Source organism: Paraburkholderia sp. HD33-4 (assembly GCF_021390635.1).
Classification (GTDB): Bacteria; Pseudomonadota; Gammaproteobacteria; order Burkholderiales; family Burkholderiaceae; genus Paraburkholderia.
Window position 1 is genome coordinate 799,217 of sequence record NZ_JAJEJS010000001.1, and the last position, 57,671, is coordinate 856,887.

General features: G+C 65.3%; 45 protein-coding genes and 1 tRNA gene (1 of these 46 cut by a window edge). 29 read left to right on the top strand and 17 right to left on the bottom strand.

The genetic code is table 11. The annotated features are described in order from the left end of the window. Positions 1 to 151 carry the final stretch of a ParA family protein gene (locus L0U84_RS03610; protein WP_233847805.1) on the top strand. Its footprint begins 488 nt before the window's first position, so the window shows 151 of its 639 coding nt (coding positions 489-639); the start codon falls outside the window, past its left edge; its stop codon occupies positions 149 to 151. Positions 152 to 196: 45 nt separating this feature from the next. On the opposite strand, the gene panD is transcribed toward L0U84_RS03610, so the two are convergent. The 4 genes from panD to L0U84_RS03630 form a co-directional block, all read right to left on the bottom strand. Further along, positions 197 to 583 carry an aspartate 1-decarboxylase gene (gene panD / locus L0U84_RS03615; RefSeq protein WP_008924033.1) on the bottom strand — a complete coding sequence of 129 codons (387 nt, stop codon included), beginning with the start codon at positions 581 to 583 and terminating at the stop codon, positions 197 to 199. Between the two features lie 60 nt (positions 584 to 643). Next, positions 644 to 1,477 (bottom strand): pantoate--beta-alanine ligase, encoded by an 834-nt coding sequence (gene panC / locus L0U84_RS03620; RefSeq protein WP_233847806.1) that lies wholly within the window; start codon positions 1,475 to 1,477, stop codon positions 644 to 646. Between the two features lie 280 nt (positions 1,478 to 1,757). Beyond that, a complete protein-coding gene (locus L0U84_RS03625) occupies positions 1,758 to 2,669 on the bottom strand; it encodes a segregation and condensation protein A (protein ID WP_233847808.1) in 912 nt (303 codons plus the stop codon). Positions 2,670 to 2,689: 20 nt separating this feature from the next. Continuing rightward, positions 2,690 to 2,875 carry a DUF3460 family protein gene (locus L0U84_RS03630; RefSeq protein WP_233851925.1) on the bottom strand — a complete coding sequence of 62 codons (186 nt, stop codon included), beginning with the start codon at positions 2,873 to 2,875 and terminating at the stop codon, positions 2,690 to 2,692. A 268-nt stretch (positions 2,876 to 3,143) separates the two neighbouring features. On the opposite strand from L0U84_RS03630, the gene L0U84_RS03635 reads away from it, so the two are divergent. Both L0U84_RS03635 and L0U84_RS03640 read left to right on the top strand, forming a co-directional pair. Further along, positions 3,144 to 4,991 carry an autotransporter assembly complex protein TamA gene (locus L0U84_RS03635; RefSeq protein ID WP_233847809.1) on the top strand — a complete coding sequence of 616 codons (1,848 nt, stop codon included), beginning with the start codon at positions 3,144 to 3,146 and terminating at the stop codon, positions 4,989 to 4,991. 81 nt (positions 4,992 to 5,072) lie between these two features. After that, on the top strand, positions 5,073 to 9,455 hold the full coding sequence (locus L0U84_RS03640; RefSeq protein ID WP_233847816.1) for a translocation/assembly module TamB domain-containing protein: 4,383 nt from the start codon (positions 5,073 to 5,075) through the stop codon (positions 9,453 to 9,455). 201 nt (positions 9,456 to 9,656) lie between these two features. Here L0U84_RS03640 and metG read toward each other — a convergent pair whose 3' ends face one another. Both metG and L0U84_RS03650 read right to left on the bottom strand, forming a co-directional pair. After that, entirely contained in the window at positions 9,657 to 11,792 is a 2,136-nt protein-coding gene (gene metG / locus L0U84_RS03645; RefSeq protein WP_233847821.1) for a methionine--tRNA ligase, read from the bottom strand. Between the two features lie 400 nt (positions 11,793 to 12,192). Beyond that, positions 12,193 to 12,846, bottom strand: a complete 654-nt coding sequence (locus tag L0U84_RS03650) for an OmpA family protein (RefSeq protein WP_233847823.1) — start codon at positions 12,844 to 12,846, stop codon at positions 12,193 to 12,195. Between the two features lie 350 nt (positions 12,847 to 13,196). Between L0U84_RS03650 and apbC the strand changes: the two genes are divergently transcribed. From apbC to L0U84_RS03675, 5 genes are all read left to right on the top strand, one after another. Beyond that, on the top strand, positions 13,197 to 14,285 hold the full coding sequence (gene apbC, locus L0U84_RS03655; RefSeq protein WP_233847824.1) for an iron-sulfur cluster carrier protein ApbC: 1,089 nt from the start codon (positions 13,197 to 13,199) through the stop codon (positions 14,283 to 14,285). A gap of 130 nt (positions 14,286 to 14,415) precedes the next feature. Next, positions 14,416 to 14,952, top strand: a complete 537-nt coding sequence (locus L0U84_RS03660) for a superoxide dismutase family protein (protein WP_233847826.1) — start codon at positions 14,416 to 14,418, stop codon at positions 14,950 to 14,952. 227 nt (positions 14,953 to 15,179) lie between these two features. Further along, positions 15,180 to 15,749: a dCTP deaminase gene (gene dcd / locus L0U84_RS03665; protein WP_008924193.1), complete on the top strand. Its 570-nt coding sequence runs from the start codon at positions 15,180 to 15,182 to the stop codon at positions 15,747 to 15,749. A 90-nt stretch (positions 15,750 to 15,839) separates the two neighbouring features. After that, positions 15,840 to 18,125, top strand: a complete 2,286-nt coding sequence (locus L0U84_RS03670; protein ID WP_129958805.1) for an arginine/lysine/ornithine decarboxylase — start codon at positions 15,840 to 15,842, stop codon at positions 18,123 to 18,125. 2 nt (positions 18,126 to 18,127) lie between these two features. After that, on the top strand, positions 18,128 to 18,874 hold the full coding sequence (locus tag L0U84_RS03675; protein ID WP_233847828.1) for a lysozyme inhibitor LprI family protein: 747 nt from the start codon (positions 18,128 to 18,130) through the stop codon (positions 18,872 to 18,874). Between the two features lie 30 nt (positions 18,875 to 18,904). On the opposite strand, the gene L0U84_RS03680 is transcribed toward L0U84_RS03675, so the two are convergent. The 4 genes from L0U84_RS03680 to zwf form a co-directional block, all read right to left on the bottom strand. Next, positions 18,905 to 19,840 carry a bestrophin family protein gene (locus L0U84_RS03680; RefSeq protein WP_233847830.1) on the bottom strand — a complete coding sequence of 312 codons (936 nt, stop codon included), beginning with the start codon at positions 19,838 to 19,840 and terminating at the stop codon, positions 18,905 to 18,907. A 154-nt stretch (positions 19,841 to 19,994) separates the two neighbouring features. Continuing rightward, positions 19,995 to 21,911 (bottom strand): bifunctional transcriptional regulator/glucokinase, encoded by a 1,917-nt coding sequence (locus L0U84_RS03685; protein ID WP_233847831.1) that lies wholly within the window; start codon positions 21,909 to 21,911, stop codon positions 19,995 to 19,997. Then, positions 21,889 to 22,605: a 6-phosphogluconolactonase gene (gene pgl, locus L0U84_RS03690; protein WP_233847832.1), complete on the bottom strand. Its 717-nt coding sequence runs from the start codon at positions 22,603 to 22,605 to the stop codon at positions 21,889 to 21,891. The genes L0U84_RS03685 and pgl overlap by 23 nt, the downstream gene beginning before the upstream one ends. A gap of 192 nt (positions 22,606 to 22,797) precedes the next feature. Next, positions 22,798 to 24,261, bottom strand: coding sequence for a glucose-6-phosphate dehydrogenase (zwf, locus tag L0U84_RS03695; RefSeq protein WP_233847833.1), 1,464 nt, complete (start codon positions 24,259 to 24,261; stop codon positions 22,798 to 22,800). Between the two features lie 602 nt (positions 24,262 to 24,863). On the opposite strand from zwf, the gene L0U84_RS03700 reads away from it, so the two are divergent. From L0U84_RS03700 to L0U84_RS03715, 4 genes are all read left to right on the top strand, one after another. Further along, complete coding sequence (locus tag L0U84_RS03700) at positions 24,864 to 26,111, top strand: ABC transporter substrate-binding protein (protein WP_233847834.1); 1,248 nt, start codon at positions 24,864 to 24,866, stop codon at positions 26,109 to 26,111. 217 nt (positions 26,112 to 26,328) lie between these two features. Further along, entirely contained in the window at positions 26,329 to 27,267 is a 939-nt protein-coding gene (locus L0U84_RS03705; RefSeq protein WP_233847835.1) for a carbohydrate ABC transporter permease, read from the top strand. Then, positions 27,257 to 28,114 (top strand): carbohydrate ABC transporter permease, encoded by an 858-nt coding sequence (locus tag L0U84_RS03710; RefSeq protein WP_233847838.1) that lies wholly within the window; start codon positions 27,257 to 27,259, stop codon positions 28,112 to 28,114. Before L0U84_RS03705 ends, L0U84_RS03710 begins: the two co-directional genes overlap by 11 nt. Positions 28,115 to 28,207: 93 nt before the next feature. Continuing rightward, a complete protein-coding gene (locus tag L0U84_RS03715; protein WP_233847839.1) occupies positions 28,208 to 29,323 on the top strand; it encodes an ABC transporter ATP-binding protein in 1,116 nt (371 codons plus the stop codon). A gap of 95 nt (positions 29,324 to 29,418) precedes the next feature. On the opposite strand, the gene L0U84_RS03720 is transcribed toward L0U84_RS03715, so the two are convergent. From L0U84_RS03720 to trxB, 4 genes are all read right to left on the bottom strand, one after another. Then, entirely contained in the window at positions 29,419 to 30,339 is a 921-nt protein-coding gene (locus tag L0U84_RS03720) for a LysR family transcriptional regulator (protein WP_233847841.1), read from the bottom strand. 130 nt (positions 30,340 to 30,469) lie between these two features. Continuing rightward, positions 30,470 to 31,129 carry a glutathione S-transferase family protein gene (locus L0U84_RS03725; RefSeq protein WP_233847842.1) on the bottom strand — a complete coding sequence of 220 codons (660 nt, stop codon included), beginning with the start codon at positions 31,127 to 31,129 and terminating at the stop codon, positions 30,470 to 30,472. A gap of 114 nt (positions 31,130 to 31,243) precedes the next feature. Next, the gene (locus L0U84_RS03730; RefSeq protein WP_233847843.1) at positions 31,244 to 32,011 is read right to left on the bottom strand and encodes a Smr/MutS family protein; all 768 of its coding nucleotides are present in this window, start codon (positions 32,009 to 32,011) and stop codon (positions 31,244 to 31,246) included. 185 nt (positions 32,012 to 32,196) lie between these two features. After that, a complete protein-coding gene (gene trxB, locus L0U84_RS03735; RefSeq protein ID WP_233847844.1) occupies positions 32,197 to 33,198 on the bottom strand; it encodes a thioredoxin-disulfide reductase in 1,002 nt (333 codons plus the stop codon). Between the two features lie 392 nt (positions 33,199 to 33,590). Here trxB and L0U84_RS03740 point away from each other — a divergent pair, with 392 nt between their 5' ends. Both L0U84_RS03740 and lolA read left to right on the top strand, forming a co-directional pair. Beyond that, the gene (locus tag L0U84_RS03740; protein ID WP_233847847.1) at positions 33,591 to 35,900 is read left to right on the top strand and encodes a DNA translocase FtsK; all 2,310 of its coding nucleotides are present in this window, start codon (positions 33,591 to 33,593) and stop codon (positions 35,898 to 35,900) included. A 227-nt stretch (positions 35,901 to 36,127) separates the two neighbouring features. Continuing rightward, complete coding sequence (gene lolA / locus L0U84_RS03745; RefSeq protein ID WP_233847849.1) at positions 36,128 to 36,871, top strand: outer membrane lipoprotein chaperone LolA; 744 nt, start codon at positions 36,128 to 36,130, stop codon at positions 36,869 to 36,871. Between the two features lie 1,081 nt (positions 36,872 to 37,952). Here the strand turns inward: lolA and cytX are convergent. Further along, positions 37,953 to 39,269 (bottom strand): putative hydroxymethylpyrimidine transporter CytX, encoded by a 1,317-nt coding sequence (cytX, locus tag L0U84_RS03755; RefSeq protein WP_233847853.1) that lies wholly within the window; start codon positions 39,267 to 39,269, stop codon positions 37,953 to 37,955. Positions 39,270 to 39,495: 226 nt separating this feature from the next. Here cytX and L0U84_RS03760 point away from each other — a divergent pair, with 226 nt between their 5' ends. The 3 genes from L0U84_RS03760 to L0U84_RS03770 all read left to right on the top strand — a co-directional run bounded on the left by L0U84_RS03760 (position 39,496) and on the right by L0U84_RS03770 (position 42,461). Continuing rightward, a complete protein-coding gene (locus tag L0U84_RS03760; RefSeq protein ID WP_233847854.1) occupies positions 39,496 to 40,809 on the top strand; it encodes a replication-associated recombination protein A in 1,314 nt (437 codons plus the stop codon). Positions 40,810 to 40,873: 64 nt separating this feature from the next. Beyond that, positions 40,874 to 42,169 (top strand): serine--tRNA ligase, encoded by a 1,296-nt coding sequence (gene serS, locus L0U84_RS03765; protein ID WP_233847855.1) that lies wholly within the window; start codon positions 40,874 to 40,876, stop codon positions 42,167 to 42,169. A gap of 201 nt (positions 42,170 to 42,370) precedes the next feature. Continuing rightward, positions 42,371 to 42,461, top strand: a tRNA-Ser gene (locus L0U84_RS03770). Between the two features lie 308 nt (positions 42,462 to 42,769). On the opposite strand, the gene L0U84_RS03775 is transcribed toward L0U84_RS03770, so the two are convergent. Further along, positions 42,770 to 44,311: a methyl-accepting chemotaxis protein gene (locus L0U84_RS03775; protein WP_233847856.1), complete on the bottom strand. Its 1,542-nt coding sequence runs from the start codon at positions 44,309 to 44,311 to the stop codon at positions 42,770 to 42,772. Positions 44,312 to 44,641: 330 nt separating this feature from the next. Here L0U84_RS03775 and L0U84_RS03780 point away from each other — a divergent pair, with 330 nt between their 5' ends. The 11 genes from L0U84_RS03780 to L0U84_RS03830 all read left to right on the top strand — a co-directional run bounded on the left by L0U84_RS03780 (position 44,642) and on the right by L0U84_RS03830 (position 54,627). Further along, complete coding sequence (locus L0U84_RS03780) at positions 44,642 to 45,085, top strand: (2Fe-2S)-binding protein (protein ID WP_233847857.1); 444 nt, start codon at positions 44,642 to 44,644, stop codon at positions 45,083 to 45,085. Beyond that, positions 45,066 to 47,330 (top strand): xanthine dehydrogenase family protein molybdopterin-binding subunit, encoded by a 2,265-nt coding sequence (locus L0U84_RS03785; protein WP_233847858.1) that lies wholly within the window; start codon positions 45,066 to 45,068, stop codon positions 47,328 to 47,330. The genes L0U84_RS03780 and L0U84_RS03785 overlap by 20 nt, the downstream gene beginning before the upstream one ends. A gap of 56 nt (positions 47,331 to 47,386) precedes the next feature. Next, positions 47,387 to 47,731 carry a c-type cytochrome gene (locus tag L0U84_RS03790; RefSeq protein ID WP_233847859.1) on the top strand — a complete coding sequence of 115 codons (345 nt, stop codon included), beginning with the start codon at positions 47,387 to 47,389 and terminating at the stop codon, positions 47,729 to 47,731. Positions 47,732 to 47,862: 131 nt separating this feature from the next. After that, positions 47,863 to 48,936, top strand: coding sequence for a porin (locus tag L0U84_RS03795; protein WP_233847861.1), 1,074 nt, complete (start codon positions 47,863 to 47,865; stop codon positions 48,934 to 48,936). 50 nt (positions 48,937 to 48,986) lie between these two features. Continuing rightward, entirely contained in the window at positions 48,987 to 49,964 is a 978-nt protein-coding gene (locus L0U84_RS03800; RefSeq protein WP_233847863.1) for an AraC family transcriptional regulator, read from the top strand. A gap of 370 nt (positions 49,965 to 50,334) precedes the next feature. Further along, entirely contained in the window at positions 50,335 to 51,120 is a 786-nt protein-coding gene (gene map / locus L0U84_RS03805) for a type I methionyl aminopeptidase (protein ID WP_233847865.1), read from the top strand. A gap of 91 nt (positions 51,121 to 51,211) precedes the next feature. Next, a complete protein-coding gene (locus L0U84_RS03810) occupies positions 51,212 to 51,745 on the top strand; it encodes a GNAT family N-acetyltransferase (RefSeq protein WP_233847867.1) in 534 nt (177 codons plus the stop codon). A 210-nt stretch (positions 51,746 to 51,955) separates the two neighbouring features. Continuing rightward, a complete protein-coding gene (gene minC / locus L0U84_RS03815; protein ID WP_233847869.1) occupies positions 51,956 to 52,846 on the top strand; it encodes a septum site-determining protein MinC in 891 nt (296 codons plus the stop codon). A 108-nt stretch (positions 52,847 to 52,954) separates the two neighbouring features. After that, a complete protein-coding gene (gene minD / locus L0U84_RS03820; RefSeq protein ID WP_233847870.1) occupies positions 52,955 to 53,770 on the top strand; it encodes a septum site-determining protein MinD in 816 nt (271 codons plus the stop codon). Positions 53,771 to 53,784: 14 nt separating this feature from the next. Next, positions 53,785 to 54,039, top strand: coding sequence for a cell division topological specificity factor MinE (gene minE, locus L0U84_RS03825; RefSeq protein WP_008922443.1), 255 nt, complete (start codon positions 53,785 to 53,787; stop codon positions 54,037 to 54,039). 276 nt (positions 54,040 to 54,315) lie between these two features. After that, positions 54,316 to 54,627 (top strand): YXWGXW repeat-containing protein, encoded by a 312-nt coding sequence (locus L0U84_RS03830; RefSeq protein WP_233847873.1) that lies wholly within the window; start codon positions 54,316 to 54,318, stop codon positions 54,625 to 54,627. 251 nt (positions 54,628 to 54,878) lie between these two features. Here the strand turns inward: L0U84_RS03830 and L0U84_RS03835 are convergent, their stop codons facing one another. After that, entirely contained in the window at positions 54,879 to 56,285 is a 1,407-nt protein-coding gene (locus L0U84_RS03835) for a chloride channel protein (protein WP_233847875.1), read from the bottom strand. Positions 56,286 to 56,539: 254 nt separating this feature from the next. Here L0U84_RS03835 and waaC point away from each other — a divergent pair, with 254 nt between their 5' ends. After that, positions 56,540 to 57,544: a lipopolysaccharide heptosyltransferase I gene (gene waaC, locus L0U84_RS03840; protein ID WP_233847877.1), complete on the top strand. Its 1,005-nt coding sequence runs from the start codon at positions 56,540 to 56,542 to the stop codon at positions 57,542 to 57,544. Positions 57,545 to 57,671 lie beyond the last annotated feature (127 nt).

A 57,671-nucleotide genomic window follows, 5' to 3' on the forward strand; every position in this document is an offset into this window, starting at 1 on the left:
GCTCGGTTTTCTGCGCGACACGCAGAACTACGTGCAGCTCGCGGCGCACGGCCTGACGCTGTGGGACGTCGCGAAAAGCCGCGTGGAGAAGGATCTGGAGCAGTGGCAGCCGATCGTCGAGTGGACGAACGGCACGGGAAAGAAGGGCTGAGGCGGGGGCTGCCCGCCATCAGTCAAGCGTCGAGCCGGGCGTCGCTCAGTTCCAGGCTTGGGTGGGCACGTGGTCGCGGCTACCCTTGATCTTGTTGTTTTCGTCGACGAACACGAGGTCCGGCTTCCAGCCCGCCTTCAGCTCCGCCTCGTCGACCACCGCGAACGCCGCGATGATGACCAGATCGCCGAGCTGCGCGCGACGCGCGGCCGAGCCGTTCAGCGAAATCATGCCGCTGCCGCGCTCGCCCTTGATCGCATAGGTCGAGAAGCGCTCGCCGTTGTTGATGTTCCAGATGTCGATCCGCTCGTTTTCGACGATGTTCGCCGCCTCGAGCAGGTCTTCGTCGATCGCGCACGAGCCCTCGTAGTGGAGCTCGCAGTGCGTGACCGCGACGCGGTGAATCTTCGACTTCAGCATATTGCGTTGCATGATCAATCCAATCCTGTGTGACTGCGCAGTGTAACTGTGTTCGCGCGGGCGGTTGCGGCGTCAGATTTCGAGGTTGTCGATGAGCCGGGTCGCGCCGAGCTTCGCGGCGGCCAGCACGACGAGCGGTGCGTCGGCGTCCTGCGCGCCCGGCGCGATCAGGTTCGAGCGCTTGCGGACCGCGATGTAATCGGGATTCCAGCCGCGCGTCGCCAGCGTCGCTTTGGCCGCCTCTTCGAGCTTCGCGAAGTCGCGCTCGCCGGCGAGCACGGCGTCGCGCACCCGATTGAGTTCGGCGGCCAGCATCGGCGCCTCGGCGCGCTCGGCGGCCGACAGAAAGCGGTTGCGCGAGCTCAGCGCGAGGCCGTCGGTGTCGCGCACGGTTTCGGCGGCGACGATGTCGGTCGGCAGCGCGAACTGGTGGCACATCTGGCGCACGATCATCAGCTGCTGATAATCCTTCTTGCCGAACACCGCGACGCGCGGCTGCACGCACGACATCAGCTTCATGACTACGGTACAGACGCCGTGGAAGAAGCCGGGGCGGAATTCGCCCTCGAGGATGTCGCCGAGATCGTGCGGCGGATGCACGCGATACTCCTGCGGCTCCGGATACATGTCCCTTTCGGTCGGCGCGAACAGCACGTAGACGCCTTCCTTCTGCAGCTTTTCGATGTCGGCTTCGAGCGTGCGCGGATATTTGTCGAAATCCTCGTTCGGACCGAACTGCAGACGGTTGACGAAGATGCTCGCCACCACCGGGTCGCCGTGCTGGCGCGCGAGGCGCATCAGCGACAGATGGCCCTCGTGCAGGTTGCCCATCGTCGGCACAAAGGCCGTGCGATTCTGGCCGCGCAACTGGTCGCGCAATTCATGGATCGAGCTGATGACTTTCATGATCGGACAGGGATAGGCTCGCGCGGCGCGCGATCCGGTTGGCGCAAGACCTGCGGAATCGCGCGGGCCTTTGCCTCACCGGCAAATGACGGGTTCGGAGCGCGGATTGTAGTGGATTTGGGCAGCGGACGCACCGAAACGAGGCGGCACTTTGGAGCGGCGCGCCGCGCGCTTGCCACGGACTTCCCGCTGACGCCCGCCAGGCTTCGTTGAGGCAGTTTGTAGCGATTTTCCCACGGTCCGGCCGTGGTACCGCCGTCGGATGGCGGTGGTCCGGCCCTCAAGCCGGCAGATACGCGAGCCGCACGTAAATCGGCGCGAACGGTTCCGCCTGGGTGATTTCGACTAGCGATTCACGGCACAGCTCGAGCACGGCAATGAAGTTCACGACCACGACCGGCACGCCGCGGCTCGTGTCGAACAGATCGGAAAACTCGATGAATCGCGCGTTCTGCAACTGCCGCAGGATCAGGCTCATGTGCTCGCGTACCGACAGCTCCTCGCGCGAAATCTTGTGATGCTGGACCAGCTTCGCGCGCTTGATCACGTCGGCCCACGCGGCGCGCAGGTCGTCGCTGTTGACGTCCGGGAAACGCGGCGTGACGCTCTGCTCGATGTAGACCTCGGCACGCAGGAAATCGCGCCCGAGCTGCGGCAACTGGTCGATGCGTTGCGCGGCGAGCTTCATCTGCTCGTATTCGAGCAGGCGGCGCACCAGTTCGGCGCGCGGGTCTTCGGCTTCCTCGCCGGTGTCGGCTTTCTTGACCGGCAGCAGCATGCGCGACTTGATTTCGATCAGCATCGCGGCCATCAGCAGATACTCGGACGCGAGTTCGAGATTGGTCTTGCGCAGCTGCTCGACGTAGCCGAGATATTGCTCGGTGACATCCGCCATCGGAATGTCGAGCACGTTGAAGTTCTGCTTGCGGATCAGGTACAGCAGCAGGTCGAGCGGCCCCTCGAAAGTCTCGAGGAACACCTCGAGCGCGTCCGGTGGGATGTACAGGTCGTTCGGCAGCTTGAACAGCGGCTCGCCGTACAGACGCGCGAAAGCGACGCCGTCGACCGTGTCGGGCGTCGAATCGGTGGCGGGCGTGGAGAGCGCAGTGTCGGACGGTGCCGGCGCCGGGCCGTGGACCGGGCCGTGAAGCGGACCGTGGATCGGACCGTGTACCTCGTCGGCGTGACTCATCGTCGGCGTGACTTGGGCGCTTAGAAGTTCTGGTAGTACGAGTAAGGCGTCTGTTGCACCCGCGAAGCTTTCTGCTCGGAGCGCTCTTCCAGATCGATCGGCTGTTTGTCCCACAGCAGTGCGCGGCCTTTGCGTTGCTCGGCCTCCAGATTGGGCTTCTGTTGCTTGAGCTGGTTCAGGAACTGGGTGATGTCCGATTGATACATGGCTCGACGTCCGTGGTGGGTAAGGTGGCGGCTCTCGGGCTGGCCGCTGCGCGGTGCCGCGAGGACGGCGCCGTCGTCCGCGATTTTACCGCATGCGTCGCGCGCGGTCGAAAATCGCCGCGCGGCGCCCATTTTTGAGATGCGGCGCGGGGCTTCGTCGAGGGCATGAGAGGGGCCGATCAGGGTCGCGTTGTGGTCAAATAGCATGCCTCGATCGCGCAACGCGGCCGGGGCCCGAGAATTCACTCATTGAGGCCGGAGGTCCTGTTTGGCGGGAGGTGCGATCGACAAGCCGCGTGCGTGGCGCGGCGAGACCGGCCAGGCGCGCGGGCGCGCGCGTGAGCGCGAGGCGCTCGCGCGGCGCTGGCTACGGGTGTCGCTCGCCTTCGGCCTCCTGATGTTGCTGCTCGCCGTGGGTGAGGCTCACGCGGCCAGCAAGGCACCGAGCTACAAGGTCGAGGTGGTCGCCGAGCCGCGCGCGCTGCGCCGGTTGCTCGAGCAGCACCTCGATATCTCACGTTTCGCGAAGCGAACCGACGTCACCGACGACCAGTTCTCGTTCCTGATCACCGCGACGCCGCAGCAGGTGCGCGATCTCGCCGCGACGCAGGGTTATTTCTCGCCGCTCGTCAGCACCGACGTGCGCACCGTCGACAACGTGCGGCAGGTCACCGTGCGCGTCGAGCCGGGCGCGCAGACCAAGGTCACGTCGGTCGATCTGTCGTTTCGCGGCGCGGTGCTGACCGAAGACCCGTCGCGCGAGAACGCGACGCGCTTCGCGTTCTCGCTGCACGAAGGCCAGCCGTTCTCGCAGGGCGACTGGGACGACGCGAAGAACGCCTCGCTGCGCGAGCTGCAATCGCGCCGCTACCTCGGCGCGAAGATCTACCACTCCGAGGCATTGATCGATCCGCGCACGCACACGGCGAAGCTGTCGGTGGTCTACGACAGCGGGCCGACCTTCACGATGGGCAAACTCGACGTGCAGGGCACGCAGCGCTATCCGGAACGCATCGTGCATAACGTCAATCCGATCTCGCCGGGCGACATCTACGACACGCGCACCGTCGCGGAACTGCAGCGGCAACTGCAGAACACGCCGTACTTCGCGAGCGTCGCGATCGACCTCGACAACGACCCGACCAAGCCGCTCAACACGCCGGTGCACGTTAAGGTGTCGGAGTTTCCGTATCACAGCTTTCGCGGCGGCGTCGGCTATTCGACCGACAACGGCCCGCTCGTGCAGGGCGGCTACACCTATCTGAACACGTTCGGCGCGGCGTGGCCGTTCACCATCGAGGGCCGCGCGGACCAGACGCAGCAATACGGCCAGGTCCAGCTGTCGATGCCGCCGGGCCCGCGCGGGTGGACCAACAGCGTGCTCGCGTCGTACACCACCACCGACGTCTCCGACACGCGCATCTACAGCATTCGCGGCGGCATACAGCGCTCGCGCACCTCGCAGTTTCTCGACTACAGCTACTCGCTGCTGTTCTACAACGACCAGCTCGACCAGAACGCGGCGCCGCCGAGCCGCGCGCACGCGCTGGTGCCGGGCTGGTCATGGACGCGGCGCGACACCGACGACCCGTTGTTCCCGCGCAGCGGCAACCTGGTCCACGTCGAGGCAGGCTTCGCGGTCAAAGGGGTGCTCGCCGACCAGTCGTTCATTCGCGGCTACGCGCGCGGCCAGCAGTATTTCCCGATCGGCGTCGACGACATCCTGCTGATCCGCGCGGAGCTCGGCGGCGTCTTCACGAGCGGCAGCTCGAGCGGCATTCCGGCATCGCTGCTGTTCCGCGCGGGCGGCTCGAACTCGGTGCGCGGCTACGGCTTCCAGAGCATCGGTAACGACGTCGCCGGCTCGATCCTGCCGACCAAATACCTGGTGACTAGCTCGATCGAATACCAGCACTGGTTCTCGCACAACTGGGGCGCGGCCACGTTCTTCGACATCGGCACCGCGACCGATACCTGGGGCGAAAAAATCTTCTATCCGGGCGTCGGCGTCGGCGCGCGCTGGCGCAGCCCGGTCGGCCCGGTCAATCTCGATCTCGCTTACGGCATTCGCAATAACAGCGTGCGGCCGTATATCACGCTCGGCATCGCGTTCTGACGTGATGAAGATAACCCGCTACCTTATTTGGCACCTTATTTGCCACCTTAGTCGCCCCCTTATTCGCCATCGCATTCACGCATGACCACCGACGTCACCGACCCGCCCCCCGCGCAGCCGCCCGGCGCCACGCCGCCTGAGCCGCCGGACGGGCAGCCGCCGCCCGACACGCCGCCGCCGAAGCGGCGTTGGGGCTGGCTGCTGCTGAAAACGGTCGCGGGCACGGTGACCGTGCTGATCCTGCTCGCGGCGCTCGCACTCGGCCTGCTGTACGGCGCGCTGACGACCGAGCGCGGCACCGCGCACGCGTGGCACGCGGCCGTGAAGCTGCTCGGCGGCCGGCTCGCCGGCACGCTCGACGGCGGCACGCTCGCGCACGGCGTGCAACTGCGCGACGTGCGCTGGCGCAGCCTCGACGGCAGCGGCACCGACATCGAGATCGACCGCGTCGCCGGAAGCTGGGCGCTCGCGCGCGAGCCGTGGCGCTTCACGATCGACTACCTGCACGTCGGCACGATCGAGGCGCGCGTCGGGCCGTCGTCGTCGAGCAGCAATGAGCCATTGAAACTGCCGAAGGATCTGCAACTGCCGATGCAGCTGGAGGTCCGCGATGTGCAGGTCGAGCGGCTGCTGGTGCACCAGGGCGGGTCGACGACGGAGCTGTCGCACTTCGCGTTTCATGGACGCAGCGACGGGCGTCATCACGAGGCGGCGATCGATCGGCTCGATACGCCGTTCGGGGCGCTGACGGCAGCGGCGAAACTCGATGGCGTGCAGCCGTTTCCGCTCAGCGGCGAAGTCGGATATTCGGGCAAGGTCAACGATGAAGCGGTGCAGGTGGCCGGTCACCTGAGCGGCACGCTCGAGCAGCTCATCGCCGAACTCGATGCGAGCGGCATGAAGCTCGCCGGTCACGCGCGGGTCGAAGCGGCGCCGTTCGCCGCGGTGCCGTTGCAGCGCGCGACGCTGAGCTTCGATCATGTGAATCCGCAGGCTTTCGCGCCGGGTGCGCCGTTGGCCGACCTGGCGGTGCGCGCCGAGTTGCAGCCGGTGGAGCCCGGTGCGGCGAGCGCGGCCAGTGCGGTCAGCGCGCCCGGCGCGGCCAGCCCAGCCAGCCCAGCCAGCCCAGCCAGCCCAGCCAAACCGTCGGCTGCCAGCCATCCGCACCACCTGTTCGGCGGCCACCCCGCGCCGACCACACCGGCGGCGGGTTTCGCCGTCGCCGGCCACATCTCGATCGTCAACGCGAAACCCGGTGCGATCGACCAGAAACTGCTGCCGCTGATCGACGCGAACGCCGACGTGCGCCTCGACGCCCACACGCAAAGCATCTCGAACCTGAACGTGCGGCTCGTGCGCAACGCGACGCTCACCGGCGGCGGCGCGCTGAGCGGCCGGCACGGCCAGCTCGATCTGAAGCTCGCGCGGCTCGACCTGAACGCGCTGCAGGCTACCGTGCGTCCGACGCAACTGTCCGGTCCGATCGGCATCCGCTTGAACGACGACATCCAGACCTTGACGCTCGATCTCGCCGACCCCGCCGCAGCTCTACGCGCCCAAGGGAAGATCACGTTCGACCCGGCCCGCATCAGCTTCAACGACGTGCGCATCACGTCGGGCCGCGGCCGCATCGATCTGTCGGGCGCGCTGAAGCACGATCCGAACTCGACCTACAACCTGAAGGCGCAACTGACCGATTTCGATCCGCTGTCGCTGACCTCGCAGATGCCGGCGCGCGCGCCAGTCACGACCTCCGGCGCGCCCGCCGCGAGCGGCGCGCAGCGCGAGCGGCAAGCCCAGGCCGCGGCGCTCGCGGGCAGCACCGCCGGTGCGAAGAGCGCGGCGCCCGGCGATCAGGCCGCGGCCATCGCGAAGAACACCGCGAAAGCCGCGGTGCAGACCGAAGTGCTCGAGCGCAGGACGCCACCATCCGCGCCGCGCGCGACCCATGCGCCCCGGGCGGTGGCGCACGCGGCCCCGCCGGTGCGCAGGATCGAGGCGCGCGTGAACGCCACGCTCACGGCGGCCGGGGTGCTCGCGCCGGTCTTCACGACGCGCGCCGAGTTCAAGCTGGGCCCGAGCGTCTACGACGATCTGCCGCTCACGGGCGGCGGCACGATCCAGCTGGCCGGCTCACGAATCCTGCCGAGTCACGCGAATCTTTCCGTGGCGGGCAACCAGGTCAATCTGCAAGGCAGCTTCGGCGCGGCCGGCGACCGGCTACGCTTCGGCATCGACGCGCCGCAGCTCGATCGGCTCGGCTTCGGCATCGCGGGCGCGGTCGCCGCCGACGGCGACGTCACCGGCTCGTTCGCGCATCCGAACGTGACGCTGAACTACAAGGCCGACAGCGTCGTATTCGCGAGCAACCGCGTCGGCCACGCGGAAGGCCACGCCGAGTTGCGCGACGGTGCGAATGGCGCGCTCGCGTTCACGACCGACGCGCGCAATGTCAGCGCGGGCGGCGTCGACCTCGCCACGCTGACCGCCCGCCTGTCCGGCACGCGCGCGAACCACACGCTCGAAGCCGCCGCGACCGGCAAGCTGCAGGAGCGGCCGCTCGATCTGACGCTCGCCGCCCACGGCAAGCTGACCGACACGCGCGACGGCTCGCGCTGGGACGGCACCGTCACGCGTCTGCAGAATCGCGGCACGCCGGCGCTCAATCTCGAATCGCCGCTCTCGGTCAGCGCCGGGCCGGGGCACCTGACGCTCGGCGCGACGCATCTGACGATCGAAGGCTCGGTGCTGACCCTGAAGTCGTTCGCGTTCGATCACGGCCGCATCCAGTCGGCCGGCAGCCTGACCGACGTGTCGCTCGCGCACTTGCAGGAGCTGCGTCACCAGATCACCGGCGAGCCGCCCGCCGTGCGCACCGACCTCGTGTTCGACGGCGACTGGGATTTCTCGCTCGGCGCGACGGCGAGCGGCTATCTCGAGCTGCGCCGGCGCAGCGGCGACGTGACGGTCGAGATCGGCCGCGGGCTCGCGTCGATGGGCATCGGCGCGATCCGCGCGCGCGCCGAGTTCACCGGCGGCAACCGGCTCAACGCGACCGTGCATGCGCAGGCGAGCCGGGTCGGCGTGATCGATGCCGATGCGCACACGCCGCTCGTGCTGCGCGACGGCATGTTGACCGTCGATCCGCAAAGCGCGCTGTCGGGCAGCGTGAACGCGAACGTGCCGTCGCTGCGCACGACGGGCGGCCTGCTCGGCCCGAGCTATCTGCTCGACGGCCGACTCGCGCTGAAGCTCGCGCTCGGCGGCACGGTCGCCAAGCCGAACGTGACCGGCGCGCTGACCGGCGACGGCCTGTCCGCGACGGTCGTGAGCCAGGGCGTGCAACTGAAGGACGGGGTCGTACGCATCGCGCTGTCCCAGAACATGGTGGACCTCCAACAGGTCGAGTTTCATGGCGCTAGCGGCACGCTGCGCGCGACCGGCCGCGTGCGTCTCGACAGCTCGGAGCCCGACATGACCGCGAGCATCGTCGCGGACAAGCTCGATGTGTTCGCGTCGCCGGACCGCCATCTGTCGCTGTCGGGCAGCGCGAACGTCTCGAACGGCGGCGTGGAGCGTGGCCCTGTGATCAACGGCAAGTTCGTGGTCGACAGCGCGCTTTTCGATCTGCCCGAGCAGGCCGCGCCGAGCCTCGGCGACGACGTCGTGATCATCCGCCCGGACGGCACGCGCTCGGGTGGCCGGCCGCGTCCGACCGAAGGCGGCGAGCGGCCGGCGAGCCCGTTCGCGCCACGCGCCAACATCGAGATCGGCCTCGGCAACGACTTCCGCTTCCGCGGCAAGGGCGCCGATCTCGGCCTCGCCGGCACGATCACCGCGACGAGCGCGCCGAATACGCCGCTGCGCGCGGTCGGCAACGTGCGCGTGACGCCGGGTTCGACCTACACCGCGTTCGGTCGCAAGCTCGCGATCGAGAACGGCTTCTTCACGTTCAACGGACCGGTCACGAATCCGGGCATCAACATTCTCGCGATGCGCCGCAACCAGCAGGTCGAGGCCGGCGTGCAGGTGACAGGCACGCTGCAGGCGCCGGTTGCGCGGCTCGTGTCGGAGCCAAGCGTGCCGGACAACGAAAAGCTGTCGTGGCTGCTGTTCGGCCACGGCACCGACCAGGGCAACAACCTCGGCCAGCAGAGCACGATGACGACAGCGCTCGCGCTGCTCGGCAGCGCGACAGGCCAGCGGATCGCGCAGACGGTCGGGCTCGACGAGTTTTCGATCGGTCGCAGCGATGTCGGCCTGACCGATCCGCAAGTCGTGATGGTGTCGAAGGCGATCAACGAGTGGCTCGTGATCGGCTACGAGCAGGGGCTGCAGTCGGCCAGCAACGCGATCAAGGCGACGATCAATCTGTCGCGGTACTGGTCGCTGGTCGTGTATGGCGGCACGTTCTATGGCGCCGACGTGCTGTACACGCGGCGCTTCGATCGGATCACGTGGTGATGGCGGCGGCGGGGCGTGCGCGTGAGGTGGACGCCGTGCCACGCCGCACCACGCCGCGTTGGTCGTCTGGCTCGATCGGCGGCGCGGACCTGAGCGCGGCAAACTGATCGCCGTTGCCGCGCCGCAAAAGAAAACGGCACGCTTTTTCGAGCGTGCCGTTTTTCATATCTGCCGCAAAGCGCCTGAAACGCGCCGCGCGTATTACTTCACGCGCATGCCGGGCTTCGCGCCGCTATGCGGCTCGAGCACGTAGAGGCCCGGTTCGGCCTTCTCGTCCGCCGCCGAAGCCGCCAGCACCATGCCCTCGGACATGCCGAACTTCATCTTGCGCGGCGCGAGGTTCGCGACCATCACGGTCAGCTTGCCGATCAGCTGCTCCGGCTGATACGCGGACTTGATGCCCGAGAACACGTTGCGGGTCTTCTCTTCGCCGACGTCGAGCGTCAGTTGTAGCAGCTTGTCCGAACCCTCCACCGCCTTGCAGTCGACGATTTTCGCGATGCGCAGATCGATTTTCGCGAAGTCGTCGATCGAGATGATGCCGGAATCTTCCTCGTGCGCAGCAGCGACCGCCTTGGCGTGCGCCTTCGCCTTGGCCTTCGCGTCGGCCGGCGCCGCTTCGGGCGTGGCTTGCAGCGAGTCGCGATTGGCCGCGAGCAACGCCTCGATCTGTTTCGGGTCGACACGCGTCATCAGATGCTTGTACGCGTTGATCGGGCGCGCCGAGCTGAGCGGCACGGTGGCGTCGGCCCACACCAGCGGCTCGATGCCGAGGAAGGCCTCGACCGCTTCGGCGAGCTTAGGCAGCACGGGCTTCACGGCCAGCGACAGCAGACGGAACGCCTCGATGCTGACGCTGCAGGTCTCGTGCAACGCGACCGCGTTGGCCGGGTCTTTCGCCTGATCCCAGGGCTTCGCGGTATCGACGTAGGCGTTGACCGAGTCGGCGAGCTCCATGGTCTGACGCAGCGCGCGGCTGTACTCGCGCGCTTCGTAGTGCGCGGCGATCTGCGGCAGCGCCGCGCGCAGCGTGCCGAGCAGCGGATGATGCATTGCGCTGTCCTGCACGCGGCCGTCGAAGCGCTTGATCAGGAAGCCGGCCGCGCGGCTCGCGATGTTCACGTATTTGCCGACCGGATCGCTGTTCACGCGTGCCTGGAAGTCGTCGAGGTTCAGGTCGAGGTCTTCCATCGTGCTGTTCAGCTTGGCCGCGAAGTAGTAGCGCAGCCATTCCGGATTCAGGCCGGTGTCGATCACGCTTTGGGCGGTGATGAAGGTGCCGCGCGACTTCGACATTTTCGCGCCGTCGACGGTCAGAAAGCCGTGCGCGAACACGTTGGTCGGCGTGCGATGGCCCGAAAACTCGAGCATCGCGGGCCAGAACAGCGTGTGGAAATACAGGATGTCCTTGCCGATGAAGTGGTACTGCTCGGCGGTCGAGCCCTTGCGGACCCACGCGTCGAAGTCGAGGCCGCGCTTTTCGGCGAGGTTCTTGAAGCTCGCGTAGTAGCCGACCGGCGCGTCGAGCCACACGTAGAAATACTTGCCGGGCGCGCCCGGAATCTCGAAGCCGAAGTACGGCGCGTCGCGCGAGATGTCCCAGTCGGCGAGCTTGGCTTCGCCGGCCTCGCCGAGCCATTCGCGCATCTTGTTGGTCGCTTCCGGCTGCGCGAGGCCGCTGACCCACGCGCGCAGGAAGTTCTCGCAGCGCGGATCGGACAGGCGGAAGAAGTAGTGCGTCGACGTCTTGCGGATCGGCGTGGCGCCCGACACGACCGAGTACGGATTGACGAGCTCGGTGGGCTGGTAGGTCGAGCCGCAGACTTCGCAACTGTCGCCGTATTGGTCTTTCGCGCCGCATTTCGGGCACTCGCCCTTGATGAAGCGGTCCGGCAGGAACATTTCCTTGACCGGGTCATACGCCTGTTCAATCTCGCGCGCGTCGATCAGGCCCGCTTCCTTCAGCGCGAGGTAGACGCTTTCGCTGAGCACGCGGTTTTCGTCGGAATCGGTCGAGTAGTAGTTGTCGAACGAAATGCCGAAGCTGTCGAAGTCGCGCTTGTGTTCCAGCCACACGCGATCGATCAGCTGCTTCGGCGTCAGACCTTCTTTTTCCGCGCGCAGCATGACCGGCGTGCCGTGCGTGTCGTCGGCGCCGACGTAGTAGACCTCGTGGCCGTGCATTCGCAGCGCCCGGACCCAGATGTCCGTCTGGATATATTCGACCAGATGGCCGATATGAATCTGCCCGTTCGCATACGGAAGGGCCGACGTGACGAGAATCTGACGGCGGCCGGACGGCGCGCCTGCTGGGAGGTCGGTGGCGGGTGCTGACATAAGGATCGGGGGTGCCTGCGGTGGGACGAAACGATGATTTTAGCAGGGCGCACGCCGCGCGCGGGCCGGGCGCGGCGGGCTCGACGAGCGGAGCGGAAAGGGCTGGGCGCTGCGGTGAAGGACAGCCAGGAGCGACGCCTGGCGAGGCGGGGTGCAAACCGACCGGGCAAAAAAAACCGGGGTCGATAAACCCCGGAGCAACAACGACAAGAGGAGAATGGTGACGTGACGGCTTCGCCAGCCACGTACCGTAAAGACAGACCGCGGATTTCCCGCAGAGTTCGAAATTTTTTTCGAACCGTCGATAAATCGGTCCGGCAACTCGTTCCGCCCGCCAGCCGGGTTCGTGCGGCTGACGAACCCGGACAGCCCGACGGCGCCTTCTCCTCGGGACTTGCCCTTATTGCGTCGCGTGCTGGGCGGTCGCGCGCAGATAGATTTCTACGCGACGGTTCGCCGCACGGCCGGCTTCGGTGTTGTTGTCGGCGATCGGCTGGTTCGGGCCCATGCCGGTGGCCGACAGACGCTGCGGCGCGATGCCCCGTTGCCCCAGATAGCCGGTCACGCTCTCCGCGCGGTTGACCGACAGCGTCTGGTTGTATTGCAGCGAGCCAGTGTTGTCCGTATGGCCGACGACCGACGCGACCACTTCCGGATTCTGCTGCAGCGTCTGCGCGAGCTGGTCCAGCACTGGCGCGAACGTCGGCTTGATCGCATAGCTGCTGGTGTCGAACGTGACCGAGCTCGGGATGTTCAGCTTGAGCGAGCCGTCCGGCTGCTCGGTGATCTGCGTGCCGGTGCCCTTGGTCGCGCCCGACATGCGGTTGCGGATGTTGTCCCAGTTGTAGCCGGTGATGCCGCCCACCGCCGCGCCGGTGGCTGCGCCGATCGCCGCGCCCTTGCCGCCGCCGAAAATCGCACCGATCGCCGCGCCGGCACCGGCGCCCACGCCGGTACCAACTGCCGTGTTGGTGCCCTGTTGGGTTGCGCAGCCTGCCAACAGCGAGCCGGCCACGGCGAATACGGCCACGCGAGTCATAATTCTTGCATTCATCTTGATTTCCTTTTGAGTGCGAATAAACCAGCGGGTAGCGGTCAGTCTATGCAGTGAACATTACGGCAATGCAGCGACCACTCAGAAAGTTCGGAGGCGACTTCTGCGCCTTGCTTCGCGCGGTCCGACAGCGAAGAAGGGTCTTCGGGCACCGTGTGCCGTCAGACACTACAATAATGCCTGAAACACCAGCGATGCGACCCTACGGCGTCCCGCGTGCCCGGAAGGGTGCCCGGCACGTCCGATTTTCGCAATGCCGCATAACAATTTCTTGCAAATTCCGCCGCGTGGCCTATCGGTCCAACTCGGGTCCAACTCGCCGCGCCGCACCTCTTCCCCACGGAGTATCAATGAGTATCGATCGGGCTTTGGTCGACGTCGCCGTCGCGGCCGTCACTGACCCCAACACCGGCGCGCCGTACGCGGCCGCGAAGAGCATCCGCAACGTGGTCGTGGAGGGCGACGCGGTCAGCCTTCAGGTCACGCTCGGCTACCCGGCAAAAAGCCAGTTCGACGCGATCCGCCAGCAGTTCGCCGACGCGTTGCGCGCGGTGCCGGGCGTCGCGAACGTGCGCGTCGAGATTTCGCAACAGATCGCCGCGCACACCGTGCAGCGCGGCGTGAAGCTGCTGCCCGGCGTGAAGAACATCGTCGCGGTCGCGTCGGGCAAGGGTGGCGTCGGCAAGAGCACGACCGCCGTCAATCTCGCGCTGGCGCTAGCGAGCGAGGGCGCGTCGGTCGGCATTCTCGACGCCGACATCTACGGCCCGTCGTTGCCGACCATGCTCGGCATCGAGGGCCGCCCCGAATCGCCGGATGACAAATCGATGAATCCGATGACCGGCCACGGCGTGCAGGCCAACTCGATAGGTTTCCTGATCGAGCCGGACAACCCGATGGTGTGGCGCGGCCCGATGGCGACCTCGGCGCTCGAGCAACTGCTGCGCCAGACCAACTGGCACGAACTCGACTACCTGATCGTCGACATGCCGCCGGGCACCGGCGACATCCAGCTGACGCTCGCGCAGCGCGTGCCGGTCACGGGCGCGGTAATCGTCACGACGCCGCAGGACATCGCGCTGCTCGATGCGAAGAAGGGCCTGAAGATGTTCGAGAAGGTCGGCATTCCGATCCTCGGCATCGTCGAGAACATGGGCCTGCACATCTGCTCCAATTGCGGCCACGAGGAGCACATCTTCGGCGCCGGCGGCGGCGAGCGCATGGGCAAGGAATACGGCGTCGAGGTGCTCGGCAGCCTGCCGCTCGACATCACGATCCGCGAGCAGGCCGACTCGGGCCATCCGACGGTCGTCGCGGACCCGAACGGGCGCATCGCGGAGATCTATCGTTCGATCGCGCGCAAGGTCGCGGTGCATATCGCGGAACGCGCGCGCGACATGAGCTCGAAGTTTCCGAACATCGTCGTGCAGAACACCTGAGCGGCCGGCCGGGCGAGGGATTAGGGGCGATCTCGATCCCTATTTTCACGAACTCTCGCGGTATCATGTCGACTTCACGAGTTCGGCTCGGCGGCCGCAGGGGCGGCCGCCAGGCCGACAAGAGGATCGCATGGGAAAACGAATCGACGGGCACGCGGTACACGCGTTCATCGTCCTGACTGCCGGCTGTGTGCTGTTGAGCGGCTGTGGCGTATTCCTGAGGCCACAGGAAAAGCGCGCCGACGCGCAATTGCTGCCCACCGTAGGCAACCAGGCGCATGGCCTCGTGACCTTTATCGAGCGCTCGGACGGCGTCCAGGTCACCTACAATCTCACCGGCTTGCCGCCCAATAGCGACCACGCGCTGCAGGTGCACGAGCGCGGCGACTGCAACGCCGCCGACGGCTCCAGCGCCGGCCCGGTGTTTTCGCCGGCGGCCGAACGGCTCAAGGTCGGCGCGCGCGTCGAGGGCGATCTCGGCAACATCCATGCGGACGCGAATGGCGTGGCCACCGGCTTCATCGTCGCGCCGGACGTGTCGCTCGACGGCATCCGCTCGGTGCTGCAGCGCGCGGTGCTGCTGCACCACGACGCGACCGATCCCTACGCGTACCCTCAGCATGGCGCTGGCGCGGCGATCGCCTGCGGCGTGATTCGCCAGCAGTGAACGGCGGGCGAGCGTCGGCCGCCAGGCCACCGCTCGGTGACGCGCCGCGCAACGCCGTCGAGCCTGTCAGCAGACACCCCTCTCCGGGCGCGCCAGCCGCCATCGGCGGCAGCGTTTCCGTGATCGCGTAAAATAAGCGGCCTTCGCCGGCTGGGCGCCGCAGCGCCGCTGGCCGATTTCATCTATCTTTCGTCACACCTGATATTCACGTCGAGCAGCTCTCACCTATGACCATCAAATCTGACAAGTGGATCCGGCGCATGGCCGAGTCGCACAAGATGATCGAGCCGTTTGCGCCCGATCAGGTTCGCGTCTCCGAAGACGGCCGGAAGATTGTCAGCTACGGCACTTCGAGCTACGGCTACGACATCCGCTGCGCCGACGAATTCAAGATCTTCACCAACATCAACTCGACGATCGTCGATCCGAAGAACTTCGACGAGAAATCGTTTGTCGATTTCAAGGGTGACGTCTGCATCATCCCGCCGAATTCGTTCGCGCTCGCACGCACGGTCGAGTACTTCCGCATCCCGCGCAGTGTGCTGACCGTGTGTCTCGGCAAGTCGACGTACGCGCGCTGCGGGATCATCGTCAACGTGACGCCGTTCGAGCCGGAATGGGAAGGGCACGTCACGCTCGAATTCTCGAATACGACACCTTTGCCTGCGAAAATCTACGCGAACGAAGGTGTCGCCCAGGTGCTGTTTTTCGAAAGCGACGAAATTTGTGAAACGTCGTACGCGGATCGCGGCGGCAAGTATCAAGGTCAGCACGGCGTCACGTTGCCGAAAACGTGAGCTCGGCAGCGTTTTGACCCACCAGTAATTCGGGTGACCGCTGCGCTTTTCAGGTAACGCAGCGGTCGTTTTCTTTTTGGAGAATCGCCCATGAAGTTCCGTTTTCCCGTCGTCATCATCGATGAAGATTTCCGCTCCGAGAACATCTCGGGTTCCGGCATCCGGGCTTTGGCCGAAGCCATCGAGAAAGAAGGCGCGGAAGTGCTCGGGTTGACGAGCTACGGCGATCTGTCCTCGTTCGCGCAGCAGTCGAGCCGCGCCTCCTGCTTCATCCTGTCGATCGACGACGACGAGCTGCTGCCGTACGTCGACAACGTGGTCGTCGAAGGCGAGACGCCCGAGCTTGCCGCCGCGATCGTCGCGCTGCGCGCGTTCGTGACCGAAGTGCGCCGCCGCAACGCCGATATTCCGATCTTCCTGTACGGCGAAACGCGCACCTCGCGCCATCTGCCCAACGACATCCTGCGCGAGCTGCACGGCTTCATCCACATGTTCGAGGACACGCCGGAGTTCGTCGCGCGCCACATCATCCGCGAGGCGAAGGTGTATCTCGACGCGCTCGCGCCGCCGTTCTTCAAGGAGCTGGTGCAGTACGCGGACGAAGGTTCGTACTCGTGGCACTGCCCGGGCCACTCGGGCGGCGTCGCGTTCCTGAAGAGCCCGCTCGGCCAGATGTTCCACCAGTTCTTCGGCGAGAACATGCTGCGCGCCGACGTCTGCAACGCGGTCGACGAACTCGGCCAGCTGCTCGACCACACCGGTCCGGTCGCGGCCTCGGAGCGCAACGCGGCGCGCATCTTCAGCGCCGACCACGTGTTTTTCGTGACCAACGGCACGTCGACCTCGAACAAGATCGTCTGGCACGGCACGGTCGCACCCGGCGACATCGTGCTGGTCGACCGCAACTGCCACAAGTCGATCCTGCACGCGATCACGATGACCGGCGCGATTCCGGTGTTCCTCACGCCGACCCGCAACAACTTCGGCATCATCGGCCCGATCCCTCGCAGCGAGTTCGAACCGGAGAACATCCGCAAGAAGATCGAGGCGAACCCGTTCGCCCGCGAGGCGCTCGCGAAGAACCCGAACCTGAAGCCGCGCATCCTGACCATCACGCAAAGCACCTACGACGGCGTGATCTACAACGTCGAGATGATCAAGGAGATGTTGGGCGAATGGCTCGACACGCTGCACTTCGACGAAGCGTGGCTGCCGCACGCCGAATTCCACGAGTTCTATCAGGACATGCACGCGATCGGCGCCGGCCGTCCGCGCATCGGCGCGATGGTGTACGCGACGCACTCCACGCACAAGCTGCTCGCCGGCATCTCGCAGGCGTCGCAGATCGTCGTGCAGGATTCGAAGAACAGCCGCTTCGACAAGCATCGCTTCAACGAGGCGTATCTGATGCATACGTCGACCAGCCCGCAGTACGCGATCATCGCGTCTTGCGACGTGGCCGCGGCGATGATGGAAGCGCCGGGCGGTACCGCGCTCGTGGAAGAGTCGATCGCTGAAGCGCTCGACTTCCGCCGCGCGATGACCAAGGTCGACACCGAATACGGCGACGACTGGTTCTTCAAGGTCTGGGGCCCGGACCAGTTCGCCGAGGAAGGCATCGGCTCGCGCGAGGACTGGATGCTGCGCCCGGACGACGCGTGGCACGGCTTCGGCCCGCTCGCCGAAGGCTTCAACATGCTCGACCCGATCAAGGCGACGATCGTCACGCCGGGTCTCGACATGGACGGCGGCTTCGGCGACACCGGCATTCCGGCCGCGATCGTCACGAAGTACCTGGCCGAGCACGGCATCATCGTCGAGAAGACGGGCCTGTACTCGTTCTTCATCATGTTCACGATCGGCATCACGAAGGGCCGCTGGAACTCGATGGTGACCGAGCTGCAGCAGTTCAAGGACGACTACGACACCAACCAGCCGCTGTGGCGCGTGCTGCCCGAGTTCGTGCAGCATCATCCGATGTACGAGCGGGTCGGCCTGCGCGATCTGTGCCAGCAGATCCACAGCGTGTATCGCGCGAACGACATCGCGCGTCTGACGACCGAGATGTACCTGTCGAGCATGGAGCCGGCGATGAAGCCGTCCGACGCGTTCGCGAAGCTCGCGCACCGCGAGATCGACCGGGTACCGATCGACGAGCTCGAAGGCCGCGTCACGTCGATCCTGTTGACGCCGTACCCTCCGGGCATCCCGCTGCTGATTCCGGGCGAGCGCTTCAACAGGACCATCGTCAACTATCTGCGTTTCGCGCGCGAGTTCAACGAGCGCTTCCCGGGCTTCCATACGGATATCCACGGGCTGGTCGGCGAAATGGTCAACGGACGCATCGAATACTTCGTCGATTGCGTGCGCATTTGACGATGGCGCGGGCGAAGTTCCTGCCGGGCCTGCCGGTCATCGCGCGTTGGCGGCGCGGGGCCGGCGCGCTGGTGCTGGCGCTGGCGGGCGGCGTGGTGGGGCTCGGCGGCATCGTGAGTCCGGCCGCGCATGCCGAGGTGGCCGCCGCCGATCCGATCGACGCGTCGATGCGCGCGTGTCTCGCGCGCGCCGACATGTCGACGACGATGGGGCAGGTGCAATGCATGGACAATGCGCGCATCGGCTGGAAGGCTGCGGTCGATAACGCGTACCAGCAGTTGCTCGCGAAGCTGCCGCCCGCGCGGCGCAGGCTGTGGGAAAAGAGCCAGTCGAGCTGGCTCGCGTCGCGCGATGCCGAGAAGCAGTTGCTTGCCGCGGTGTTCGCGACGACCCAGGGTTCGACGTACGTGCTTTCCGAAGCCGACATGCAGCTGCAGCCGGTGCGCGACCGCGCGCTCGCGCTGCGCAGCGCGCTCGTCGATGCGAGCGGTCCGGCGCCGCGCCGGCCGCGCGCGTGCAATGCCGATGCGCGTTGCGAACACGCGATGTTCGATCTGAACCGCTACTACCGCGTGCTCGAATCGAAGATGCCGGCGCAGTCGCGGCCGACGCTCGTGAACGCGCAACGCGCGTGGAGCGCGTATCTGACGGCGTCGACGCCGCTCGTCGACGAGCGCGGGCGCATCGATGTCATTGGCGCGCGCGTCGCGACGATCAAGCGGCTCTCAGAAACGGCCGGCAATCACTGACAGCCGCCGGCCAGCGCGCCTCCCGCGCATTCAATCCCACTGATAACGGTCTTTGCCCGGCTGCGGCGGCGCGAGCGCCGGCTCGCCGCGCAGGTCGCGCATCGCATCCTCGATCACGACGGACATCGTGTTCAGCGCGAGGTCGTTGTCGTCGGTGCCGAACGGTTCTTCGAGCTGCGACGCGATCGCTTCGTGCGCCATGAAGGTGTACGCGACGAACACCGCGAACACCGGCGTGAAAACGCCGATGCTGTCGACCAGCCCGAACGGCAGCGACGCGCAGAAGAAGTACACGGTGCGGTGGATCATCACCGAATACGCGAACGGCAGCGGCGTCGACGCGATGCGCTCGCAGCCGCCGATGACATCCGACAGTCCGCTCAGACTGCGGTCGAACGCGAGTACGGCCAGCGGATCGAGCGCGCCCGCGCGTGCCGCGCGCCGCACCCATTCGCCGAGGCACAGCATCAGCATGGCCGGCTTGTAGCGCGCTGCCATCACCCGTTCGAACAGCGCGCCGGGCAGCCGCGCGGCAAGGTCGTCGCGCGGCTCGGTCCTGCGCAGCTGATGTCGCAGCGCGTGCGGCAGCGCGCTCAGTATCGCCAGAAACTCGGCGGCATCTTCTTTGGGTAACTCGCGCGACGGCAGCGTCAGCGCCTGGCGCGCCAGCGAGCGCGACTCGTTGAGCAAGTGCCCCCACAGCTTGCGCGCTTCCCACCAGCGGTCATAGCTCGCGTTGTTGCGAAAGCCGAGAAACACCGCCAGCGCGATGCCGACCAGCGAGAACGGCGCGGTCGTGTTCAGGTTCAGGCGGTTCAGATTGACGGGCAGCAGATGATCGTGCGCGGCGAGCGCAATGATCGAGATGAAGAAGATCAGGAAGAGCCGCGGCAGCAACTGCGGCAGCACCGAGCCGCGCCACGCGAGCAGCATGCGGAACCAGTGGAGATGCGGGCGGATGATCATGGGAAAGCGGCTCGTATGACGCGATAGAGCGCCTATTATCGATCGCTTTGCCCGTCCCCCAAAACAGAAAAACCCGCGGCGAGCGCATCGTTTTCGATGCGCTCGCCGCGGGTCCGTTTACCGCAAGCGGATCGGGACAGCCGCTAACCCAGCCTCAGTCGCGCGCCGACGAAGCCGCGCCGTGGCTCAGCCAGTCGAGTACGGCCGTCGCGTCGTCGTCGGCGCCTTCGCGCGCTTTCTCGACCGTCTCGGCGACGTCGTCGCTCGGCACCGCGCGGCGAATCGCCACGCCGACCGCGAGAATGTCGATCATCACGAGGTGCAGGATGCGCGAGATCATCGACAGCTGCGACTCGCGAATCTCGATGTGATCGGTTTCCAGCGCCACGGTCGCGCGCTTCGCGAGCGGTGTGTTGCTCGACGTGATCGCAATCACCTGCGCGCCGGCCTGCATCGCGACGTCGAGCACGCGCAGCAATTCGGGTGCGCGCCCCGATTTCGACACCGCGACGATCACGTCACCCTTGCCGAGCAGCGCGGCCGAGGCCGCCTGCATGTACAGATCGCCATACGCAATGGTCGGGATGCCGAAGCGGAAGAACTTGTAGTGCGCGTCCTGCGCGACGATGTTCGAATTGCCGAGCCCGTAGAACTCGATGCGCCGCGCGCCGTTCAACAGGTCGATCGCGCGTTCCACATGCTCGAAGTTCAGATGCTCGCGCAACTGCAGGATCGCCGACACGGTGTTGTCGAGCACCTTCGCGCCGAAGTCGGTCGCGGTGTCGCCGAGATGCACCTGACTGTGGCTGACCGGAATCGTGCCGGTCAAACCGGTTGCTAGCTTCAGCTTAAAATCCGACAGCCCCTGGCAGCCGAGCGAGCGGCAGAAGCGGATCACGGTCGGCTGACTGACGTCGGCCTTGCGCGCGATGTCGACGATCGGATCGTTGATGATCGAACGCGGATGGTTCAGCGCGAGATCGGCGACGCGGCGCTCGGCCGGCGTCAGCGCGTCGCGCATCTGCCGAATCCGCTCGAACACCGCCGACGAGCTGCCGCCCGCGCGGTTCGACAGCTGCTCCGCGAGAATCGCCGAGACGCCGAGGAACGCCGGATATTCGGCGGTAATCACATAGGTTGGCACGTTCTGCAGATACGCCTCGAAGCGGCCCTTCGCCTCGAAGCGCTTGCGGAACGACGAACGCGCGAAGAACTCGCCGAGGCGTGGCACGACGCCGCCGCCGATGTAGATGCCGCCGAGCGCGCCGAGCGTCACCGCGATATTGCCGGCGAAGGTGCCGAGAATGCCGCAGAACACGTCGACCGATTCGGCCGCGAGCGGCTCGCCGTCGAGCGCGCGCTTGACCACCTCGGCCGGATTGACGCTGGCCGGCACGCGCTTCTTGTCGCGGCCCGCGAGCGCGCGATAGATCACCTCGATACCCGGACCCGCGGCCACCCGTTCGAACGACACGTGCGACCACTTCTTGCGCGCGTAGTGCAGCACGATCTCCTCGCGCTCGTCGGCGGGCGCGAACGTGGCGTGGCCGCCTTCGCTGCCGAGCGCGATCCAGCGATCGTCGGCGGGAATCAGGCCCGACACGCCCATGCCGGTGCCGGGGCCGAGCAGGCCGATCACGCTGTTGGGCCGGCGCTGGCCGCCGCCCACCTGCACGCGCTGCGCGTCGGTGAGGCCGGGCAGCGCCATCGCGAGCGCGGTGAAGTCGTTGACGACGAGCAGCGTGTCGAAGCCGAGCGCGCGGCGCGTCGCTTCGATCGAAAAGGTCCAATCGTGATTAGTCATGCTGACCTGGTCGCCGTCGACCGGGTTCGCAATGGCGATCGCCGCGTGATTGACGCGGCCGATCTTCGTGTCCTTCAGATACTTCTTGATGACGTCGGCGACACCCGGATAGTCGGCGCAAGGATAGACCTGCACCGAGCTGATCTCGCCGGGACCCGTCTCGAGCGCGAAACGCGCATTGGTACCGCCGATGTCGGCCAGCAGCCGCGGTCCATCGGCGTGCTGGGCCGCGCCCGGCACAGCTTTAGTTTGCACACCAGTAGACATCGAGTCTCACTCCCTTGTCGTTTGCCAGTTGCGAGATGGCATTTTTTTGTAGCGCAGCGGATGCGGCGTTGAGCACGTCCATCTTGCGCGGTCCTGCGATCAGCAGGAACAGATGCTTCACGTCCTTCAGCGCGGACAACGACCAGCTCACGCGCGCGTGCGGCGCCGCGCCCGGATGAACGGCGACGAAACGCTCGGTGGTGGTGATCGCGTGATCCCATTCGGGCGCGTCGGCGAAGATCGACGCGGTGTGGCCGTCTTCACCCATGCCCAGCACCGCGACGTCGGGCGCCGTGGCGAAGCGCGGGTCCGCGTTCAACGCGGCGACGTGCGCATGCAGATCCTGGGTGGTGTCGACCAGCGGCCAGAAGGTCGCATGTTGCGCTGCATTCTGCAGCAACGTGGCGTGCGCGAGCTGCGCGTTGCTCGCGCTATCGGTCTGCGGCACCCAGCGGTCGTCGACCAGCGTGATCGCGATGCGGGGCCAGTCGAACGTCTGCGTCGACAACGTTTGCAGGAACGGACGCGGGCTGCTGCCACCGGACACGGCTAGCATGGCCGGGCGCGCGAGCGGGGTTGACGTGCCGGTGCCGGCCGCCTGTGCGGCAAGCGACGCATGTAACGCGTCGCCCACCGCTTTCGCCAGCGCGTCGGATTGGGCGCGCTGGTCGTCGAAAGCGTGAAGCTGGATCACTTCTCCTCCGTGCTGCTTTCTTGTTAGGTCTGCGGAGTCAGCCTGACTGCTCTCGCGCGATGCCTGCAAGGCGGGGTGGCTTGCAGACGCCTGACACGATACCGGCGCGACTCCGTTCAGTTCGTCGGTGGTGTTGCCGACGCCGCGCTGGGGTGTTTATCGCGCGCGGCGCCGTGAGTCAATTCATCAAAATCAATTCTCTTCCTCGAGCCAGCAAGTGCCGTGCTGCGCGAGCATCGCGCTCGCCGCGGCCGGTCCCCACGTGCCCGCCGCGTACGGCTTGGGCGGCTTGGTCGAGGCCTGCCATTCGTTCAGGATCGGCTCGACCCAGCGCCATGCGGCTTCCTGTTCGTCGCGCCGCACAAACAGCGCGAGACGCCCGTTGATCACGTCGAGCAGCAGGCGCTGATAGGCCTCCATCTGGCCTTCGCGGAAGAACCGGTCGAACGCGAGATCGAGGTACACGCTCGCGAGGTTCATGCCCTCGCCGGGCTGCTTCGCGAGACAGTACAGACGAATCGTCTCGTTCGGCTGCAGACGGATCACGAGGCGGTTCGCACCCGCGCGCAGCGCCGATGCGCCGAGCGCCGAATGCGGCACCGCACGAAAATTCACGACGATCTCGGCGACGCGATCGGCGAGCCGCTTGCCGGTGCGCAGGAAAAACGGCACGCCGGCCCAGCGCCAGTTTTCGATCTCGACCTTCAGCGCGACGAAGGTTTCGGTGGAGCTATCCGGCTTCACGCCGTGCTCGGTCGCGTAGGCCGGCACCGCGTTGCCGCGGATCACGCCCGAATGATACTGGCCGCGCACCGCGACCTTGCCGATTTCCTGCGGATCGATCGGCTTGAGCGCGCGCAGCACGCGCAGCTTTTCGTCGCGCACCGAGTCGGAATCCATCGAGTGGGGCGGCTCCATCGCGACGATCGACAATAGCTGCAGCAGGTGGTTCTGCACCATGTCGCGCAGCGCGCCGGTATTGTCGTAGAAATCGCCGCGCGCTTCGACGCCGAGCTCCTCGGCGATCGTGATCTGGATGCTCTCGACCCACTCGCGGCGCCACAGCGGCTCGAAGAGGGCATTGCCAAAACGCAGCGCAAGCAGGTTCTGCACCGGCTCCTTGCCGAGGTAGTGGTCGATCCGGTAGATCTGTTCTTCCGCGAAGATTTCACCAACCGCGTCATTGATGGCATTCGACGACTTCAGGTCGTAGCCGAGCGGCTTTTCGAGCACGATGCGCGAGTTCTGGTTCAGACCCACCGCAGCGAGCGCACGGCAGATCGGCACGAACAGCGACGGACCCGTCGCCAGATAGAACACGCGGATGCCGGGCATCTGCTGGATCGCGTCGCGCAGCAGCGCGAAGTCGTCCGGATTGCCGAGATCGATCTTCACGAACTCGATGCGCGCAAGGAAGCTCGTCCATGCGGCTTCGTCGAGGCCGTTCTTCGACACGTGCGGTTTGACGTGGCCGTCGACCCACTGCAGGTACTCGCCACGATCCGCCACGTGCCGCGCGACCGCGACGATCTTGCCGCTGTCGGCGAGCATGCCGCCTGCGCGGTGCGCCTCGAACAATGCGGGCAGGATCTTGCGCATCGACAGATCGCCGGTTCCGCCGAAGAGAACGAAGGTGAAGCTTGAGTCGGTATGCATGAGTCTCCGTCGATGTCCTGAAGGGCCGCCGCGCTGATCGGACGCTGCACGCGCAGCGACCCGGAAGAGCGACCGTAGTCCGATAAAATATTTTTTGACACTGAATTGTAGTTTAACTACAATCCAAATCAAGAGGTAGCGTTAATTCGATGAAAAAAGCGTGCGGTGGAGAGAATGAATGCACGCGTTTTGCGAATCGGCGGGCGTCCCCGGCATGCTAACTAACAAAGGGACAACGCCTTCCGGTACGCGCCAGCAGGGTGCCGGCGGACCTTACGGAAAGCCGGGGAGTCGACGGGCTTGCGGGGTCGTTGCCCGCGTGGCTGACGTCAGGCTGGCGTCGGGTTGGTGTATGAGGTACCTCGAGTCTGCCGCGCGATGCGGGCAGGCAAAAATCAAAAGAGGAGACAGTCAGTTGCATCCCGAACCACTCACCTCTTGAGCGACCAGCGGCCGGACACCGGTCCGCCGGCACATGCCTTCGTGCATGCGCCCGACCGTGCTCGATCGCCCAGTGTTTTGCCTGTTTGAACCAACCACAGCACCCTGGCGACATCAGGGGCCATTCGTTTTTTTGTTCAGGTGTCTGGAGGAGATAAGCAATGAAATTTCGCGCGATCATGGGCGCTCTGTGCGCTGCGGGTCTGATGTGTGGCGTGTCGGCCGTGCAGGCCGCCGAGTCGGTCGAAGTGCTGCACTGGTGGACTTCGGGCGGCGAATCCAAGGCCGTCGGCGTCCTCAAGGACGACATGACGAAGCAGGGCTACACATGGAAGGACTTCGCGGTTGCTGGCGGTGCCGGCGCGGCTGCCATGACGGCACTGAAGACGCAGGTGATCTCGGGCAACGCGCCGAGCGCCGCGCAGATCAAGGGTCCGCTGATCCAGGACTGGGCTTCGCAGGGCGTGCTGGTGCCGATCGACCCGGTCGCGGGCGACTGGAAGAAGAACCTGCCGCCGCAAATCGACAAGATCATGCAAGCGGACGGCCACTACGTTGGCGCGCCGTTCTCGGTGCATCGCGTGAACTGGCTGTACATCAACAAGGCAGCGCTGGACAAGGCAGGCGGCAAGGTGCCGACCACGTGGGCTGAGTTCTTCGCGGTGGCCGACAAGATGAAGGCCGCGGGCATCCAGCCGATCGCGATGGGCGGCCAGCCGTGGCAAGACCTGACGCTGTGGGAAGACGTCGTGCTGTCGGAAGGCGCGGACTTCTACAAGAAAGCGCTCGTCGACCTCGACGAGAAGACGCTGACCTCGGAGAAGATGGTTCAGGTGTTCGACACGGTCCGCAAGATCCAGGGCTATTTCGACGCGGGTCGCACGGGCCGTGACTGGAACCTCGCCACGGCGATGGTCATCAACGGCAAGGCCGGCATGCAGTTCATGGGCGACTGGGCGAAGGGCGAATTCACCAACGCCGGCAAGAAGTCGGGCACGGACTACATCTGCGCGGTGGTGCCGCAAACGGACAAGGCCTACACGTTCAACGTCGACTCGTTCGTGTTCTTCCAGCAGAAGGGCCAGAAGGCCGCGACGCCGGGTCAGCTCGCGCTCGCGAAGACGATCATGTCGCCGGAGTTCCAGGAGCAGTTCAGCCTGTACAAGGGCTCGATCCCGGTGCGTCTCGGCGTGCCGATGGACAAGTTCGACGACTGCGCGAAGAAGTCGTACGCGGATGAGCAGGTCGCGATCAAGGCCGGCGGCTATGTGCCGTCGCTCGCTCACGGCATGGCTCAGCCGGATGCCGCGGCAGGCGCGATCTCCGACGTCGTCACGAAGTTCATGAACTCGCAGGAAGATTCGAAGACCGCGGTTCAGGCTCTCGCGAAGGCAGCGAAGACCAAGTAAGCGTAGGAAAGAAGCGTTGCGCCCGGCGGCTTGCATCTGAAGCACCGGGCGCGCCCTTCGGGTCGTGTCGGGTCGGACCTCGAGCTGCTGTCGTTCGCAGCGCAGTCCGATGTCACGCGGCTCACCCTGGTTTCATGGAGTCACACCCCGGCCGTCGCGGTCCCGCGCCATTCGCGCACGGGCATCCCGGCGGTACAGTTTCAGCAGGAGTCGAGTAGTGACTGCTTCCATCAGCGGGAACGGGAAAACGGCCACCGTCACCCGCCGCACGTCGCCCATGGCGGCCCTTGCCGATCGCTATATTCCGAAGCTGGTGCTCGCACCCAGCGTCGTGATCAGCCTGATCTTCGTGTATGGCTTTATCGGAATCACCGGCTATCTGTCGCTGTCTACTTCGCGGCTGATGCCTCGTTGGGAGTTCGCGGGTCTCGAGCGTTACCGCGAGCTGTTCCAGAACGACGTGTTCTGGACTTCGGCCGCTAATCTCGGCTGGTTCGGCATTCCGTTCATCGCCATCTGTATCGGCCTTGGCCTGTTCCTCGCGATCCTGCTCGATCAGCAGATCCGCAACGAAGGCGCGCTGCGTGCCGTGTTCCTGTATCCGATGGCGCTGTCGTTCATCGTGACCGGCACCGCGTGGCAATGGATTCTGACGCCGAGCATCGGCATCGAGAAGGTGTTTCACGACTGGGGCTGGACGAGCTTCTCGTTCAACTGGCTCGGCGACCCTGACAAGGCGATCTTCTGTATCGTGATCGCGGCGGTCTGGCAGTCCACCGGCTTCGTGATGGCGCTGTTCCTCGCCGGTCTGCGCGGCGTCGACAGTGAAATCTTCAAGGCCGCGCAGATGGACGGCGCGGGCTTGCCCACCATCTATCGCAAGATCGTGATTCCGAGCATGCGGCCGGTGTTCTTCTCCGTGCTGCTGATTCTTTGCCACATCACCATCAAGACGTTCGACCTGGTCGTCGCGCTGACCGCAGGCGGTCCGGGTACGTCGACGTCGTTGCCGGCCATCTTCATGTACACGTTTTCGTTCAATCGCGGGCAGCTCGGCGTCGGCGCGGCATCGTCGATCATGATGCTCGCCACCGTGGTGGCCGTGCTCGTGCCGCTGATGTATCTGGAATCGAGGAGCACCCGCAATGCAGCCTAAGATGACGATTAGCCGTGCCGTCATTTACGCGGCCCTGGTTCTGTTCGCCCTGTACTTCCTGTTCCCGCTGTACGTGATGCTGTCGACGTCGTTCAAGGACATCGATCAGCTGCGCACCGGCAACCTGCTGACGCCGCCGACGAGCTGGAGCTTCGCGCCGTGGATCAAGGCATGGAGCGGCGCGTGTACGGGCGTGCGTTGCGACGGCATGCAACCGTTCTTCATGAACTCGGTGCGCATGGTGATTCCCGCCGTGCTGATCTCGTCGATCATCGGCGCGTTCAACGGCTACGTGCTCACGCACTGGCGGTTCCGCGGCGCCGATCCGATCTTCACGATGCTGCTGGTCGGCTGCTTCATTCCGTTCCAGGCGATCCTGCTGCCGATGGCGCGCCTCGAAGGCATCCTCGGCCTGTCGAACACGGTGAGCGGCCTCGTGTTCGTGCACGTGATCTACGGTATCGCGTTCACGACGATGTTCTTCCGCAACTTCTACGTCAGCATTCCGGCAGAACTCGTGAAGGCCGCGCGTATCGACGGCGCGGGCTTCTTCATGATCTTCACGAAGATCCTGCTGCCGGTGTCGCTGCCGATCTTCATGGTGTGCCTGATCTGGCAATTCACGCAGATCTGGAACGACTTCCTGTTCGGTATCGTGTTCTCCGGCGTCGATTCGATGCCGATCACCGTGGCGCTGAACAATCTCGTGAACACCTCGACCGGCGTGAAGGAATACAACGTGGACATGGCCGGCGCGATCATCGCGGCGCTGCCCACGCTGCTCGTCTACATCGTCGCCGGACGTTACTTCGTGCGCGGCCTGACCGCGGGCGCGGTGAAGGGCTAAATCATCCTGGAGCGACGGCGGTGCACCGAACGCGTGCCGCCGTCGCCTGACAAGACGTTTTCAAGCAGTACCAGAGACAAGAGGATTCACAGCATGGCAAGCCTTTCCATCCGTGACGTGTACAAGACCTACCCGAACGGGGTGCCGGTTCTGAAGGGTGTCAACATCGACATCGAAGACGGCCAGTTCCTGATTCTGGTCGGCGGCTCGGGCTGCGGTAAGTCGACGCTGCTCAATATGATTGCCGGTCTCGAAACCGTGACCAAGGGCGAGATCCAGATCGACGGCAAGACGGTCAACAACCTGTCGCCGAAAGATCGCGATATCGCGATGGTGTTCCAGTCGTACGCGCTTTATCCGTCGATGACGGTGCGCGAGAACATCTCGTTCGGCCTGAACATCCGCAAGGTGCCGAAGCAGGAACAGACGCAGATCGTCGATCGCGTGTCGAACACGCTGCAGATCACGCATCTGCTCGACCGCAAGCCGGGTCAGCTGTCGGGCGGCCAGCGTCAGCGCGTCGCAATGGGCCGCGCGCTCGCGCGCGATCCGGTGATGTTCCTGTTCGACGAGCCGCTGTCGAACCTCGACGCGAAGCTGCGTATCGAGATGCGTTCGGAAATCAAGCTGCTGCATCAGCGCCTCGGCACCACGATCGTCTACGTGACGCACGACCAGATCGAAGCGATGACGCTCGGCGACCGCATCGCGGTGATGAAGGACGGCATCGTGCAGCAGTTCGGCGCGCCGCAGGAAATCTACGACTCACCGTCGAATCTGTTCGTCGCGGGCTTCATCGGCGCGCCGCCGATGAACTTCATCGAAGGCAAGCTGGTCGAGCAGGGCTCGGGCGTGGGCATCGAACTCGATACGGGCGTCGCGCGCAAGGTGCTGGTGCTGCCGTTCGAGTCAGCGAAGGTGCGCTCGCACGTCGGCAACAACGTGATTCTCGGCCTGCGTCCTGAGCGCATCACCGATGCGCGCGGCGCGCACGGCGACGACTCGAAGCTGCAGCCGGTCGAAGTGAAGGTCGACGTGATCGAGCCGACCGGCCCGGATACGCTGGTGTTCGCGCAGGTCAACGGCAAGCGCGTGGTGAGCCGCGTGCACCCGGCGTCGAACCCGCAACCGGAGCAAAATGCGACGTTGCTGTTCGATACGTCGAAGGCGGTGCTGTTCGATCCCGCGAATGAAGAGCGGATTGCGTAAATAGGCGCGTCAGCGCCGAATCCGTCGCGACAGAAAAGCCCCATGCGTTGAATTGCGCATGGGGCTTCTGTTTTTCTTCAGCCTTTCTTCAGCCGTTAGGCCGACTCGCGCAATCGCAAATCCGGATTACTGTGCGCGAGCTCGCTGACCCAGTCGATGAACGCGCGCAGCCGCGAACTCAGATTGCGGCGATGCGCGTACAGGATCGACAGCGGCGTACCGGGGCTCGGGTAGTTGCCGAGAATCTCCGTGAGCGCGCCTTGCTCGATCAGCTCGGCGACCATGAACCGCGACGGCTGGATGATGCCGTGGCCCAGCACGCCCGCGGTGATGTACACGGAGCCGTCGTTGACGGCGAGCGTGCTATCCATCGCGACGCGCTCGATTTCGCCGCCCACTTCGAATTCGAACGGGAAGGTGCGGCCGCTGCGCGCGGACACGTAGTTCACCGCGCGATGCTCGCCGAGCTCGGCCAGCGTGGTTGGCGTGCCGAACTTCTGCAGATACGCGGGCGATGCGCACGTGACGATACGCGCAAGTCCGATGCGCTTTGCGACGAGACTCGATTCGTCGAGCGTGCCCATGCGGATCACGCAATCGACGCCGTCCTGGATCAGATCGATGTTGCGATCGGCGAGACCGAGGCGCACGTCGATCGCCGGGTATTGCTCGTAGAAGTCGTCGAGCGCGGGCAGCAGCAGTGCGCGCGCGAGCGTGCCGGACGTGTCGACGCGTATCGTGCCGGCCGGATTCTCGCGCTTGTTCGACAGTGACGACTCGGCATCGGCGACCTCGGCGAGAATGCGCACGCAGCGCTCGTAGAACGCTGCGCCGTCTTCGGTCACGCTGACCTGGCGCGTGGAGCGGTTCAGGAGCCGCACGCCGACGTGTTCCTCGAGCGCCTGGATCGTGCGGCTGACCTTCGCGCGTGGCAGATCGAGCGATTCCGAAACCTTGGTGAAGCTGTTCGCTTCGACCACGCGCGTGAAGATCTCCATCGCTTCGAAACGGTCCATGGGGGGCCTTGTGGGTGGTGAGCCGAAAGACGGGCGGGACAGGCTTGCTACATGACAGGAAGTCTACAGCCAGCAAAACAGGTTGTCTGCCGGGCCTCGTGCGCTCGCATCGGCCATCACCCCTCGTGGCTCAATCCCGGTCAGGCGCGCCCAGCGGGAACAGCGGCCGATACGGCCGTGCCTCGTCGACCGCGCGTGCGAACGACGGCCGCGCGAGCAGTCGCTGCCGGTACGCGCGCACGTGCGCGAACGCGGGGGCGATCGGATGCGTCCAGTCGGCGTAGAACAGGAACGGGGCGGCGCCGCAGTCGGCGAGGCTGAAGCTGTCGCCGGCGGCCCATTCGCGCTCGGCCATGTGACGGTCGAGCCACGCGTAGGAGGTGTCGAGCATGGCGCGCGCATCGGCGACGCCGCGCGTGTCGCGCTCGGCTTCGGCGCGCAGGCTGTCGAAGACGATCTTCTGCTGCGGCGTCGAAACATAGTTGTCGAAGAAGCGGTCCATCATGCGCACGTCGAGCGCGGCGCGCGGATCGGCCGGCAGTAGCGCAACGGGCCCCGGATAGTGCAGGCCCAGATATTCGATGATGATGGTCGCCTCGGGCACCGTGCGCTCGCCGTCGACGAGCACCGGAAAGCGCCTGATCGGCCATAGCGCGGCGAATTCGGCCATGACCTTCGGGTCGTCGTGCGCGAGCACGCGCATCTCGAACGGCGTGCCGTTTTCGTACAACGCGGTCAGGGCCTTCTGGCAGTAGGACGAGAACGGGTGGGCATAAAGCTTCAGGGGCATCGCGATCACCTTTGACGGTTGCACAGCACGAATGCACGGTGACGACGATGGCCACCGCGCGACGGCCAGGCTGGCCGTTTACCCCACGACGAACGACGGCCGCGTAAATCGACCTCAGGCTTTCACGTTCACCCCATGCGGCGGTACCGACCCCGGCTGCAACAGCACGACCACCGCGCCGGCGCCGCCGTCATGCGGGCGCGCCTGACAGAACGCGATCACCTCGGCTTTCTGCACGAGCCACGCGCGCACCTTGCCCTTCAGCACCGGCTCCTTGCCGATCGATCCCAAACCCTTGCCGTGAATCACGCGCAGGCAGCGCAGGCCGCGCTTGACCGACTCGCGGATGAATTCCGCGAGCGCTTCGCGTGCTTCCTCGCGCCGCATGCCGTGCAGGTCGATCTGCGCCTGCACGATCCAGTCGCCACGACGCAGCTTGCGCACGACGTCGCGGCTCACGCCGGGGCGGCAGTACGACAGCGTTTCGTCGGTTTCGAGCAGCACTTCGGGGTCGAACTCGTCGGAGATTGCTTCGTGCAGCACCGCCTCTTCGTCGAGCAGCGTCTGCACCGGCAGCGGCGGCGGAGGATTGCGCGTGAGCGTCGCCCGTGGCGGAATTGCCAGCGGTGCGACTTCGCCGATCTCGCGGCGGAACAGATCGGCATCCGCGGCCGCTTCGCGCTGCGCCGCTCGCGCCACGGCCTGTTCGCGCTCGCGGCGCTCGGCGTCGCCTTTCAGCGCTTCACGCAGTGCGCCGAGTCCGGCGAGTCCCGACGCGCGATCGAGCTTCGGCGCGAGCGCGGGCGCAGGCGTTGCGGGCGCTGGACGCGTGGCGGATTGCGGGCGTTTCGGTTCGTTCGGATGGGGCTGATTCTTCGGCATATCGGCAATACAGGCGGAAAGGTCGAGGGGTCGTGCGGGGCCGCGGGCTGCAAAAACGACAAAGGCCGCCGGCATTGCAGCCGCGGCCTTCGTGAGCCAATCACGGCAGCGCTGTGCGCCACCGTCATTTTACTGTTGCGACCGGGGTCGCGACATCGTGTCGCCAAACGGCGGCGCGCCGCGGATCAGCGGTCCGCTTCCGCGCTCATTGCGTGCTCGCCGGCCATCTCGTTGATGGTCTCGAGATAGCGCTGCGCGTCGAGCGCGGCCATACAGCCGGTGCCCGCGCTCGTGATCGCCTGGCGATAGATGTGGTCCTGCACGTCGCCGGCAGCGAACACGCCGGGCACGCTGGTCGCGGTCGCGAAACCGTTCAGGCCGCCCTTCGTGATGATGTAGCCGTTCTTCATCTCGAGCTGGCCTTCGAAGATGTCCGTGTTCGGCTTGTGGCCGATCGCGACGAACAGGCCCTGCAACGCAATGTCGGTGGTCTCGCCAGTCTGCGTGTGCTTGATGCGCAGGCCGGTCACACCGGAAGCGTCGCCGGTCACTTCGTCGAGCGTGTGGTTCCACTTGATCTCGACGACGCCTTCCTTCTCCTTGGCGAGCAGACGGTCGATCAGGATCGGCTCGGCGCGGAACTTGTCGCGACGATGGATCACGGTCACCTTCTTCGCGATGCCCGCGAGGTACAGTGCCTCTTCGACGGCCGTATTGCCGCCGCCGATCACGGCGACGTGCTGCTGCTTGTAGAAGAAGCCGTCGCAGGTCGCGCAGGCCGACACGCCCTTGCCCATGAACGCCTGTTCCGACGGCAGGCCGAGATACTGAGCCGATGCGCCCGTCGAGATGATCAGCGAGTCGCACGTGTATTCGCCCGAATCGCCGATCAGACGAATCGGCTTCTCATCGAGCTTCGCCGTGTGGATGTGGTCGAAGATGATCTCGGTGTTGAAGCGCTCGGCGTGCTCGAGGAAGCGCGTCATCAGTTCCGGGCCTTGCACGCCGTTGGCGTCGGCGGGCCAGTTTTCGACGTCGGTCGTGGTCATCAGCTGGCCGCCTTGCGCGAGGCCCGTGACGAGTACCGGCGCGAGGTTGGCGCGCGCCGCGTAAACCGCCGCCGTGTAGCCGGCGGGGCCGGAACCGAGAATCAGAACCTTGGCGTGTTTCGTTGCAGTTGCGGGCATGATCGAATCCTTGTACGGCGCGCGGCTCACCGTTGCGTAGCCGTGCGTTTTTTGAGCTGAAACTGTAGATGGGTATCAGTTGCGCATTATAAAGGGCGGGGCGCGCGGCTGCGCCATCAAGCTTTCTGATCGCCGCGATAGCGTGGCGGCGAAGGCGCGCGGTGCGAGCACGCGGCGCGATACGACGGATTCAGTGCGCCTCGCGCATGCATCTGTGGCCAAACAGCCAAGTTACCGTCATTTACAGCCTCGCGCGGGGCACAGCGTTTACAATAGCCCGGATCGAAGTTTCCGGTAGCCGGGATCGGGCCCGAAGCCGCGCGCGGCGAGGCTCGGGCCACGTTCCCGGCGGCAGTTTCAGCCTGAACCGGCTACCCCAGGCAACAGGATCAATGGCAAAAGCTCCTTATACCGCGAGCGCGCAGGCATTGCCGCACCGCATGTCGCGCCTCTTCACCGAAATCCGCTGGATTCTGCAGGTGGCCCTCGGCGTGTTCCTGCTGATGTCGCTCGTCAGCTACAGCAGGCACGACCCGAGCTGGACCCATGCCGCGCAGGTCGACCATATCTCGAACTGGGCGGGCCGCGTCGGCGCGTGGACCTCCGATATTCTGCTGCTGCTGTTCGGCCTGTCCGCCTACTGGTGGATCGTGCTGCTCGGCCGCCACATCTCCGCGAACTATCAGCGCATCACCCGCAACGAAGAGCCGCAGGACGACGACGCGCCGCGCGGCGTCAGCTGGCTCGCGGACGCGTTCGCGTTCATGCTCGTGCTGCTGTCGTGTAACGGCCTCGAGGCGCTGCGCATGTGGTCGCTGAAAGTGCAGTTGCCGCGTGCGCCCGGCGGCGTGATCGGCGAGGCTGTCGCGCGCGGCATCTCGCACGCGCTCGGCTTCACCGGCGGCACGCTCGCGCTGCTGCTCGGTCTCGGCATCGGGCTGTCGCTGTACTTCCGTTTTTCATGGCTGTCGGTCGCGGAGAAGGTCGGCGAGTCGATCATTTCCGCGGTGACGTTCGCGAAGCTGCGCCGCGAGGCCGGGCTCGATCGCAAGCTCGGCGAAGCGGCAGCCGTGAAGCGTGAAGGCAAGGTCGAGAAGGGCCGCGTGCGCATCGAGGAGCACGAGCCGGTGGTGATCGTGCCGCCGCTCGCCACGCCGGCGAAGTCGGAGCGCGTGGAGAAGGAACGCCAGGTGCCGCTGTTCACCGATCTGCCCGGCGACTCCACGCTGCCGCCCATCTCTCTGCTCGACGCCGCGCCCGCCGCGCAGGAAACCATTTCCGCGGACACGCTCGAATTCACGTCGCGCCTGATCGAGAAGAAGCTGAAGGACTTCGGTGTCGAAGTGAGCGTGGTCGCCGCGTATCCGGGGCCCGTCGTCACGCGCTATGAAATCGAGCCGGCCACGGGCGTGAAGGGCAGCCAGATCGTCAATCTCGCGAAGGATCTCGCGCGCTCGCTGTCGCTCGTGTCGATCCGCGTCGTCGAAACGATTCCGGGCAAGAACTACATGGCGTTGGAGTTGCCGAACCAGCGCCGGCAAACCGTGAGCCTTTCCGAGATTCTCGGCTCGGCCGTGTATGCGGATGCCGCGTCGCCGCTCACGATGGGGCTCGGCAAGGACATCGGCGGCAAGCCGGTGTGCGCGGACCTCGCGAAGATGCCGCATTTGCTGGTCGCCGGCACGACCGGTTCGGGCAAGTCGGTCGGTATCAACGCGATGATCCTGTCGCTGCTGTACAAGGCGAGCGCCGAGCAGGTGCGCATGATCCTGATCGATCCGAAGATGCTCGAAATGAGCGTCTATGAAGGCATTCCGCATCTGCTGTGTCCGGTCGTCACCGATATGCGTCAGGCGGGCCACGCGCTGAACTGGGCGGTCGCCGAAATGGAGCGCCGCTACAAGCTGATGAGCAAGGTCGGCGTGCGTAACCTCGCCGGCTACAACAACAAGATCGACGAGGCGGCCAAGCGCGAAGAGAAACTGCCGAATCCGTTCAGCCTGACGCCGGACGATCCGGAACCGCTGACGCGTTTGCCGAACATCGTGATCGTCATCGACGAACTGGCCGACCTGATGATGGTCGTCGGCAAGAAGGTCGAAGAGCTGATCGCGCGGATCGCGCAGAAGGCGCGCGCGGCCGGCATACATCTGATTCTCGCGACGCAGCGTCCGTCGGTCGACGTGATCACCGGCCTGATCAAGGCCAACGTGCCGACCCGTATGGCGTTCCAGGTGTCGTCGAAAATCGACTCGCGCACGATTCTCGATCAGCAGGGCGCCGAGTCGCTGCTCGGCATGGGCGACATGCTGTATCTGCCGCCGGGCAGCGGTTTGCCGGTGCGCGTGCACGGCGCGTTCGTGTCGGATGACGAAGTGCATCGCGTCGTCGACAAGCTCAAGGAGCAGGGCGAGCCGAACTATATCGAGGGCATTCTCGAGGGCGGCGTAGGCGGCGAGGGCGACGAAGGCTCGGCAGGAACCGGGTCCACCGAAGGTGAGTCGGACCCGTTATACGATCAGGCGGTCGACGTCGTGCTGAAGAATCGCCGCGCGTCGATTTCACTCGTGCAACGTCACCTGCGCATCGGCTACAACCGGGCGGCGCGCCTGCTCGAACAGATGGAAAATTCGGGCGTGGTGTCGGCGATGTCGTCGAACGGCAACCGCGAGATTCTGGCGCCGGCGCGCGAGACTGAATAGCCGCACAAGCTATTACGGCCGTCGCGAGCGCCGCCGCATGCACCGCCGTGCGCGCCTGCCGGGTGCACCGCCGTGCGCGCCTGCCGGGTGCACCGCAGTGTGCGCCCGCAGTTTGCACCCGCAGTTTGCACCATTACGGCTCGACGCCGGACCAGTCACTTCGTGTTCAGCGAGTGCAGCGACCCGGCGCAGCCCGTCACCGAATTCAAATCAAGGGAGAAGAACCTATGCAAGCAATCGCGCAGCAGGATGCCCGACAGCGTCGAGCGGGCCGTCTCGGCGAGCGCGTGTGCGGCAGCATGCGCAAGATCGCGCGGGCCGCTGGCAGTGTCGCGATCGGCGCGTCGCTGCTCGTTGCCTCGCACGCGTTCGCGAGCGGCACCGAGCAGCTGAAGGCATTCGTCGCGCAGGTCCATTCGGCGCGCGGCACCTTCGTGCAGCAGGAAGTGCGCGCGCCGAGCAAGGCGCAGGGTGCGAGCGATGCGCTCTCCACCTCCAATGCCGGCAAGCCGACCACGTCGAGCGGCACGTTCATGTTCGCGCGGCCCGGCAAGTTCATCTGGCAATACGAGAAACCCTACTCGCAGTTGCTGCAGGCGGACGGCGACAAGCTCTACGTGTACGACAAGGATCTGAACCAGGTCACGGTGCGCACGCTCGGAAATGCGCTCGGCGCGAGCCCGGCGGCGATCCTGTTCGGCAGCAACGATCTGGACAAGAACTTCACGCTGCGCGACGCGGGCGTGAAGGCCGGCATCGACTGGCTCGAACTCACGCCGAAGGCGAAGGACACGCAGTTCGAGCGCGTCGGCATCGGCTTCAAGGACGGCAATCTCGAAGCGATGGAATTGCATGACGTGTTCGGCAACGTGACACTGCTGACGTTCTCGAACATCCAGAAAAATCCGCAGTTGCCGCCCGATGCATTCAAGTTCACGGTGCCGAAGGGCGCGGACGTGATCAACGGATAAACCGCGTAGTAGGCGCCGCCGCGCGCCTTCGCAAACGCAGGGAAGCCGCGCTTGTCGAGCGCGGCTTTTTTATTTCGCGCGGCGCGTGGCGCACGGATTCTTTAGGAATGCGCGCTCGGCGTCGGCGTGACCATCGAATCGTCGCTCAGGCAGACGTAATAATTTAGTGCGAGACTGCACAGACCAGCATCGCTCGTGGGCTCGAGTCGGCGCGTCCGATCACTTCCAGGAATTGGTGCGCAGTCTCTAACAATTTTTTGCTGCGACGCAACAAAATAACGCCTAAACTGGTCGAAGGTGGTTGTCGCTTCGAATGTCTGGAAAGGTGAGGCATGTCATGAGATTGTCTTCTTCACACGATTTACGCTTGTCCCCGTCCCTCCATGTGTTCGAGCAGGAGGGCGGGTGGCATTGGGGGATTACCGTTCCGCGGTCGGCCGGAAGTGGTTTCAAGGTCGTTGCATATAGCGAAACAACCTTTATCGATGAGGCTGAAGCCCATCGGGAAGGCAATCGCGCGCTTGAAAGTTTCGCCGATGCTCCGGTTTCGCTTGAACGGTAATAAGGCCGTTAAATTAATTGATGCATTTAATATACAGATTATCTAGAACCCAGGGCGAAAACCGCAAAGATTACCGGCCGGTAATAATTCAAATATGCAACGAATTGCATATTTCTTTGACTTCCGAAAAATCGTAGCGATAATGTCTCGTTTTTGAGATATCGCTTTTACTTTGACTTTCGCGGAATATGAAACTGCCCACGCGCTAAGCGTGGAACTGGACGGCGTCAACTATGCCGGAACTTATCGTGTAATGACGGGCACCGTCGTTGTCCGTTTCGCGAACGAGAGCAAATTCGCGTCGTACGCGCCGAATCGGCCGGAGACAGTCGCTCGTTGGCTGCTCACGGATCTGTGCCGCAAGGCTGAATCGCGTCGGCGCAAAGCAGCGAAAAAATAGCCATCGGCGCCAACGCGATTGACGGTTCGGCGGTCATAAAACAAGACCTGCATTTGCATTGCAGGTCTTTTTCATTTTCTGGCAGCCGCGTCTAATGCGGTGCGCTCCAGCTAATGCGCTCACGCATACGCGGTCTTGCGCGCCGATACGAACACGTAGTAGCTCACCGCGCCGATCGCGAGCGACGGCAGCGTCGCGCCGAGATTCGGCAGCCATTGATTGATCACCTGGTAAGAAGCGATGCCGATCGCCCACGCGACGAACGCGCTCAGGTGCCAGCCGCCCGAGAAGCCGTAGCGGCCGCGCACATCGGCGAGCACCGCGGCGTCGATGCGACGCTTGCGCACGATGAAGTGATCCATCAGCACGACGCCAAACAGCGGCGCGAATACCGAGCCGATCAGCAGCAGGAAGTTCTGGTACTTCGCCATCGGCACGAGCAACGCGATCAGCGTGCACAGCGCGCCGAACGCGGCCGATAGCAACGGCACGCTCGCGCGCGTCCAGAACGTGCCGGTCGACACCGCTGCCGAGTGGATATCGGCGAACGCATTGTCGATTTCGTCGATCAGGATCAGCAGCAGCGCAAAGCCGCCGCCCGCTTGCGCGAGCGCGCCGGTCAGCAAGGCATCGCCGCCGCCGGCCGCGAGGCCATAGACCGCACCGAGCGCATAGAACCAGATGTTCGCGATGCCGTAGCCGTACAGCGTGCCGCGGAACGTCTCGCCGGCGCGGCGGCCGAAGCGCGTGTAGTCGGCGATCAGCGGCAGCCACGACAGCGGCATCGCGACCACGAGGTCGACCGCGCCGCCGAACGACATCTCGCCGGTGCCTGGACGCTGCATCAGGTCCGCGAGATGGTGGCGCGCGAGCAGGTTCCACGTGAGCCACGCGGCGCCCGCGAGCAGCAGCCAGATCCCCCACTTGCGCAGAAAGCGCCGCACGAACGACAGCGGGCCGCTGATCGCGAGCAGGGTTGCGAGCAGGCCGAAGATCACGGTCCATACGAGCGGCATCGACAGGCCGAACGCCTGTTTTGCGAGCGCATCGGCGGAATCGCGCATCACGATCACCTCGAACGAGCCCCAGCCGACCAGTTGCACCATGTTCAGCACGGCCGGCACCGACGCGCCGCGCACGCCGAGCGTCGGACGCAGCGACGACATCGCAGCGAGCCCGGTGTCGGTGCCGATCACGCCCGCGAGCGCGAGCAGCACGACGCCGACCACGCTGCCGAGCACGATCGCGACGAGCGCATGCGGCAGCGACAGCCCCGGCACCAACAGCGCGCCCGCCTGGGCGACGAGCAGGCCGATGCCGAGCGAGAACCATAGCGCGAACGCGTCGCCGGTACGGAACGCGCGGCGCGCGTCGGGCACCGGCTTGAGCGGCGCGTAGGTGGAGCCGGCGTTGCCGGCAACGGAATCTTGAGCCATCTGATGTTTGTTCCTCTTGGTGGTGCTGTGAAGCTCTTTGCTGTGAATTTTTGCGCCGTCGGCGCGCCGGCTCGGCCATCGCGCCACCGCCGTCACTGTCATAATGCAGCACGTTGCCCGCGTTCTTGCCTTTGCTTCCGGCCTGGCGCGGGCTTTGCGCTTGTTCCGCGAGGCACCGTTGCAAAGCGGCGCGTGCCCGGAAAGCCGAGATTATCCCCAAAACGCCATGTTTGAAGAAACCCGTGCCAATGTTCCGCTCGCCGAACGCCTGCGGCCACGCAATATCGACGAAGTGATCGGCCAGTCGCATCTGCTCGGACCGAACAAGCCGCTCAGGGTCGCGTTCGAATCGGGCGAGGCCCATTCGATGATCCTGTGGGGCCCGCCCGGCGTCGGCAAAACCACGCTCGCGCGGCTGATGGCCGATGCGTTCGACGCGCAGTTCATCGCGTTGTCCGCGGTGCTGTCGGGCGTGAAGGATATCCGCGAGGCGGTCGAGACCGCGCAGATCCATCGCGCGAACGGCCATCAGACGCTGGTGTTCGTCGACGAAGTGCATCGCTTCAACAAGAGCCAGCAAGACGCGTTCTTGCCGCACGTCGAGTCGGGCCTGTTCGTGTTCGTCGGGGCGACGACCGAGAATCCGTCGTTCGAGGTCAACAGCGCGTTGCTGTCGCGCGCAGCGGTCTACGTGCTGAAGAGCCTGACCGACGACGAACAGCGCGAGCTGCTCGAGCGCGCGCAAAAGGAGCTCGGCGGCCTCACGTTCACCGACGAAGCGCGCGCCGCGCTGATCGGCTCGGCCGATGGCGACGGCCGCAAGCTGCTGAACAACCTCGAGATCGTCGCGCGCGCGGCCGCCCGGCAGAAGACCACTGAAATCGACGGCGCGTTATTGGGCAGCGCGCTCGCGGAAAATCTGCGCCGCTTCGACAAGGGTGGCGACGCATTCTACGACCAGATCAGCGCGCTGCATAAATCGGTGCGCGGCAGCAACCCTGACGGCGCGCTGTACTGGTTCTGCCGCATGCTCGACGGCGGCGCGGACCCGCGCTACCTCGCGCGGCGCATCGTGCGCATGGCGTGGGAAGACATCGGCCTCGCGGACCCGCGTGCCGCGCGCATCACGCTCGACGCCGCCGAAACCTACGAGCGTCTCGGCTCGCCCGAAGGTGAGCTCGCGCTCGCGCAGGCGATCATCTATCTGGCCGTCGCGCCGAAATCGAATGCCGGGTACAACGCGTACAACGAGGCGCGGCGCTTCGTCGGCAAGGACCAGTCGCGCGCGGTGCCGGTGCATCTGCGCAACGCGCCGACGAAGCTGATGAAGGAGCTCGGCTACGGTCACGACTATCGCTACGCGCACGACGAACCCGATGCATACGCGGCCGGCGAGACCTATCTGCCGGACGGCATGCGCGAGCCGCACTGGTATGAGCCGACGCCGCGCGGTCTCGAAGGCAAGATCGGCGAAAAGCTCGCGCGCCTCGGCGAGCTCGACGCGCGCTGGCGCGCCGAGAACAAGCCGAAGAAGGCCTGAGGCGTTTCGCCCTGGCCGGTGCGTTAAAATCGCGTTTTCATCCAACGAACATCCGTCCCATCCCATGCTCGACATCCAGTTGCTGCGCAAAGACCTCGACGGCGTCGCGAAACGCCTCGCCGACCGCGGCTATACCCTCGACGTCGCGGCCTTCACCGCGCTCGAAGCGGAACGCCGCGATACCCAGACCCGTACCGAAGAACTGCAGGCGCGCCGCAACAGCCTGTCGAAGCAGATCGGCGCGATGAAAGGGCGCGGCGAAGACACGTCGGCGGTGATGGCCGAAGTCGGCGGCATCGGCGACGAGATGAAGGCGTCGGCGGTCAAGCTCGAAGACATCCAGAAGCGTCTGTCGGACCTGCTGCTCGGCGTGCCGAACCTCGCGCACGAAAGCGTGCCGCTCGGCAACGACGAAGCCCATAACGTCGAAGTGCGCCGCTGGGGCACGCCGCGTCAGTTCGACTTCGAGGTGAAGGACCACGTCGACGTCGGCACGCCCCTCGGCCTCGACTTCGAGACCGGCGCGAAGCTGTCGGGCGCGCGCTTCACGATGCTGCGCGGGCAGATTGCGCGGCTGCATCGCGCGCTCGCGCAGTTCATGATCGACACGCACACGCAGCAACATGGCTATACCGAGATCTACACGCCGTACATCGTCAACCCGGACATCCTGTTGGGCACCGGCCAGTTGCCCAAGTTCGCGGACGATATGTTCCGCGTCGAGAAGGGCGGCGGCGAAAACACGGTCACGCAGTACCTGATCTCGACCTCGGAAATTTCGCTGACGAACACGGTGCGCGAGAGCATCGTCGAAGCGCACGCGCTGCCGATCAAGCTGACCGCGCACTCGCCGTGTTTCCGCTCGGAAGCGGGCTCGTATGGCCGCGACACGCGCGGCATGATCCGCCAGCATCAGTTCGACAAGGTCGAGATGGTACAGGTCGTGGCTCCAGACGCATCGTACGACGCACTCGAGCAGATGGTCGGCCATGCCGAGGCGATTCTGCAGAAGCTCGAACTGCCGTATCGCGTGATCACGCTGTGCACCGGCGACATGGGCTTCTCGGCCGCGAAGACCTACGACCTCGAGGTGTGGCTGCCCGCGCAGAACACCTATCGCGAGATTTCGAGCTGTTCGAATACCGAGTCGTTCCAGGCGCGACGCATGCAAGCCCGTTTCCGTAACGCGCAGGGAAAGCCGGAGCTCGTGCATACGCTGAACGGCTCGGGCCTCGCGGTGGGCCGCACGCTCGTCGCGGTGCTCGAGAACTTCCAGAACGCCGATGGCTCGGTGACGGTGCCCGCGGCACTGCGGCCGTATCTCGGCGGCGTGGAGCGGCTCGAAGTGCCGGCGGCCTGAGCGCGCGTCGCCCGCATGCGCGCAAGCGCGGTATCGTCGCGTGTCTGACGATGCCGCGGACGGCATCCCGGTCCCGCGAAAAATTTTTAGCAGTTTTTTCGACGAGGGGCTAGGAAAACTGTTTCAAGCTGTTCTATAATCTTTTTCTCCCAAGCAACGACCCGCTTGGATCCGACGACGCAGCAACGAGTTGGAATACCCGGAAAGGTGGCAGAGTGGTCGAATGTACCTGACTCGAAATCAGGCGTACGGTTTTCCCGTACCGTGGGTTCGAATCCCACCCTTTCCGCCAAATTTTGAAAACCCCTTGATTTCACCGAGATCAAGGGGTTTTTGCTTTGCGGTCTCTAATTGCTTCGCCAAGGCAATACGACTTTATTCGAGCGTCATCTATCGGCGATGATCCGTCAATACCTTGGGCAAGACGTCCGTTCGGCATCTTGATGAAGCGCTCATCCCGTCGACTAAACCGCGGGTGTCAACGTAAGCAGGCCAGCCCGTCTGTAGTCGATGCTGCCCGATGTCCAGGGCAGCACGTCGCCGGGCCCGGCAGCGGCGCCCAACCCTTTCTTCAAAGTATCGACGCGAGGGGCGGGCAGCTCATGCCACCCGAAACCCCTCCATCACCTCTCTCAACGACCGCGCCTGATCCGCGAGCGACGCAGCTGCCGCCGCGCTTTCCTCGACGAGCGCCGCATTCTGCTGCGTAACTTCATCCATCTGCGTGATCGCGATCCCCACCTGCTGGATCCCGTCGCTCTGCTCACGCGACGCCTGCGCAATTTCACCGACGATGCTCGTCACGCGCGCGATCGCCGCTTCGATCTGCTGCATCGTGCCGCCCGCATCTTCGACGAGTCCCGCGCCGCGTTCGACGCGTGAGGTCGAATCGGCGATCAGCGCGCCGATCTCGCGCGCCGCCGCCGCCGAGCGTTGCGCGAGGCTGCGCACCTCGCCGGCCACGACCGCGAAGCCGCGGCCTTCGTCGCCGGCGCGCGCGGCTTCGACCGCCGCATTGAGCGCGAGGATGTTGGTCTGAAACGCAATGCTTTCGATCGTGCTGATGATGCCCGTCATCTGCGCAGAGCCCGTGTGGATCGCGCGCATCGTTTCGATCATGCTGCCGACCGCATCGCGCCCATGCGCGGCGAGGTCCGACGCGCCGCGCGCGAGTTCGCTCGCCTGTTCGGCATTGCTGGCGTTGAGCTGCACGGTCGCGGTCAGCTGCTCCATCGCGGTGGCCGTCTCGCCGAGCGAGGCCGCCTGCTTCTCGGTGCGCTGCGACAGATCCTGATTGCCCGCGGCGATCTGCTGCGTCGCCGACGCGATCGCCGTCGATCCCGAACGCACCGCCGCGACCGTGCCGAGCAGACGCTCCTGCATCGCCGCCAGCGCGCGCAGCAAGATGCCCATTTCATCGTTCGTGTGCACGCTCGCGCGAGTGCTCAGGTCGCCCGCGGCAATCGCGTCGAACTGATGCATGGCGCTCGTGAGCGGCTTCATGATCGCGCGACGCAACGAGCGCCAGCTCAGGAACGCCACCGCGAGCGCCAGCAGCACGCTCGCCGCGCAGGTCGCGAGCATGCCGTGAAAGAGCGCGTTCGAGTGCTCGCCTGCCTCGGTCGCCTGCGCGTCGAGGTAGCTTTCGAGCTTGCCCTGGCTCGCGTTCATTGCGGTGTACAGCGCGATCAGATGCTGCGCGCGGCTTTCGTCCATCCAGCCGGTATCGCCGCCGCGAATCGCGTCGATCAATCTGTCGATGCCGTCGTGGCGCACCGCGTTGCGCTTCGCGTCGAGATCGTCGGTCAGCGCGGCAAGTTCCGCAGCCTTCGGCAGCGCGCGGAACTCGGCCCAGTGACGATCGGAGTCCGCGAGCAGGCCGTTCGCGCGATCGAGCTGCATCGCGAGTTGCGGCGAGTGCGGATTGGCCATCGCCCAATCGAGCCCGAAGCGCGCCCGCGACATCGCGGTACCGGACTTGCCGAGCGCGACGACCGACGCATAGTGCACCGCGTATGCGTCGCGCTGCGCGCGGTTGCTTTCGGCCATGCCGACGATGCCGATCGCGCCGGTCGCGATCAGCAGCAGGGCGAGGAACGCGATCGTGGCGGCGATGCGCGCGTTGAGCGTGAGATTTTTCATTGGAAGGTCGGGAGCGTCCAGGTTGCCGGAATCGTTGAATTTGTTTCTTTAGAGAAACAAACATCCATTTGTGGAATGAATAACCGTTAATAACGGCATCGCGGCGCGAACTATTTAGGCCGGCATCGTGCGCCGGCTCAATCTGGATCGAGGTTCCAGGGAAAACGCGAGGTTTTGCCGTTTCCAGAGCCTTTCCATCGATTGCGAGACGATCGGCTACCTATTCGGGCGGCTGTGTCATTGCCGCGCATTTTGTCCACCTCAAGAATTCCATCCATCGCGTTCGTCGTGACGGACACCTCGGGCGGCGATCTTTGGGGGAGACCGAGCATGCAATTCACACTGAACGGAAAGCCGTTCGATTTCGATGGCGATCCCGACACGCCGCTGTTGTGGGTGATCCGCGACGCGGCTGCGCTGACGGGCACCAAGTACGGGTGCGGCATCGGCGCATGCGGTGCGTGCACCGTGCACCTGGAAGGCGAGGCGACGCGTTCGTGCGTGCTGCCGGTGTCGGCGGTGGCGGGACGCGGCATCACGACGATCGAGGGCTTGTCGCCCGACCTCACACATCCGGTGCAGCAGGCGTGGATCAGCAAGGACGTGCCGCAATGCGGCTACTGCCAGTCCGGCATGGTGATGGCCGTCGCCGCGCTGCTGAAGCAGCATCCCCATCCGACCGATGCGCAGATCGACCAGGGCGTGACGAACCTGTGCCGCTGCGCGACCTATCACCGAATCCGCGAGGCCGTTCATGTCGCAGCGAATTCCTGAGCGCGCAGCGGCGCAGCTGACTGCGCACCCAGCCACTCCAGCAGAGGCGCCGCTTCGCGAGAGCCGGCGTGCGTTCCTGAAGAGCAGCGCCGCGACCGGCTTTGCGATCGCGGGCAGCCTCGTGCTGCCGCTCGCGTGGAGCACGCACGTCGAAGCCGCCGAAAGCGCGGGCAGCCCGCAAACCTCTACCGGCTTTCACGAAATCAACGACTGGGTGCGCGTCGATGCCGACGGCCGCACGATCATCGGCCTGTCGCAATGCGAGGTCGGCCAGGGCGTCTACACCGGCCTGCCGCAGGTGCTCGCCGACGAGATGGATGCCGACTGGCGGCGCGTCAGTGTCGAGTTCGTCACGGGCCGCGACGCGTACCGCATCTCGGCCGCGAACGAGATGCCGCAGCAGTTCGTCGGCGCGTCGATGTCGGTGACGATGTTTTACACGCGCTTGCGGATCGCGGGCGCCCAGGCGCGCGCGGCGTTCCTGAAGGCCGGCGCGCAGCGTCTCGGGGTACGGCCGACGCAATGCACGGCGAAGAGCGGTCGCGTGATCCATCTGCAGACGGGCCGCTCGGTAGGCTATGGCGAACTGCTCGACGACGTCGCGAAACTGCCGCTCGATGCGCAGCCGCGTTTGAAGCCCGAGTCCGCGCATACGCTGATCGGTCAGCCGCTCGCCAAACTCGACGTGCCCGCGAAAGTCAGCGGCCGCGCGCAATTCGGCGTCGACGTGAACGTGCCCGGCATGCTCAACGGCGCGCTCAGGATGGCGCCGACGCTCAACGGCAAACCGGTGGCCGTGCGCAATCGCGATACGGTACGCGCGTTACCCGGTGTGGTCGAAGTCGTGCAGGCGAAGGACGCGATCATCGTCGTGGCTGCCACCTACTGGCAGGCGAAGAAAGCGTGCGATGCGCTCGACGTGCAATGGGACGACGCCGGCACCCCAGCATTCGACAGCGCGACGATCCTCGCGCAACGCAAGGCCGCGCTGATGGCGGACCACGCGGTCGTCGCGACGCATCTCGGCGATGCGGCCGCGCAGCTGAACGGCGCGCACGCGGTGATCGAAGCCGACTATCACACGCCCTACATCGTTCACGCGACGATGGAGCCGGTCAACGCGACCGTGCACGTGCGCGAGCACGACATCGAGGTGTGGGGGCCGATTCAGGGGCAGGACAAGGTGCGCTGGACGCTCGGCGCGATTTTCAAAATGCCGGCCGACAAGGTGATCGTCAACACGACGTTTCTCGGCGGCAGCTTCGGGCGCAAGTACGTGCCCGACTTCGTGATTCATGCGGCGGTCGCGTCGAAAGCCGTGGGACGTCCCGTCAAGGTGATCCGCTCGCGCGAGGACGACATCCGTCACGGCTTCTACCGGCCCGGCGTGTCGGCGCGCCTGCGCGCGGTGCTCGGTCCGGACGGCTATCCGCAGGCGATGCATATCCGCGTGACGGGGCAGTCCCTGTACTGGTCGATCAAGCGCGACTACTTCGAGAAAGCGGGCGGCTGGGACGAAACGATGCTCGATGGTCTGTACGACCTCGGCTATCACGTGCCGAACCTGCTCGTCGATTCGGTGAACGTGAACCAGCCGATTCCGGTGAGCTTCATGCGCAGCGTCGGCAGCACGTCGAGCGTGTTCTTTCTCGAGAACTTCATCAACGAACTCGCGCACGCGGCGCACATCGATCCGCTCGCGTATCGCCGCACGCTGCTGCGCGACGATCCGCTCGCGCTGCGCGTGCTCGATCGCGCGGCCGCGAAGGCGGGCTGGTCGAAGCAACCCGCCGCCGGCGTGCATCGCGGTCTCGCGTACTGCCTGTACACCGGCCGCGGCGGCGCATTCACGACCTACGTCGCGCTGATCGTCGAGTTGCGGATGGTGAGCGGCAACGCGAAGCTCGAGCGCGTCGTCTGCGCGGTCGATTGCGGGCGCGCGATCAATCCGATGCTGATCCGGCAGATGGTCGAAGGCGGCATCGGCTTCGCGCTCACCAACACGTTCAGAAGCGAGATCACGTTCAAGGACGGCGCGGTCGAGCAGCAGAACTTCGCGGACTATCCGCTGCTTTATCTGGCGCAGATGCCGAAGGTCGAGGTCGTGATCGTCGACAGCGATCGCGCGCCGCAGGGCGTTGGCGAGGTGGTGCTGCCACCCGTCGCGCCCGCCGTCGCCGAAGCGCTGTATCAGGCAAACGGTACGCGCCTGCGCACGATGCCGCTCGATCAGCCGCTCGTCTGAACCCGCAACAGGCATTACGCAGTAACCGATCCATCACTCACAAAAAGAAGAGCCCCATGATTCGCCCGTTGATCGTTTCTCTCGTCTCTCTCCTTGCCGCTGGTGCGGTGTCGGCGGCGCAGGCCGAGCCCGCCGTCGATGCCGCGCGCGCTCAGGACATCGCCCGGCAGCATGCGTGCTTCGGCTGCCACGCGGTCGATAAAAAGCTCGTCGGTCCCGCCTATCGCGATGTCGCCGCGCGCTACGCGGGCAAGTCCGGCGCGCTCGCGACGCTCGTCGCGCACGTGCAGAACGGCACGTCGGGCGTCTGGGGCGCGGTGCCGATGCCGCCGAACCAGATCAACGCCGCCGACGCGCAAACCGTCGTGCAGTGGATTCTCACGGGCAGCAAGACCAACTGAAGCAGGCTGGCCAGGCTGAACCCGTCAGCACCGATTTCGCACCAGAAAACGCAGTAAAAACCGGATCCGCCGCGAAGCCCGGCAGGATTTCACATTAATAAGTACTACTTTGAACAGGGTTGGAGACTCACATGAAGAAGTTCTGCGCGGCAGCCGTGCTGGCAGGCACGGCGGGGCTGGCCTTCGGCCAGAGCAGCGTGACGCTGTACGGTATCGTCGATACCGGCGTCGAGTACTACAACAACGCGGCGAAGGGCGGCACGTTCGTCGGCATGCCCACGCTGACGGGCGAAGTGCCGTCGCGCTTCGGGTTGCGCGGGGTCGAGGATCTCGGCGGCGGCTACAAGACGTTCTTCGTGCTCGAAAGCGGCTTCGCGCCGACGACCGGCGCCCTGAACTACGGCGGGCGTCTGTTCGGCCGGCAGGCGAACGTCGGGGTGATCAGCGACTACGGCACGCTCACGCTCGGCCGGCAGATGAACATGTCGATGTACGTGCTGCAGAACGCGGACGTGATCGGCCCGTCGATTCATTCGATGGCGAACTTCGACAGCTATCTGCCGAACGCGCGCAGCGACAACGCGATCGGTTATCTCGGCAAATTTCATGGCGTGACGCTCGGCGGCACGTATAGTTTCGGCCGCGACGCGGCGGGTCCGGCGGGCCCGTCGGCGACGAACTGCGGCGGCCAGATTCCGGGCGACGCAATCGCCTGCCGTCAGTACACGGCGATGCTCGCGTACGACGGCGGCTGGGGCGGAGCGGCCGCTTCGTACGACGTGATGTACGGCGGCCCCGGCGCGAGCGCGCCGCTCACCAGCAGCGACGACACCGACAAGCGCGTGATCGTCGACGGCTACCTGACCTATCAGGGCGGCAAGGTCGGCGCCGGCTGGATTCGCCGCAACACGTCGGCGGCGCAGCATCAGCAGACCGATCTGTTCTTCCTCGGCGCCAACTACTTCGTGACGCCGGCGTTGTCGTTCGATGCGCAGGGTCTGCGCTACATCGTGCGCTCGCAATCGAGTTCGACGATGGTGGTCGGGCGCGCGAACTATCTGCTGTCGAAGCGCACCACGGTATATTCGTCAGTAGCGTATATGTTCAATAGCCCGCTCGCGGCGAACGCGGTGGCGGCGGCTGGCACGGTGACGCCGGGCGCGAACCAGCTCGGCGTGATGGTGGGCATCCAGCAGCGCTTCTAGGCAACACCTCGGGCAACACTTCAGGCAACACAACACGGAGATAGAGAGAAATGGCGGTGGACCTGTTGAGCGACACTCTCGCGGATCTGCGCGCCGACGCGGTCGTGACCGGCCATTTCTCGCTGACCGCGCCGTGGGCGTTCCTGAAAGGGGCCGTCGACGGCGCGGCGTTTCGCACCGTGTTCGGCAGCCCGTTCTACGTGATAGTCGAAGGCATGGCGCCGGTGCGCGTCGAGACCGGTGACTTCGTGCTGCTGCCGCATGGACATCAGCACGTGCTCGCGTCGTCGCCGGAGGTCACGCCCGTGCCGTTCGACAACCTGATGGCCGACCAGGGCATCCGCCCGAGCTTCGACACGCCGCTGCATTTCACCGCGGGTGGCGGCGGCACGGTCAGCGATCTGTACACCGGGATCATGGTTTATCGCGAGGCGATGCGCAGTCCGCTCTTCAGCGTGCTGCCGCCGCTGATTCACGTGCGCGCGAACGACCCGGCCGTCGGCCCGTGGCTCGCGAGCACGCTGATGGCATTCATCCGCGAATCGATGTCCGCGCAGCCGGGCTGGGCCGTCGCGGCCGCGCGCCTTGCCGACGTGCTGTTCGTGCAGTTGCTGCGCGCGCATCTGGCGTCGGCGATCAGTCACACCGGCTGGCTGCGCGGGCTGATGGACCCGCAGATCGGCAAGGCGATCGCGCTGCTGCATCGGCAGCCCGAGCGGAGCTGGACCGTCGAGTCGCTGTCGGCGGCGGCGGGCATGTCGCGCTCGCGTTTTAGCGCGCGCTTCGTCGAGCTCGTCGGCGACACGCCGATCGGGCATCTGACCTCGTATCGCATGTACCTCGCGAGCGGCGCGCTGCGCGATCCGCGGCGGCGTCTGATCGAAATCGCCGAGAGCGTCGGTTATGCGTCGGAGAAGGCGTTCATTCGCGCATTCCGGCGCTGGTCGGGGATGGCGCCGAAGCAGTACGCGCGCAATCAGCGCGATCCGTACGATATGGCTAAGGACACAACGCAGAAAGCGCCCTGACGGAATGTTCCAGATTTAGTTTGGAAAACTGATCGATTGACGCGGCGCGGCTCGATGGGGCTTCGGGCCTTTTCGCCGTGAGTCGATGAGAACGCGCAAGTCACGCAAGTCACCCAGGCCGGGCAACCCGGCCCCGCGAGAACAGTCCATCCTGATTCCGGCACGCGCCGCAGTAAAGCCCCGCAGTAAAGCCCCGGCCGCGCCACCACCGCCGCCCGCGCACCGCTTCAGCCGGTTTCCGCGGGGTCCATCCGCGATCCTCTGTACAATTGCCCGAATTCTCCCAATCGAGCGGCGCTTGCGGGCCGCCGGGCTTGCGGGCGCGGCGGGTCATCTCGCGCTTGACCCGCGACTCACATCGACTGAATTCATGGCCATTACCTACAAGACTCCCGACGATATCGCGAAGCTGCGCATTGCCGGCCGCCTCGCGGCCGATGTGCTGGCAATGATCGGCGAGCACGTCAAGGCAGGCGTCTCCACCGACGACCTCGACGCGCTGTGCAACGACTTCATCGTCCACACGCAGAAAGCGGTTGCGGCCAACGTCGGCTATCTGGGCTTTCCGAAGACCGTCTGCACGTCGGTCAACCACGTCGTGTGCCACGGCATTCCGAATCGCAACGAGGTCCTGAAGGACGGCGACATCATCAACATCGACGTCGCGGTCATCAAGGACGGCTATTTCGGCGACACCAGCCGCATGTATTGCGTCGGCCAGCCGAGCACGGTCGCGCGTGCGCTGATCGACACGACCTACGAGGCGATGGTGGCCGGCATCCGCGAAGTGAAGCCGGGCGCGACGCTCGGCGACGTCGGCCACGCGATCCAGAAGGTCGCGCAGCGCGAGGGCTTCTCGATCGTGCGCGACTACTGCGGGCACGGCATCGGCAAGGTCTATCACGAGGACCCGCAGGTGCTGCACTACGGTCAGCCGGGGCAGGGCTTGCGTCTGAAGCCGGGCATGGTCTTCACGATCGAGCCGATGATCAACGCGGGCCGCGCCGGCACGTCGGTGCAGCGCGACGGCTGGACCGTGATCACGAAGGACCGCTCGCTGTCGGCGCAATGGGAGCACATGGTCGCCGTGACCGACGACGGCTATGAATTGCTGACGCCATGGCCGGACGGCACGGGCGACTACGACGCGCCGTGAGCGGGACCGCATATTGTGGTCAAGAATGAATTGACTCGCCGGCCGGTTCGGTTAAAGCTACGCGTTAGGGTTTCCAGGGGTTTTCGTCTGCATGAGTCCGTCATTGACCGTTCGCCGCATCACTGCTGACCAGGGCGCCGTTTTTCGCGAACTCCGCACCGCCTCGCTGCGGGAGGCGCCATACGCCTTCGGCGCGACACTCGAGGACGCGTTGTCGGCCGACGCCGCCAGTTTCGACGCGACTGCGGCGGATCACGCGGTTTCGCAGTCCGTCGGCACGTTCCTGCTCTACACCGAGGGCCATCCGGCCGGCCTGATCGAGGCTCATTTCGACGACACCGCGGCGCGCCGCGCGTTCGTCTGCGAGTTGTGGGTGGCGCCGGCCGTGCGTCATCTGCGCGGCGGCGAGCTGCTCGTCGACACGGCGAGCAGCTGGCTCGCGAACGCTGGCGCCACGGAAATCTACGCGTGGGTCGCCGACGCGAACCGCAACGCGATGCGCTTTTACGAAGCGCTCGGCTTTGGTCCGACCGGCGAGCACAGGCGCGGCGAGCGCGCGCCAGAGCAGGTCGAAAGTCTGCTGGTGCGACACGTGCCGACCACCTCGCAGGTGTTCCAGCAGTGATCGCCCAGGCGGCGCGTCGCGCGCGCCGCTCGTCTTCGCCGTCCCTTCACCACGGTCTTTTTCCCGCCAGCATTTCTTTCGCACCGTCGCGCGTCGATCGCATCGACGGCGCGCGTTGCGCCCACGCGCGCGAGTACCGATTCTCCCGGGAAAAATAGTGGCCGCGCGCACGTACGCCTGTAAAATACGCAAAATTTTTTGCCGAACGCTATGTCGCCCAAGAAATCGCCCTTTTTCGAACTGCGCAGCGGCTCTGTCGACACGCTGATGTTCGTGGTCAAAACGACCGACCTCGATGCGATGCGTGCCGAGCTGACGCGACGCTTCGAGGCGACCCCCGAGTTCTTCGCTAACGACGTCGTCGCGATCGACGTGCGGCGTCTTGCCGGCAACGAACGCGTGCCACTCACCGATATCGCGCAGCTGCTCGACAGCGTGCGCATGCGTCCGGTCGGCGTGGTCGCGAATGCGGAGCAGGGGTGGGCGACGGAGTCGGGCTTGCCGCTGCTCGAAGCGCGCGACCGCCGCGGCGCGCCGGCCAGGCAGGCCGACGAGGACAGCACGGCAAACGCGGCAAACGCGGCAGCAGGCGCCGAGGCAAGCGCGGGCACGAGCGCGGCCACAAGCGCGGCCACAAGCACTGCATCGGCAACCGCCAGCACGGCCACGGACAAGGATACGGCCGCTGCCGCTGCCGCTGCCGCTGCCGCTGCCGCCGGCGTCGAACCTTTGCCCGCCGCCGAACCGGTGCGCCTCGCCACGTCGCCACAGACGATGGTGGTCGACAAGCCGCTGCGCTCCGGCCAGCGCATCTACGCGAAAGGCGATCTGGTCGTGCTCGGTTTGGTCAGCTATGGCGCCGAGGTGATCGCGGAAGGCAACATCCATATTTACGCGCCGCTGCGCGGCCGGGCATTGGCCGGTGTGCAGGGCAATCACGACGCGCGCATTTTCTGCACGTGTCTCGAACCGGAACTGATCTCGATCGCGGGCATCTATCGAACGACCGAGAACCCGCTGCCGCCCGACGTGCTCGGCAAGCCGGTGCAGATCTGGCTCGAAGACGAAAAACTGATGATCGAACCGCTGCGGCTCACGTAAAGCGCCGCGAAACGCGTGCTGCCCCGAGCGATTGCGGCCGGCGGCGTTTCACGGCGACGCGGGCCGCGCATCAAAATTGACGCATTTGACGAACACAAGGTAAGGGTAATGGCAAAAATCATTGTGGTGACTTCGGGCAAGGGTGGCGTGGGCAAGACGACCACGAGCGCGAGCTTTGCGTCGGCCCTCGCGCTGCGCGGCAGCAAGACCGCCGTGATCGACTTCGACGTCGGCCTGCGCAACCTCGACCTCATCATGGGCTGCGAACGCCGCGTCGTGTACGACCTGATCAACGTGATCCAGGGCGAAGCGAATCTGAACCAGGCGCTGATCAAAGACAAGAAGTGCGAGAACCTGTTCATCCTGCCGGCCTCGCAGACGCGCGACAAGGACGCGCTGACGATGGAAGGCGTCGAGAAGGTCATCAACGATCTGATCAAGATGGACTTCGAATACATCGTCTGCGATTCGCCGGCCGGTATCGAGTCGGGCGCGCTGCTGGCGATGCACTTCGCCGACGAAGCGCTGATCGTGACGAACCCGGAAGTGTCGTCGGTGCGCGACTCCGATCGCATTCTCGGCATCCTGTCGTCGAAGACCAAGCGCGCGATCGAAGGCAAGGAGCCGATCAAGGAGCATCTGCTGATCACCCGCTACAACCCGAAGCGCGTCAGCGAAGGCGAAATGCTGTCGCTGACCGACATCCAGGAAATTCTGCGCATCGATCTGATCGGCGTGATTCCGGAATCGGAAGCGGTGCTGCACGCGTCGAACCAGGGTCTGCCAGCCGTGCATCTGGACGGCACCGATGTGGCCGAAGCCTATAAAGACGTCGTGTCGCGTTTCCTCGGCGAGCAGAAATCGCTTCGCTTTGTCGATTACCAGAAGCCCGGGCTGCTGCAGCGCCTCTTCGGCACCAAGTAAGGGGAGCGCACGTAATGTCGATTCTTTCGTTTTTGCTAGGCGAGAAAAAGAAGTCCGCGTCGGTAGCGAAGGAACGCCTGCAGTTGATCATCGCGCACGAGCGCGCCGGCGGCCATGCGCCCGCCGATTATCTGCCTGCGTTGCAACGCGAACTGGTGGCCGTGATCTCGAAGTACGTGAAGATTTCCGATGACGACATACGCGTGAGTCTCGAGCGTCAGGACGATCTCGAGGTGCTCGAAGTCAAGATCGAAATTCCGCAGGCCTGAGTTTCGGATGGACCGCGCCCCGCGGTCCATCTCGCACCCTATGCAGGACGTCGCATTGCGTCGGGTTGGATCGATGCGATGCCGTGCGGCGTTCGGCTCTTCCCCTGCTGCTGTCTGAAGCTGCCTGTTCGCGCCTCTACGGCGCTCCCCATTTCCGCCTCGAAATATACCGTTGCACTTCAGCGGGTGCCGTTACACGCGCCTCGTCAGCCTCGCATCGCCCTCGCGCATTAAACGGGTAACGCCGCATCCGGTGTTCAACCTAAGAGGGAAATCATGAACAGAACCTTTCGCCTGCTGCTTGCCAACACCGTTCTGATTGCCGCCGGCGCCGCCGCGATGGGCTCGGCTTCGGCCGCGGAAGTCGTCATCGTCGCACCGTCCGCGCCGCCCGTGGAGCGCTTCGAAGCGGTGCCCGCGCCGCGCGTCGGCTACGTGTGGGATCACGGTCACTGGCGCTGGGATCACGGCCGCTACGTGTGGGTCGCCGGACACTGGCAAGCCGAGCGGGTCGGCTATCACTGGATGCCGGGCCACTGGATCGAGCATGGTCCGAATTATCGCTGGGTGCCGGGACACTGGGCTTGATGTGGCGCGCAGCCATGCGGTGACGTCGAGTGAAGGGCGGTGCGCGGGGCGCGATCGTGCGCACGCCGCGCCGCCCGGTTGGATCGCACGGGCGCCGACGACGCGCCTGTGACCGTGCAGATGAACGTGAACGTGGAGAAATTGCGAATGAAAAAGAATCTGCTCGTGCTCGCCGCGCTGGCGGTGATGCTGGCCGGCTGCGTCGTTGTGCCCGAACGGCCGCTGTATGTGCACGCGCCGCGCGTGGTCGTCTACTGACGCCGCGAGCCGGAGGTATCCGGCGCGATGTCGTCTGCGCTATCGACGGCGGGCGTCTCGCCGTCGACGTCGTCCGCTGCCGCTTCCGGCACCTCGACCTCGGGCACTTCGGGCACCGGTGCGGGCGCGGGCTGCGGCAGCGGCGCCAGGTAGCGCTCGGCGAGCGACTCATAGAGCGGCGGCGCGAACAGGCGCGATACGCGGCTCGCGATCAGCGCGGTGGCCATCAGCGAAATCACGAGCGCGTGGCCGTCGATCATCTCCATCACGATCACGAACGACGTGATCGGCGACTGCGTGACCGCGGCCAGATAGCCGACCATCGCGAGCGCGATCAGCATCGGCAATTGCATCGAATCGAACACCATGTGCAGCAGATTGCCGAAGCCCGCGCCGATCGACAGCGATGGCGCGAAAATGCCGCCCGGTATGCCGGGCAGGTATGAGCCGATCATCGCGATCATCTTCAGGAACGGATAAAACATCGACAACTGCTCGCGTCCCTCGAGCAGGCCGCGCGCTTCCGTATAGCCGCTGCCGAACGTCGTGCCGCCCGAGATCACGCCCACCACGGCGATCGCGAAGCCGCACAGCGCGGCGAACACGACCGGCCGCTCGCCATGCAACTGACGTAGCGGCGCGGGAATCCAGCGCGCGGTATTGAGTAGCAGCCAGCCGAAGATGCCGCCCGCGATTCCTGTGACGACCGCGGTGAGCACCACCGCGACGGCGAGCAGATCGGGGAAGTGCGCGCCGATCTGGATCGTCCCGAAGTACGTGTAGTTGCCGTTCAGGCCCAGCGCGACCACACCCGCGATGATGATCGCCGTGATCAGCACACCGCTCGTGCGAGCCTCGAAGCTGCGCGTCAATTCCTCGATTGCGAACACGACCCCCGCGAGCGGCGTATTGAACGCCGCCGATAAACCCGCTGCCGCGCCCGCCAACGCGAGCTGCCGTTCGATCTGCGCATTCGAGCGCGGATAGAACCGTCGCAGATTGAACATCAGCGCAGCGCCGACCTGCACCGTCGGTCCTTCACGGCCGATCGTGAGGCCGCCGAGAATCGCGAGAAAAGACACGCCGATCTTGCCGAGGAGAATTCGCACCGACAGCAGCCGCGTGCCGTATGCGCGCTGCTTCGTGTGCAGCGTCGCGATCACCTGCGGGATGCCGCTACCCTCGGCGCCGCGAAAGAACTTGCGCGTGAGCCAGACCGCGAGCGCGGCGAGCGCGGGCGTGATCACGAGCGGCGCCCACACGTACCGCTGCCGCACGCCGAGAAACGCGTCATACCCCCAGTCGATCAGACGCGCATAGAGCACCGCGACCAGACCGACGGCGATGGCACCGAGCCAGAAGATGCCGTATTGCCGCCACAGTCGTTTCGCTCGACGCATGACAGCTGGCGAACTTGAAGGTAAGGTCCGGGACATGAATTGGATGGTGCAAAGGACTAAGTATAAGACGTGCGGAACCGACCAGAATGCGTGAAAGACTTTTGAAATAATGAAGTGCGGTGGATTGTCAGCCGCATATTTTTTGCTGTAACACGCCGTATTGAGAATCTGACAGCGCGCGATGCTCATTTGGCGGAGATCGGTAAAAACGTCAGCTAAAATAGTTTCAACTTCGAACAACGAACAGACCCTCAATGAAGCGAATCCTTATCGTCAAGGTCACTTCACTAGGCGATATCGTGCAGGCGTTGCCAGTCGTCGCCGATATCAAACGCGCATTTCCTGGCGTTCAGGTGGATTGGGCGGCGGACGAAGCATTTGCGCAAGTCGTGCATTGGAGCCAGTGCGTCGATCGCGTGCTGTGCGCGCCGCTGCGCCGCTTCAAGAAGGCGCGTCGGTGGAGCGATCTGAAGGCGATCTGGGCATCGATCGCCGAGTTGCGCGCGTATCGCTACGACTACATCATCGACATTCACGGCGTCTACAAGAGCGCGATCATCGCCTTCCTCGCGCGCTCGTCGCGGCGCATCGGCTATCAGTCGCAGGATCTGGGCGAGCGCGGCGCCGCGTTCGCCTACACCGGCCGTTTCGGCCCACGTCCGCAAGGCAGCGCGTGGCACGGCATGCGCATCAGCGCCGGCGAGGCGCTCGGCTACCAGGTGGAAGGCCCGCCCCTCTACGACCTGCAGCTCCCCGAGGCCAGGCCGCAGCCGTTCGCGCCGCAGGGCGCGCCTGTCGCGGCGCTCTTTCATGCCACCTCGAAAGCCGACAAGAAATGGCCGCTCACGCACTGGGTGGCGGTGGGGCGGGAGTTGAGCGAGCGCGGTTTTCAGGTGGTGCTGCCGTGGGGTTCGGACGGTGAGCTTGCCGAAGCCGGGCAGATCGCCGCGCAGGTGCCAGGCGCGACCGTGCTGCCGCAAATGAGTGTCACCGAAGTCGCGCAGATGATCGACGCGTGCGCGCTCGTGGTCGGTACCGATACGGGCTTCGTGCACCTCGCGCATGCGCTGCAGAAGCGCACCGTGATGATCTTCGTCGCGACGTCGCCCTCGCATTGCGGCGTCGAGGCGCCATATCGCTCGACCTCGATCGGCGACGGCCACTCGGTGCCGCCCGTCAGCGCGGCGCTCGAAGCGATCGACTACGTGCGAGCGGCAGAGCCGGTGTTCGAGATGCAGCACGGATCAGCCGCCGCCTGAGTTCGTTCGCGCGATCGCGCAATCGTTTGCGCAAAAGAAAAGAGGCGCGGCGCATAGCCCACCCTTGCGGGCGGGCACTGCATCGTCGCGCCTCAAAAAGCGCCCGTGTCGGGGAACAGCGGGCGGA

Excerpts from the sequence above, each read along its gene's own strand:
- panD (WP_008924033.1), bottom strand. The coding sequence starts at position 583 with ATGCAACGCAATATGCTGAAGTCGAAGATTCACCGCGTCGCGGTCACG.
- panC (WP_233847806.1), bottom strand. The coding sequence starts at position 1,477 with ATGAAAGTCATCAGCTCGATCCATGAATTGCGCGACCAGTTGCGCGGC.
- L0U84_RS03625 (WP_233847808.1), bottom strand. The coding sequence starts at position 2,669 with ATGAGTCACGCCGACGAGGTACACGGTCCGATCCACGGTCCGCTTCAC.
- L0U84_RS03630 (WP_233851925.1), bottom strand. The coding sequence starts at position 2,875 with ATGTATCAATCGGACATCACCCAGTTCCTGAACCAGCTCAAGCAACAG.
- L0U84_RS03640 (WP_233847816.1), top strand. The coding sequence starts at position 5,073 with ATGACCACCGACGTCACCGACCCGCCCCCCGCGCAGCCGCCCGGCGCC.
- metG (WP_233847821.1), bottom strand. The coding sequence starts at position 11,792 with ATGTCAGCACCCGCCACCGACCTCCCAGCAGGCGCGCCGTCCGGCCGC.
- L0U84_RS03650 (WP_233847823.1), bottom strand. The coding sequence starts at position 12,846 with ATGAATGCAAGAATTATGACTCGCGTGGCCGTATTCGCCGTGGCCGGC.
- apbC (WP_233847824.1), top strand. The coding sequence starts at position 13,197 with ATGAGTATCGATCGGGCTTTGGTCGACGTCGCCGTCGCGGCCGTCACT.
- L0U84_RS03660 (WP_233847826.1), top strand. The coding sequence starts at position 14,416 with ATGGGAAAACGAATCGACGGGCACGCGGTACACGCGTTCATCGTCCTG.
- dcd (WP_008924193.1), top strand. The coding sequence starts at position 15,180 with ATGACCATCAAATCTGACAAGTGGATCCGGCGCATGGCCGAGTCGCAC.
- L0U84_RS03670 (WP_129958805.1), top strand. The coding sequence starts at position 15,840 with ATGAAGTTCCGTTTTCCCGTCGTCATCATCGATGAAGATTTCCGCTCC.
- L0U84_RS03675 (WP_233847828.1), top strand. The coding sequence starts at position 18,128 with ATGGCGCGGGCGAAGTTCCTGCCGGGCCTGCCGGTCATCGCGCGTTGG.
- L0U84_RS03680 (WP_233847830.1), bottom strand. The coding sequence starts at position 19,840 with ATGATCATCCGCCCGCATCTCCACTGGTTCCGCATGCTGCTCGCGTGG.
- L0U84_RS03685 (WP_233847831.1), bottom strand. The coding sequence starts at position 21,911 with ATGTCTACTGGTGTGCAAACTAAAGCTGTGCCGGGCGCGGCCCAGCAC.
- zwf (WP_233847833.1), bottom strand. The coding sequence starts at position 24,261 with ATGCATACCGACTCAAGCTTCACCTTCGTTCTCTTCGGCGGAACCGGC.
- L0U84_RS03700 (WP_233847834.1), top strand. The coding sequence starts at position 24,864 with ATGAAATTTCGCGCGATCATGGGCGCTCTGTGCGCTGCGGGTCTGATG.
- L0U84_RS03710 (WP_233847838.1), top strand. The coding sequence starts at position 27,257 with ATGCAGCCTAAGATGACGATTAGCCGTGCCGTCATTTACGCGGCCCTG.
- L0U84_RS03715 (WP_233847839.1), top strand. The coding sequence starts at position 28,208 with ATGGCAAGCCTTTCCATCCGTGACGTGTACAAGACCTACCCGAACGGG.
- L0U84_RS03720 (WP_233847841.1), bottom strand. The coding sequence starts at position 30,339 with ATGGACCGTTTCGAAGCGATGGAGATCTTCACGCGCGTGGTCGAAGCG.
- L0U84_RS03725 (WP_233847842.1), bottom strand. The coding sequence starts at position 31,129 with ATGCCCCTGAAGCTTTATGCCCACCCGTTCTCGTCCTACTGCCAGAAG.
- L0U84_RS03730 (WP_233847843.1), bottom strand. The coding sequence starts at position 32,011 with ATGCCGAAGAATCAGCCCCATCCGAACGAACCGAAACGCCCGCAATCC.
- trxB (WP_233847844.1), bottom strand. The coding sequence starts at position 33,198 with ATGCCCGCAACTGCAACGAAACACGCCAAGGTTCTGATTCTCGGTTCC.
- L0U84_RS03740 (WP_233847847.1), top strand. The coding sequence starts at position 33,591 with ATGGCAAAAGCTCCTTATACCGCGAGCGCGCAGGCATTGCCGCACCGC.
- lolA (WP_233847849.1), top strand. The coding sequence starts at position 36,128 with ATGCAAGCAATCGCGCAGCAGGATGCCCGACAGCGTCGAGCGGGCCGT.
- cytX (WP_233847853.1), bottom strand. The coding sequence starts at position 39,269 with ATGGCTCAAGATTCCGTTGCCGGCAACGCCGGCTCCACCTACGCGCCG.
- L0U84_RS03760 (WP_233847854.1), top strand. The coding sequence starts at position 39,496 with ATGTTTGAAGAAACCCGTGCCAATGTTCCGCTCGCCGAACGCCTGCGG.
- serS (WP_233847855.1), top strand. The coding sequence starts at position 40,874 with ATGCTCGACATCCAGTTGCTGCGCAAAGACCTCGACGGCGTCGCGAAA.
- L0U84_RS03775 (WP_233847856.1), bottom strand. The coding sequence starts at position 44,311 with ATGAAAAATCTCACGCTCAACGCGCGCATCGCCGCCACGATCGCGTTC.
- L0U84_RS03780 (WP_233847857.1), top strand. The coding sequence starts at position 44,642 with ATGCAATTCACACTGAACGGAAAGCCGTTCGATTTCGATGGCGATCCC.
- L0U84_RS03785 (WP_233847858.1), top strand. The coding sequence starts at position 45,066 with ATGTCGCAGCGAATTCCTGAGCGCGCAGCGGCGCAGCTGACTGCGCAC.
- L0U84_RS03790 (WP_233847859.1), top strand. The coding sequence starts at position 47,387 with ATGATTCGCCCGTTGATCGTTTCTCTCGTCTCTCTCCTTGCCGCTGGT.
- L0U84_RS03795 (WP_233847861.1), top strand. The coding sequence starts at position 47,863 with ATGAAGAAGTTCTGCGCGGCAGCCGTGCTGGCAGGCACGGCGGGGCTG.
- L0U84_RS03800 (WP_233847863.1), top strand. The coding sequence starts at position 48,987 with ATGGCGGTGGACCTGTTGAGCGACACTCTCGCGGATCTGCGCGCCGAC.
- map (WP_233847865.1), top strand. The coding sequence starts at position 50,335 with ATGGCCATTACCTACAAGACTCCCGACGATATCGCGAAGCTGCGCATT.
- L0U84_RS03810 (WP_233847867.1), top strand. The coding sequence starts at position 51,212 with ATGAGTCCGTCATTGACCGTTCGCCGCATCACTGCTGACCAGGGCGCC.
- minC (WP_233847869.1), top strand. The coding sequence starts at position 51,956 with ATGTCGCCCAAGAAATCGCCCTTTTTCGAACTGCGCAGCGGCTCTGTC.
- minD (WP_233847870.1), top strand. The coding sequence starts at position 52,955 with ATGGCAAAAATCATTGTGGTGACTTCGGGCAAGGGTGGCGTGGGCAAG.
- minE (WP_008922443.1), top strand. The coding sequence starts at position 53,785 with ATGTCGATTCTTTCGTTTTTGCTAGGCGAGAAAAAGAAGTCCGCGTCG.
- L0U84_RS03830 (WP_233847873.1), top strand. The coding sequence starts at position 54,316 with ATGAACAGAACCTTTCGCCTGCTGCTTGCCAACACCGTTCTGATTGCC.
- L0U84_RS03835 (WP_233847875.1), bottom strand. The coding sequence starts at position 56,285 with ATGCGTCGAGCGAAACGACTGTGGCGGCAATACGGCATCTTCTGGCTC.
- waaC (WP_233847877.1), top strand. The coding sequence starts at position 56,540 with ATGAAGCGAATCCTTATCGTCAAGGTCACTTCACTAGGCGATATCGTG.